The 55,987-nt window shown below is 61.0% G+C and carries 53 protein-coding genes and 1 pseudogene (1 of these 54 running past the window's edge); 25 read left to right on the top strand and 29 right to left on the bottom strand.

What is annotated here, in order from left to right; translation table 11 throughout:
- Positions 1-912: the 5' portion of an acyltransferase gene (locus MCB86_RS18490; RefSeq protein WP_239611812.1), read on the bottom strand. Its footprint begins 360 nt before the window's first position; only the first 912 of its 1,272 coding nucleotides appear in the window; its start codon is at positions 910-912; the stop codon falls past the left edge of the window.
- Between the two features lie 97 nt (positions 913-1,009).
- On the opposite strand from MCB86_RS18490, the gene MCB86_RS18485 reads away from it, so the two are divergent.
- From MCB86_RS18485 to MCB86_RS18430, 12 genes are all read left to right on the top strand, one after another.
- Positions 1,010-2,188 carry a serine hydrolase gene (locus tag MCB86_RS18485; protein ID WP_239611811.1) on the top strand — a complete coding sequence of 393 codons (1,179 nt, stop codon included), beginning with the start codon at positions 1,010-1,012 and terminating at the stop codon, positions 2,186-2,188.
- Positions 2,185-3,267, top strand: coding sequence for a serine hydrolase (locus MCB86_RS18480; RefSeq protein WP_239611810.1), 1,083 nt, complete (start codon positions 2,185-2,187; stop codon positions 3,265-3,267). The genes MCB86_RS18485 and MCB86_RS18480 overlap by 4 nt, the downstream gene beginning before the upstream one ends.
- A gap of 113 nt (positions 3,268-3,380) precedes the next feature.
- Positions 3,381-5,816 carry a helicase-related protein gene (locus tag MCB86_RS18475; RefSeq protein ID WP_239611930.1) on the top strand — a complete coding sequence of 812 codons (2,436 nt, stop codon included), beginning with the start codon at positions 3,381-3,383 and terminating at the stop codon, positions 5,814-5,816.
- A 200-nt stretch (positions 5,817-6,016) separates the two neighbouring features.
- Positions 6,017-7,048, top strand: coding sequence for an ion channel (locus tag MCB86_RS18470; protein ID WP_239611809.1), 1,032 nt, complete (start codon positions 6,017-6,019; stop codon positions 7,046-7,048).
- 211 nt (positions 7,049-7,259) lie between these two features.
- Positions 7,260-7,685 (top strand): DUF1810 domain-containing protein, encoded by a 426-nt coding sequence (locus tag MCB86_RS18465; protein ID WP_239611808.1) that lies wholly within the window; start codon positions 7,260-7,262, stop codon positions 7,683-7,685.
- 462 nt (positions 7,686-8,147) lie between these two features.
- Positions 8,148-9,023, top strand: coding sequence for an MIP/aquaporin family protein (locus tag MCB86_RS18460; protein ID WP_239611807.1), 876 nt, complete (start codon positions 8,148-8,150; stop codon positions 9,021-9,023).
- Between the two features lie 12 nt (positions 9,024-9,035).
- Positions 9,036-10,547: a glycerol kinase GlpK gene (gene glpK / locus MCB86_RS18455; protein WP_045163033.1), complete on the top strand. Its 1,512-nt coding sequence runs from the start codon at positions 9,036-9,038 to the stop codon at positions 10,545-10,547.
- Positions 10,548-10,691: 144 nt separating this feature from the next.
- On the top strand, positions 10,692-11,450 hold the full coding sequence (locus tag MCB86_RS18450; RefSeq protein ID WP_239611806.1) for a DeoR/GlpR family transcriptional regulator: 759 nt from the start codon (positions 10,692-10,694) through the stop codon (positions 11,448-11,450).
- A gap of 418 nt (positions 11,451-11,868) precedes the next feature.
- Positions 11,869-13,428 (top strand): glycerol-3-phosphate dehydrogenase, encoded by a 1,560-nt coding sequence (gene glpD, locus MCB86_RS18445; protein WP_239611805.1) that lies wholly within the window; start codon positions 11,869-11,871, stop codon positions 13,426-13,428.
- A 227-nt stretch (positions 13,429-13,655) separates the two neighbouring features.
- Positions 13,656-14,819, top strand: a complete 1,164-nt coding sequence (locus tag MCB86_RS18440) for a Na/Pi symporter (RefSeq protein WP_239611804.1) — start codon at positions 13,656-13,658, stop codon at positions 14,817-14,819.
- A 19-nt stretch (positions 14,820-14,838) separates the two neighbouring features.
- Positions 14,839-15,066, top strand: a complete 228-nt coding sequence (locus tag MCB86_RS18435) for a hypothetical protein (protein WP_021207578.1) — start codon at positions 14,839-14,841, stop codon at positions 15,064-15,066.
- Positions 15,067-15,086: 20 nt separating this feature from the next.
- Positions 15,087-16,064 carry a PstS family phosphate ABC transporter substrate-binding protein gene (locus tag MCB86_RS18430; protein WP_045163037.1) on the top strand — a complete coding sequence of 326 codons (978 nt, stop codon included), beginning with the start codon at positions 15,087-15,089 and terminating at the stop codon, positions 16,062-16,064.
- On the opposite strand, the gene ppk2 is transcribed toward MCB86_RS18430, so the two are convergent.
- Positions 16,058-16,984 carry a polyphosphate kinase 2 gene (gene ppk2, locus MCB86_RS18425; RefSeq protein WP_045163038.1) on the bottom strand — a complete coding sequence of 309 codons (927 nt, stop codon included), beginning with the start codon at positions 16,982-16,984 and terminating at the stop codon, positions 16,058-16,060. The two genes, MCB86_RS18430 and ppk2, sit on opposite strands and share 7 nt — an antisense overlap.
- 198 nt (positions 16,985-17,182) lie before the next feature.
- Here ppk2 and MCB86_RS18420 point away from each other — a divergent pair, with 198 nt between their 5' ends.
- On the top strand, positions 17,183-17,464 hold the full coding sequence (locus MCB86_RS18420) for a peptidylprolyl isomerase (protein ID WP_025242533.1): 282 nt from the start codon (positions 17,183-17,185) through the stop codon (positions 17,462-17,464).
- Positions 17,465-17,638: 174 nt separating this feature from the next.
- On the opposite strand, the pseudogene MCB86_RS23040 reads toward MCB86_RS18420, so the two are convergent.
- Positions 17,639-17,758 (bottom strand): annotated as a pseudogene (locus tag MCB86_RS23040) (type IV pili methyl-accepting chemotaxis transducer N-terminal domain-containing protein); the annotation flags it as partial.
- 334 nt (positions 17,759-18,092) lie between these two features.
- Between MCB86_RS23040 and MCB86_RS18410 the strand changes: the two are divergent.
- A complete protein-coding gene (locus MCB86_RS18410; protein WP_045163039.1) occupies positions 18,093-18,464 on the top strand; it encodes an STAS/SEC14 domain-containing protein in 372 nt (123 codons plus the stop codon).
- Between the two features lie 9 nt (positions 18,465-18,473).
- Here the strand turns inward: MCB86_RS18410 and MCB86_RS18405 are convergent, their stop codons facing one another.
- Complete coding sequence (locus MCB86_RS18405; RefSeq protein WP_155397657.1) at positions 18,474-19,367, bottom strand: CAP domain-containing protein; 894 nt, start codon at positions 19,365-19,367, stop codon at positions 18,474-18,476.
- Between the two features lie 220 nt (positions 19,368-19,587).
- Between MCB86_RS18405 and MCB86_RS18400 the strand changes: the two genes are divergently transcribed.
- A complete protein-coding gene (locus MCB86_RS18400; protein WP_045163040.1) occupies positions 19,588-20,322 on the top strand; it encodes a sulfite exporter TauE/SafE family protein in 735 nt (244 codons plus the stop codon).
- Between the two features lie 467 nt (positions 20,323-20,789).
- Positions 20,790-21,269, top strand: coding sequence for a DUF3597 domain-containing protein (locus MCB86_RS18395; RefSeq protein WP_045163041.1), 480 nt, complete (start codon positions 20,790-20,792; stop codon positions 21,267-21,269).
- Positions 21,270-21,340: 71 nt separating this feature from the next.
- On the opposite strand, the gene MCB86_RS18390 is transcribed toward MCB86_RS18395, so the two are convergent.
- From MCB86_RS18390 to ppc, 11 genes are all read right to left on the bottom strand, one after another.
- Positions 21,341-22,165 carry an inositol monophosphatase gene (locus tag MCB86_RS18390; RefSeq protein WP_045163042.1) on the bottom strand — a complete coding sequence of 275 codons (825 nt, stop codon included), beginning with the start codon at positions 22,163-22,165 and terminating at the stop codon, positions 21,341-21,343.
- Positions 22,166-22,349: 184 nt separating this feature from the next.
- Positions 22,350-22,598 carry a DUF2789 domain-containing protein gene (locus MCB86_RS18385; RefSeq protein ID WP_045163043.1) on the bottom strand — a complete coding sequence of 83 codons (249 nt, stop codon included), beginning with the start codon at positions 22,596-22,598 and terminating at the stop codon, positions 22,350-22,352.
- Between the two features lie 164 nt (positions 22,599-22,762).
- Entirely contained in the window at positions 22,763-23,023 is a 261-nt protein-coding gene (locus MCB86_RS18380; protein WP_045163044.1) for a hypothetical protein, read from the bottom strand.
- A 315-nt stretch (positions 23,024-23,338) separates the two neighbouring features.
- Positions 23,339-23,758 (bottom strand): HPF/RaiA family ribosome-associated protein, encoded by a 420-nt coding sequence (locus MCB86_RS18375; RefSeq protein ID WP_045163045.1) that lies wholly within the window; start codon positions 23,756-23,758, stop codon positions 23,339-23,341.
- Positions 23,759-24,116: 358 nt separating this feature from the next.
- The gene (locus MCB86_RS18370) at positions 24,117-24,899 is read right to left on the bottom strand and encodes a class I SAM-dependent methyltransferase (protein WP_045163046.1); all 783 of its coding nucleotides are present in this window, start codon (positions 24,897-24,899) and stop codon (positions 24,117-24,119) included.
- Between the two features lie 56 nt (positions 24,900-24,955).
- Positions 24,956-25,648 carry an extensin family protein gene (locus MCB86_RS18365; protein WP_239611802.1) on the bottom strand — a complete coding sequence of 231 codons (693 nt, stop codon included), beginning with the start codon at positions 25,646-25,648 and terminating at the stop codon, positions 24,956-24,958.
- Positions 25,649-25,704: 56 nt separating this feature from the next.
- On the bottom strand, positions 25,705-26,580 hold the full coding sequence (locus MCB86_RS18360) for a DUF72 domain-containing protein (RefSeq protein WP_239611801.1): 876 nt from the start codon (positions 26,578-26,580) through the stop codon (positions 25,705-25,707).
- 17 nt (positions 26,581-26,597) lie between these two features.
- On the bottom strand, positions 26,598-26,960 hold the full coding sequence (locus MCB86_RS18355; RefSeq protein WP_230623663.1) for a hypothetical protein: 363 nt from the start codon (positions 26,958-26,960) through the stop codon (positions 26,598-26,600).
- 59 nt (positions 26,961-27,019) lie between these two features.
- Positions 27,020-27,697, bottom strand: a complete 678-nt coding sequence (gene tsaB, locus MCB86_RS18350) for a tRNA (adenosine(37)-N6)-threonylcarbamoyltransferase complex dimerization subunit type 1 TsaB (RefSeq protein ID WP_239611800.1) — start codon at positions 27,695-27,697, stop codon at positions 27,020-27,022.
- A 277-nt stretch (positions 27,698-27,974) separates the two neighbouring features.
- A complete protein-coding gene (gene adk, locus MCB86_RS18345) occupies positions 27,975-28,622 on the bottom strand; it encodes an adenylate kinase (RefSeq protein WP_045163050.1) in 648 nt (215 codons plus the stop codon).
- Between the two features lie 254 nt (positions 28,623-28,876).
- A complete protein-coding gene (ppc, locus tag MCB86_RS18340; protein ID WP_239611799.1) occupies positions 28,877-31,513 on the bottom strand; it encodes a phosphoenolpyruvate carboxylase in 2,637 nt (878 codons plus the stop codon).
- 199 nt (positions 31,514-31,712) lie between these two features.
- Here ppc and MCB86_RS18335 point away from each other — a divergent pair, with 199 nt between their 5' ends.
- The 3 genes from MCB86_RS18335 to MCB86_RS18325 all read left to right on the top strand — a co-directional run bounded on the left by MCB86_RS18335 (position 31,713) and on the right by MCB86_RS18325 (position 33,551).
- On the top strand, positions 31,713-32,054 hold the full coding sequence (locus MCB86_RS18335; protein WP_239611798.1) for a pilin assembly protein: 342 nt from the start codon (positions 31,713-31,715) through the stop codon (positions 32,052-32,054).
- Positions 32,055-32,306: 252 nt separating this feature from the next.
- Positions 32,307-32,702 (top strand): DUF4398 domain-containing protein, encoded by a 396-nt coding sequence (locus MCB86_RS18330; RefSeq protein WP_045163053.1) that lies wholly within the window; start codon positions 32,307-32,309, stop codon positions 32,700-32,702.
- Positions 32,703-32,747: 45 nt separating this feature from the next.
- Positions 32,748-33,551, top strand: coding sequence for an OmpA family protein (locus tag MCB86_RS18325; protein WP_239611797.1), 804 nt, complete (start codon positions 32,748-32,750; stop codon positions 33,549-33,551).
- An 85-nt stretch (positions 33,552-33,636) separates the two neighbouring features.
- Here the strand turns inward: MCB86_RS18325 and MCB86_RS18320 are convergent, their stop codons facing one another.
- On the bottom strand, positions 33,637-33,975 hold the full coding sequence (locus tag MCB86_RS18320) for a hypothetical protein (RefSeq protein ID WP_045163055.1): 339 nt from the start codon (positions 33,973-33,975) through the stop codon (positions 33,637-33,639).
- 282 nt (positions 33,976-34,257) lie between these two features.
- Between MCB86_RS18320 and MCB86_RS18315 the strand changes: the two genes are divergently transcribed.
- Positions 34,258-35,817, top strand: coding sequence for a class I adenylate-forming enzyme family protein (locus MCB86_RS18315; RefSeq protein WP_239611796.1), 1,560 nt, complete (start codon positions 34,258-34,260; stop codon positions 35,815-35,817).
- 157 nt (positions 35,818-35,974) lie between these two features.
- Here MCB86_RS18315 and MCB86_RS18310 read toward each other — a convergent pair whose 3' ends face one another.
- Positions 35,975-36,280, bottom strand: coding sequence for a hypothetical protein (locus MCB86_RS18310; RefSeq protein WP_239611795.1), 306 nt, complete (start codon positions 36,278-36,280; stop codon positions 35,975-35,977).
- A gap of 205 nt (positions 36,281-36,485) precedes the next feature.
- On the opposite strand from MCB86_RS18310, the gene MCB86_RS18305 reads away from it, so the two are divergent.
- Positions 36,486-36,686 carry a hypothetical protein gene (locus MCB86_RS18305; protein WP_239611793.1) on the top strand — a complete coding sequence of 67 codons (201 nt, stop codon included), beginning with the start codon at positions 36,486-36,488 and terminating at the stop codon, positions 36,684-36,686.
- A complete protein-coding gene (locus tag MCB86_RS18300; protein ID WP_239611791.1) occupies positions 36,683-37,168 on the top strand; it encodes a hypothetical protein in 486 nt (161 codons plus the stop codon). Before MCB86_RS18305 ends, MCB86_RS18300 begins: the two co-directional genes overlap by 4 nt.
- A gap of 196 nt (positions 37,169-37,364) precedes the next feature.
- Here the strand turns inward: MCB86_RS18300 and MCB86_RS18295 are convergent, their stop codons facing one another.
- The 10 genes from MCB86_RS18295 to MCB86_RS18250 all read right to left on the bottom strand — a co-directional run bounded on the left by MCB86_RS18295 (position 37,365) and on the right by MCB86_RS18250 (position 49,217).
- On the bottom strand, positions 37,365-38,222 hold the full coding sequence (locus MCB86_RS18295) for a hypothetical protein (RefSeq protein WP_239611788.1): 858 nt from the start codon (positions 38,220-38,222) through the stop codon (positions 37,365-37,367).
- Complete coding sequence (locus MCB86_RS18290; protein ID WP_239611787.1) at positions 38,219-40,540, bottom strand: hypothetical protein; 2,322 nt, start codon at positions 40,538-40,540, stop codon at positions 38,219-38,221. Before MCB86_RS18290 ends, MCB86_RS18295 begins: the two co-directional genes overlap by 4 nt.
- Positions 40,541-41,361: 821 nt before the next feature.
- Positions 41,362-42,291, bottom strand: a complete 930-nt coding sequence (locus tag MCB86_RS18285; RefSeq protein WP_239611785.1) for a glyoxylate/hydroxypyruvate reductase A — start codon at positions 42,289-42,291, stop codon at positions 41,362-41,364.
- A 51-nt stretch (positions 42,292-42,342) separates the two neighbouring features.
- Positions 42,343-43,089: a class II aldolase/adducin family protein gene (locus tag MCB86_RS18280; RefSeq protein ID WP_045163061.1), complete on the bottom strand. Its 747-nt coding sequence runs from the start codon at positions 43,087-43,089 to the stop codon at positions 42,343-42,345.
- Positions 43,090-43,154: 65 nt separating this feature from the next.
- The gene (locus tag MCB86_RS18275; RefSeq protein WP_239611783.1) at positions 43,155-44,837 is read right to left on the bottom strand and encodes a long-chain fatty acid--CoA ligase; all 1,683 of its coding nucleotides are present in this window, start codon (positions 44,835-44,837) and stop codon (positions 43,155-43,157) included.
- Entirely contained in the window at positions 44,837-45,640 is an 804-nt protein-coding gene (surE, locus tag MCB86_RS18270) for a 5'/3'-nucleotidase SurE (RefSeq protein ID WP_239611781.1), read from the bottom strand. The genes MCB86_RS18275 and surE overlap by 1 nt, the downstream gene beginning before the upstream one ends.
- Complete coding sequence (locus MCB86_RS18265; RefSeq protein WP_239611779.1) at positions 45,637-46,707, bottom strand: phosphotransferase; 1,071 nt, start codon at positions 46,705-46,707, stop codon at positions 45,637-45,639. The genes surE and MCB86_RS18265 overlap by 4 nt, the downstream gene beginning before the upstream one ends.
- 10 nt (positions 46,708-46,717) lie before the next feature.
- Complete coding sequence (locus MCB86_RS18260) at positions 46,718-47,485, bottom strand: SDR family oxidoreductase (protein ID WP_045163065.1); 768 nt, start codon at positions 47,483-47,485, stop codon at positions 46,718-46,720.
- A 33-nt stretch (positions 47,486-47,518) separates the two neighbouring features.
- Complete coding sequence (locus MCB86_RS18255; protein ID WP_045163066.1) at positions 47,519-48,730, bottom strand: acyl-CoA dehydrogenase family protein; 1,212 nt, start codon at positions 48,728-48,730, stop codon at positions 47,519-47,521.
- A complete protein-coding gene (locus MCB86_RS18250; RefSeq protein WP_045163277.1) occupies positions 48,723-49,217 on the bottom strand; it encodes a PaaI family thioesterase in 495 nt (164 codons plus the stop codon). The genes MCB86_RS18255 and MCB86_RS18250 overlap by 8 nt, the downstream gene beginning before the upstream one ends.
- 431 nt (positions 49,218-49,648) lie before the next feature.
- Between MCB86_RS18250 and dctP the strand changes: the two genes are divergently transcribed.
- From dctP to MCB86_RS18235, 3 genes are all read left to right on the top strand, one after another.
- Positions 49,649-50,683, top strand: coding sequence for a TRAP transporter substrate-binding protein DctP (gene dctP / locus MCB86_RS18245; RefSeq protein ID WP_052679336.1), 1,035 nt, complete (start codon positions 49,649-49,651; stop codon positions 50,681-50,683).
- A gap of 83 nt (positions 50,684-50,766) precedes the next feature.
- Complete coding sequence (locus tag MCB86_RS18240; RefSeq protein ID WP_045163067.1) at positions 50,767-51,306, top strand: TRAP transporter small permease subunit; 540 nt, start codon at positions 50,767-50,769, stop codon at positions 51,304-51,306.
- Positions 51,303-52,613 carry a TRAP transporter large permease subunit gene (locus MCB86_RS18235; RefSeq protein ID WP_239611777.1) on the top strand — a complete coding sequence of 437 codons (1,311 nt, stop codon included), beginning with the start codon at positions 51,303-51,305 and terminating at the stop codon, positions 52,611-52,613. The genes MCB86_RS18240 and MCB86_RS18235 overlap by 4 nt, the downstream gene beginning before the upstream one ends.
- Before the next feature lie 60 nt (positions 52,614-52,673).
- Here MCB86_RS18235 and MCB86_RS18230 read toward each other — a convergent pair whose 3' ends face one another.
- Both MCB86_RS18230 and lysS read right to left on the bottom strand, forming a co-directional pair.
- Positions 52,674-53,969, bottom strand: coding sequence for a flavohemoglobin expression-modulating QEGLA motif protein (locus tag MCB86_RS18230; RefSeq protein ID WP_239611776.1), 1,296 nt, complete (start codon positions 53,967-53,969; stop codon positions 52,674-52,676).
- Positions 53,970-54,343: 374 nt separating this feature from the next.
- Positions 54,344-55,846, bottom strand: a complete 1,503-nt coding sequence (gene lysS, locus MCB86_RS18225) for a lysine--tRNA ligase (RefSeq protein WP_045163071.1) — start codon at positions 55,844-55,846, stop codon at positions 54,344-54,346.
- Positions 55,847-55,987: the final 141 nt, after the last annotated feature.

Below are 55,987 nucleotides of genomic sequence, written 5' to 3'. Positions count from 1 at the left end.
TTGCGCAGGCAGCAGCAAGCCGTTGTGCAGCAGGAAGTACCAGTACTTCTCGCCCTTGAGCAGCCAGATAGCGAGCAGGAAGCAGCACAGGACGAACCCGGCCATCAGCAGCCGCAGCGCCCTGTTCGGCAGGCGGCCGGCGGTCTGGTGCTCGCGAAACAGCCCGTAGGCGAGAATGCCCGCGAGGAATTCCGGCAAACGCAGCAAAGGCATGCGGTGCAGCATGCCGGTGAAGGGAGTCCCGTACTCCTGCTGCAGGATGACCCACACCGGCGGGATCAGATAGAGCAGCACCACCACGGCCAGCCAGACGACCTTGTGCGGCGTACGCATCAACCGGGGCGCCAGCAACGGGAAGGTCAGGTAGAAGAAGAACAGGGTCGAAATCGACCAGAGCGGCGGATTGAAAGTCAGGTAATAGGGATTCCACGCCTGAAGCATGAACAGCTGAAGTACGAAATTGAGCAGCAGCTCGCCATTGCTCATGAAGTGCTCCAACGTCTCGCGCGAGGCGTCGCCCAGGTCCTCGTTGGTGTCATAGACGACGAATCGCAGCGTGGCCTTGGTGTCGTCCGGTGGGATGCCAAGGTTGGAGATGATCAGCAGCACCACGGCCGTCAGCGCCAGCGAGAACAGGTGCAACGGGTAAAGATTGGCGAAGCGCCGGCTGAGGAAACTCCGTCCCGGCTCGCGCATCCGCCCCTGTTGGCAGTAGACATGCGCCAGCAGGAAGCCAGACAGCGCGAAGAAGCTGCTGGTGGCGAAGAAGCCGACGCCAGTGAGATCCGCCACCCAGCCGGGCAGCGAGTTCTCGGCATAGTTGTGCAGGGTGTGGAAACACACGATGTACAGACCAAGCGATAAGCGCAGCCACTCGAGCCCGATGAATTTGTCCTTGCTGACCTGCTCCACTCGAGGCTCCTACATCCAAGACCGGCGAACATCCCAGCACTAGGACGCACAACGGCGGTCAGTCGTTCGATCAACGAGCGCAGCGGCGGTGCGCCGGATGAATTTAGTCACTATTGAGCGGCGCACGGGCCACGCCGACTGGGGTCAAAACGGCAGAACCCATCCTGCAGGAGGTCCGACCGCAGTGCTGTCCCGAGTCATTAATCGCCTTCCCGCCAGCCATACCCTTTCCCTGATGCTGGCCGTACTCCTCCTCAATGTCTCGCTGCCGGCCTGCGCCCAGGAAGGCTTCAGTTGGGCGGCAGACTTTCTCCAGCGCGTGGCCGAGGTGGACGAGCGCACGCCCGGCGAGCTGGGCGTTTTCGTCAAGGATCTCGACAGCGGCGTATCGGCGTCCTATCACGGCGATGAACGCTGGTACCTCGCCTCGACCGTGAAGGTCCCGGTGGCGATTGCGATCATGCGCCGCGTCGACGAGGGCGCGCTGAGCCTGGACAGCACCGTGCGGCTGATGGAGTCCGACTACGTCGACGGCGCCGGGCCGACCAACAGCCATGCGCCGGGGACCCGCCTCAGCGTGCGCTATCTTATGAATCAGATGCTGATCCACAGCGACAACACCGCCAGCGACATGTTGATCAGCCTGGTCGGGCTGGAGGCGGTCAATGCCGTCACCGCCGAGCTGGTCCCGGAGGGCTTCGGCCCCATCACGTCGCTCGCCGATGTGCGGCGGCTCATCTACGGCGAATTTCACCCCGCCGCACGCCAGCTGTCGGGCCGCGACTTTCTGCGCCTGAAACAGCAGCGCGGCGAAGCCGGCCGTTTGGAGTTGCTGGCCAGACTGCTCGGCGTGCCAAAAAGCGAACTGCGCGCCATTCGCCTGCGCGAAGCCTACGAACGCTACTACGCCACCCCGAACAACTCCGCCACGCTGCAGGCCTACGGTGACTTGCTCGCGGCGCTGGTGGCCGGCAAGGCCGTGTCCCGGGCGAGCACCGAATATCTGCTGGGCGTGATGACACGGGTGCAGACCGGCGACCAGCGCATCAAGGCCGGCCTGCCGGCCACCGTCAGCTATGCCCACAAAACCGGCACTCAGGTGGCACGAATCTGCGATGCCGGTCTGATTGCCCCGCCCCCGTTCCGCGTCGCCGAGGCCACCGGCCGCATCGTAGTGGTCGCCTGCGTGCGCGGCGCCGCCTCGACCGTGAAGGCCGAACGCGCCTTGCGGGGTGCCGGCGAAGCCATTACCGCCTCCGGAGTCTTACGCCTATGACAAGCGTCGCGCTCGGCAACGGAAAGCTTCTCGCATTGCCCGTGCTGATCGGCCTCGGCATAGCGCTTTGGGCGTACCGGGAACAGGCCTATTCGGACTCTTGGCGCAATGAGCTGGAACAGGACGTGCGCCGTATCGACGAAGGCTCGCCAGGGCGGCTGGGGCTATACGTCAAACATCTGGGCGACGGCACGGCTTTCGTCTACGAAGCGGATCGATTCTGGTACCTCGGCTCGGCGGTCAAGGTACCGATCGCCGTGGCGGTGCTGCAGGGTGTCGATGAGGGCGAACACAGCCTGGACGATGAGCTGGCCCTCGAAGCCAGCGACAAGGTCGATGGCTCCGGCGATCTGGTCTGGCAAGACAACGGCGTCGCGTACTCAGTGCGCACCCTGCTCAACGAGATGCTCATCGAGAGCGACAACACCGCAGCCAACATGCTGATTCGGCTGGTCGGCGAGGACCGGCTCAACGAGCGCACCCACGAGAACATGGGCGGTAAGGGCTTCGAGCGCATCACCGACTTCACCCAGGTTCGCCGTGACGTCTATGGCGAACTGCACCCGGACGCGCGCGAGCTGGACAACCTCGAGTTGGTCAAGCTGGCTTCCGCCCCGTTCAGCCAGCCGCGCTACGAGGCGGTGGCGCGAGTGCTCAACCGCTCGCCCGATGAGCTCGAGGCGGACAGCATGGAGCAGGCCTACGAGCGCTACTACGCACGCAAGCTCAACTCCAGCACGCTGGAGGCCTACGGCACGCTGCTGGAAAAGCTGGTGAGCGGCGAGCTGCTCTCCGAATCCAGCCGGGACCTCCTGTTCAAGAACATGAAGCTCGACCGCTATGATGCCTACCGCCTCGAAGCGGGGCTGCCGCGCGACGTACCTTTCATTCAGAAGACCGGCACGCAACTGGAACGCGCCTGCCATGTGGGCGTGATCGACCCACTGTCGGAGGATCAGACCAATACCGTGATCGTCGTGGCCTGCGCCGAAGCCATGGACGAGGACAAGGAAGCCGGCGCCGCCTTCGAGCAGCTCGGCCAGGCAATAACCCAGGCATTGCTGGGCAAGCCCGAGTGACCCCTTCACGCCGCGCAACGCCTCAAACCACGGCCGCCCGTCGAGCCTGATGCTCGTATTCAGGCGAGTGATTGTCCAAACTGCGCAGTCATCTGATCAGTGAGGCGTCGATCATGCGCAAGGCCGGAACCAAACAACGCCACGCCTACAAGCTCGAAAGACTTCAGCGCTTTTTGGACTGGGCCAACACGCGCCATCCCGATTTCGTGCCGAAAAAAAATCACCAGGAGAAATGGTTCAGCACCTATCTCGGCCATCAGCCACCGGAAATCGGCCGCGCGGCGCGATTGTTCTGGTTGGGACTGGACCTGCCCACGGTCGAGGCGAATCTTGGGGACGCCGAACCGACTCGCCTGATCGGCCGGCTGCTGAACCGGGACGTGAACGATTTCAGTTGTACCGTCGATATCTTCGGTGTCGAAAAATCGCTGGATTGCGGCCCGGTGCAGAACCTGCTCGAACCCGAGTTCGCGCTGCGCATCGACGACAGCGGATCGATAGACGACTTCGAACGAAACGTGTGCTCCGCGGTGGAGGCCCTGGTCCGGGATCGCTTGCATGTCCTGGAACAGCCATTCACCAGCCTCAGCGAAGAACAGAAAGCTCAATGCTTGGAGCGCCTGCCCGTGCGGCTTTCACGCCTCGACGATTTCGCGGCGCGTGCCGTCGACATCGTCAACGAGGTCAAACACGACCTGCGCTATGTCGTCGAGCTGCGCCACGGCGACGTCGCGCTGGACATGCAACGGCGCATCTCAGGTGGCCAAGGCCATGTGCTCAGCGCGGACGAGGTCGCCGCGACCAAGCGCGAGGACCGCCAGGCCCTGCAGGCCAAGTTCGAGATGATGATCGAGGAGGCGCAGGACTTCGATCTGCAGTTGCTCGGCGAGAAGCGCCTGACTGAAGTCTTCTTGATGGAGCCGAAAAAGCTGCGCCGGACCATCCGTTTCGCCCGCGAGGACAACCGGGAAAAGATGGCCTTCGCCGTGCTGCTGGAGAACAACCCGCGCTTCGTCCACTACCACAAGCTGTACGCCGCTCGGCGCATCACCCGTACCTGGACCGCCCTGCTCGGCCCGACCAACAGCGGCAAGACGCATCAGGCCATCGAGGCGATGACCGCGGTCGAGCATGCCATTTACCTGTCGCCGCTTCGCCTGATGGCACTGGAGAACCAGGAGCGCATCGAGTCCATGGGCGTGCCTTGCTCGCTGGTGACCGGCGAGGAAGAGATCATTCGCGAGGGCGCCACTCATTTCTGCTGCACCGTCGAGGAGTTCGCGCGCTTCCGGCACGAATCCTGGGACGTGGTGGTCATCGACGAAGTGCAGATGATGGCCGACTCGCAACGCGGCTGGGCCTGGGTCGATGCGCTGGTCAGCGCCTACACGCAGGATCTGATCATGACCGGCCCGGAGCTGATCCAGCCGTCGCTGAAAACCCTTTGCAACCTCTGCGAAGACCAACTGGTGGTCAAGCGCACCAAACGACTCTCACCGGTGGACGTGGCGCGCCGCTCGACCACCCTCAAGCAGCTCGAGGCAGGCTCGATGCTGGTCGCCTTCAGCCGCAAGACCGTGCTGGAACTCAAGGCATTGCTGGAGATGACCGGCAAGACCGTTTCGGTGGTCTACGGTGCGCTGTCGCCGGAAGTGCGGCGTGAGCAGGCCCGCCGCTTCCGTGAAGGCGAGGCGGACATCATGGTTGCCACCGACGCCGTCGGCATGGGCCTGAATATGCCGGCGCACACGCTGTGCTTCTACACCGACGAGAAGTACGACGGCATCCAGAGCCGTCAGCTCAAAGTGCAGGAGGTCAAGCAGATCGGCGGGCGGGCCGGACGCTTCGGGCATCACGACAGCGGCGTCATCACCGCGCTGGATGTGCAGACACTGCAATCGATCAGGCGTCTGTTCCACAGCCCGGACCTGCCAGTGGACCTGACGCAATTCCAGGTACGGCCTTCCATCGAGCACTTGCAGGCGATCGCCGAGCTGATGAACGAGCCGAGCCTGCTGCGGGCATGGCTGACCTTCAACCGCAACATCAACTACGGCGACGAATTCATCTCGATCCTGCCCGACGAGCTGGCGGAGTGGATCAAGCTGGTCGACGACCCGACCATCGATCTGCCGTTGCGCTGGATTTTTGCCTGCACGCCGATTCGCGGTGGTCTGGACAGCCCGGCGAGCATCTTTGCCCAGCAATGGCTGAAGAAGGTCGCCCAGGACAAGGAGATCCCATTGCCGCGGCTGATCATCGATGCCGATTTGGCAACACTGGAAAGCTCGCTGCATGTCATCGAAACCTACCTGCACCTGTCGCGCACGCTGCCGGCACACTTCCCGGCGCTGGAGCAGGCCGAACAGCATCGCAGCCTGCTCAACGGTGCGATCACCCGCGAGTTGTCACGCCAGCGTAAGCCACGCAGTTCGGATCGCCGGCGGATTTCCGGAGAGACCCGCAACTGCGAGGGCTGCGGCAAGGCGATGCCGATGGCGGCGCGCAAATTTCGGCTGTGTCAGAACTGCTTCCGCGAGCGGCGTTGAGGCAACTTGGGCGTTTCGGGCGACCAAAAGCAGGCGCTCGACAAGCGTAGTTGGTCGATGTTCGAACGAGCGACACGAGGCATCGAGGCTGGCCAGGGACGACTTCGGCCCTTAGGATGCGGCAGGTTTATCCAGATGACCGGCGCCTTTTCGGGCGTCGGTCATGACCCTAATCACCGCTTGCCAAGGAACCAGGGCCGATGTCGATCATCCTTCAGTTGCGCCAGCAACTGGCCGCGATCACCAGCAAGTTCGGCTGGGCCGCACTGTTGCTCGCACTAGGCGTCCATGTTGCCGTGTCCTATGCCGGCCTGCGTCTGTTCGAAGAAACACCACTCACCGAGCTGAAGACGTTCGTCTATTTCTATCTGACCACCGCGCTGACCGTCGGCTACGGTGACTTCTCACCGCAGACCGCTGGCGGTCGCATCTTTGTTTCCACCTGGTTGATGATCGGCGGCATCGCGCTGCTGACCGCCATCATCGGCAAAACCACCAATTCCATAATCGCAGTCTGGAGGAAAGGCATGAAAGGCAAGGGGACGTTCGCCACCTGCACGGGCCATACCGTTGTGATCGGTTGGGAAGGCGAAATCAGCGAGCGCGTCGTCGAACTGCTGCATGAAGACGAAACCTCCAACGACCACCTGATCGTCATCTGCGACACGGTGCTCGAAGAAAACCCAATGCCAGGCAAGACCGAGTTCATCCATGGCGAGAGTCTGTCGTCTCTGGCGCTGCTGCAGCGCGCCGGGGTGAAAGGGGCCGAACGCACCCTGGTGCGCACCGGCTCGGACGACCTGACGCTAGCCGTCGTGCTGACCATCAACCAGCTCAATCCGGTCGGCCACGTGGTTGCCCACTTCAGCAGCAGCGAGACCGCCCGACTGGCCCGCAGTTATGCGCCCAAGCTGGAATGCACCTCCAGCATGGCCATCGAAATGCTGGTGCGCTCATCGCAGGACCCGGGCTCCTCAGTGATCATTAATGAGCTGTTAAGCGTGGGCCAGGGCGCGACCCAATACCGCCTGCTACTGCCCGAGAGCTACGAAAGCACGGTCGGCGCGCTGTACAAGCAATTGAAAGACCGGCACAACGCGACGCTGATCGGCTACCGCGCCAAAGATCAGCCCCAGCCGACCATCAACCCGTCCAACGACACCCCGGTACGAGGCGGCGAATTGTTCTATATCGCCAATACACGCCTCGCCGGCCTGGGTGACGCAAGCTGAGCATGGTGCTGCACCGAGCAGAGATTCGCCGGTAGGGCTGAACGAGTCGGCCCTACAACAAACGCATCGACACCGCGATCGCCGATAGGCCCAACGAAGCGCCACGGGGGTAGCACCTGCCCCGGCTACGACACCCGGCTCCCTTCATTTCGGGAATCAACCTCGCCATTCCGGCTCTGATTAAGACAGCCATGAGCAGCCGGGAGACACCATGAGCGACCCATACGACCTGCAGCGATTCGTCGACGCCCAGCAATCGATCTATGACCGCGCACTGGCGGAGCTGAAGGCCGGCCATAAGCAAAGCCACTGGATGTGGTTCATCTTTCCGCAGATAGCCGGCCTCGGCCATAGCGATATGGCGCGTCGCTACGCCATCAAGGATGCAAACGAGGCGGCGGCCTATCTACAGCACGCCCTGCTCGGGCCTCGTCTTGAGGAATGCGCGGAGGCGCTGCTTGCCCATGCCGAGCGTCCGGCACGGCAGATTCTTGGTTCACCCGACGACATGAAGCTGCGCTCGAGCATGACGCTATTCGCCACCGTTGCGCCTGAGCGAACCGTATTCAAAACGGTGCTGGATGCGTTCTTCGCGGCCGACCCTGACCCGGCGACACTGTCGCGCCTGCATCGTTGAGCGGCGCGGAACGGACCTGCGATAGGCGAGCCAAGGCCGGCACGATAGGCTTCTCGCTTTTCCGGCAGACCCGCCGCCCCCACACAGGTGCAATACATGGCGCAGGCCGACAGCTTCGAAGCCATGCCGCAGAAGACCGAGTGCGGTACCGCGCAAGCTGATCAGCAAAATCATGCTGCAGCGGATCTCCCCCAGACGCGATCCGGCTTGCGTGTCCCGCCCGGCCCTTAACACACGATCATCGCCACGCATCGAGCCAGCCGTTGCGACCGCTCACCTCGCCACGCCAGAAAACCGCCATCAGTGGCGGCGCCAACAGCCTTTCGTCAGTTTTCCGTTGAAATGTTCAAGTTTTTACTTTGACAGCTCGGTATTTTGACTTTAAGTTTTCATTTACGAACATTTCCGAACCCTCGCAGTATTCGGACTACAACAACAACAGACTCAGAAGAGGACCTGCGCATGAGCAACCCGTCCACCCCGACGCTACGGGGGCAATGCATTGCCGAGTTTCTCGGCACCGCTCTGCTTATCTTCTTCGGCACAGGCTGCGTGGCCGCGTTAAAGCTTGGCGGGGCAGAGCTAGGTCTTTGGGAAATAAGCGTTATCTGGGGTATCGGGGTCAGTATGGGAGTCTACCTTGCCGCCGGTGTTTCCGGCGCTCATCTGAATCCCGCCGTGTCCATCGCGCTTTGGTTGTTCGGCACGTTCGAGCGAAACAAGGTTCCTGCCTACATCCTCGCTCAGACAGCGGGCGCCTTCTGCGCCGCTGCGTTGGTTTATGGTCTTTACAGCAGCCTGTTTTTCGATTTCGAACAGGCGCAGCACATGACCCGCGGCAGCATCGCCAGCCTTGAACTCGCATCGGTATTTTCCACCTACCCTCATGCATCCTTATCGGTCGGTCAGGCGTTTGTGGTGGAAGTGGTGATTACCGCTATCCTGCTGGGGATGATCATGGCCCTGACCGATGACGGCAACGGCCTGCCTCGCGGCCCGCTGGCACCCTTGTTGATCGGCCTGCTGATCGCGGTGATCGGCGGCGCGATGGGCCCTCTCACCGGCTTCGCGATGAACCCGGCGCGTGATTTCGGACCGAAGCTGATGACGTATTTCGCTGGTTGGGGTGAAGTGGCCTTTACCGGTGGCCGGGAGATCCCCTACTTTCTGGTTCCATTGATCGCCCCGGTGCTGGGTGCCTGCATCGGCGCCGCAGGCTACAAGACGCTGATCTGCAAGCATCTGCCAAATCTGGATGGAGGCGCTTGCGCCGCCGAGCCGGACCGCAAGGCCGAGCGTTACACCGCACACGATGTCACTGCCCAAGAAGCTCGTTAAGGAATCGACACCATGAGCACTCAGAACAACAAGCAATTCATCGTCGCCCTCGACCAGGGCACCACCAGTTCCCGCGCCATCGTGCTGGACCGCAACGCCAACGTGGTCACCATTGCTCAGCGCGAATTCGCGCAGATCTATCCGCAACCGAGCTGGGTCGAGCATGACCCCATGGAAATCTGGGCCACCCAGAGCGGCGTGTTCGTCGAAGCCCTGGCACAGGCCGGCATCACTAACGAGCAGGTCGCAGCGATCGGCATCACCAACCAGCGCGAAACCGCCATCGTCTGGGACAAGAGCACCGGCCGGCCGATCTACAACGCCATCGTCTGGCAGAGTCGCCAGAGCACGCCGATCTGCGATCAGCTCAAGCGTGACGGTATGGAAGAACACATCCGCAACACCACCGGCCTGGTCATCGACCCCTACTTCTCCGGTACCAAGATCAAGTGGATTCTCGATCACGTCGAGGGCAGCCGTGAACGCGCCCGTCGGGGCGAACTGTTGTTCGGCACCGTCGATTGCTGGCTGATCTGGAAGATGACCCAGGGCAAGGCTCACGTCACCGATTACACCAACGCCTCGCGCACCATGCTCTTCGACATCCACAAGCTGGAGTGGGATCCGGTGATGCTGGAGGCGCTGGATATCCCGCGCGAAATGCTGCCAGAGGTGCGCTCATCCTCCGAAGTCTACGGTCACGCCTATCTGGGCTCCGGACAGAGCACCGGCATTCCGATCGCAGGTATCGCGGGCGATCAGCAAGCCGCGCTGTTCGGCCAGATGTGCGTCGAGCCCGGCCAGGCCAAGAATACCTACGGAACCGGCTGCTTCCTCCTGATGAATACCGGCACCAAGGCCGTTCAGTCCAAGCACGGCTTGCTCACCACCATAGCCTGCGGGCCGAAGGGCGAGGTCAACTACGCCCTGGAAGGCGCCATCTTCAACGGTGGCTCGACCGTGCAGTGGCTGCGCGACGAGCTGAAGGTGATCAACGACTCGCTGGACTCCGAATACTTCGCCACCAAAGTACAGGACAGCAACGGCGTCTACCTGGTGCCAGCGTTCACCGGGCTCGGCGCGCCCTACTGGGATCCGCGTGCCCGTGGCGCACTGTTCGGGCTGACCCGTGGGGTCAAGGTCGACCACATCATCCGCGCCGCGCTGGAATCGATCGCCTACCAGACCCGCGACGTGCTCGACGCCATGCAGCAGGACGCCGGCGAGCGCCTGCGCTCACTGCGTGTGGATGGCGGCGCAGTGGCCAACAATTTCCTGATGCAATTCCAAGCCGACCTGCTCGGCACGCACGTGGAACGTCCCCAGATGAAGGAAACCACCGCCCTCGGCGCCGCCTACCTGGCAGGCCTGGCGACCGGTTTCTGGAGCAGCCTGGACGAGTTGCGCAGCAAGGCCACAATCGAGCGCATCTTCGAACCGGCCTGTGATGACGAGAAGCGTGAAGCGCTCTACAAGGGCTGGAAGAAGGCGGTGGGTCGCACCCGCGACTGGGAAGAGGAATAGCCTCGACTACCGAATCGGCATCTTGATTGCGCCCGGCCCGGATTCACTTCCGCGCTGGGCGCTGCTATTCGCAAATGAACAATTCTTTAATCACGGACCAGACTGCGGCATGCTTCCCGGCATATCGATAACAAGGAAGCCTCCATGAGTCTGGCCCCACGACAGCAGAGCATTCTCGAATTGGTGCGCGAACGCGGCTACGTCAGCATCGAAGAGCTGGCGCAACAGTTCTCGGTGACGCCCCAAACCATCCGTCGTGACATCAATCAGCTGGGCGAAGCCGGCCTGCTGCGTCGTTATCACGGCGGGGCCGCCCACGACTCCAGCGTGCAGAACACCGCTTACACCCAGCGTGCCCGGCAGATGCGCGACGAGAAACGCCGTATCGCCGATGCCATGGCGACGCACATTCCTGATCAGGCTTCGCTGTTCATCAATATCGGCACCACCACCGAAGCCATCGCCCATGCGCTGCTCAATCACCGCGATCTCAAGATCATCACCAACAACCTGCACGTGGCGAGCATCCTCAGCCCCAAGGAAGACTTCGACGTGCTGATCGCCGGCGGCAATGTGCGCAGCGACGGCGGCGTGGTCGGCCAGGCCACGGCGGATTTCATCAGCCAGTTCAAGGTAGATTTCGCCCTGATCGGCATCAGCGGGATCGACGAAGACGGCACCCTGCTGGACTTCGACTATCAGGAAGTGCGCGTTTCCCAGGCCATCATCAGCAACGCGCGCAAGATCTTTCTCGCGGCGGATTCGAGCAAGTTCGGCCGCAGCGCCATGACCCGACTCGGCTCGCTGGAGCAGATCGACATGCTGTTCACCGAAGCCCGGCCACCGGAAACCTTCATGGAGCTGTTGAATCGCCACAAGGTCAAACTCGAGGTCACGGGTTGACCCGCCATTACAGAGCGTCTTCGGCGAGGCGCGCAACTCGCCGCGACTGGATGGATCCTCTACAAGCGCCAGCGCCGTAGGGTGGCTTTAGCCACCAATACGGACCATATCCCGACACCGTGGCTGGCGCCTACGAAACTGAGCCGTTCCACGAACTGCGTGCAGGCAAGGCGTTGCGCTTAACCGAACCAAGCCGAGTGACTTTCTGTCACACCCGCCTGCCACATTTCTTTGCTCGGCCCGCCTCTGCTTCCACTCCGAGCGGGACAATCCCGAATCACTACGACTGCACAAGCGCCGTCGCTAGCACCAATTGGCAGTTCGAATAGGTTCGATTATTTTCTTTTGATATAAAAAACGAACATACCGCCTGGAGAGCGAACTTCTTCTGCGCTAGGATGTTCATATTCGAAAATAAATGTTCGTTCTTGAGGAGAACCCCGTGACCGAAGCCGCCTGCCCCGTCTCCGAACTCTACGACATCGCCGTCATCGGCGGTGGAATCAATGGTGTGGGTATCGCTGCGGACGCGGCTGGTCGCGGACTTTCGGTGTTTTTGTGCGAGCGCGACGACTTGGCGAGCCATACATCATCGGCCAGCAGCAAGCTGATCCACGGTGGCCTGCGCTATCTCGAACATTATGAATTCCGCCTGGTCCGCGAAGCCCTGGCCGAACGCGAAGTGCTACTGGCCAAAGCGCCGCACATCGTCAAGCCGATGCGCTTCGTGTTGCCGCACCGCCCTCACCTGCGCCCCGCATGGATGATCCGTGCTGGCCTGTTCCTGTACGACCACCTCGGCAAGCGCGAGAAGCTACCGGCTTCGCGCGGCCTGCGCTTCGGCGATGACAGCCCGCTGAAGCCGGCGATCCGCCGCGGTTTCGAATATTCCGATTGCTGGGTCGACGATGCGCGCCTGGTCGTGCTCAATGCCATGGCCGCGCGAGAAAAAGGCGCGCATATCCATACCCGTACCCAATGCCTGAGCGCCAAGCGTGCCGCCGGTATCTGGCATGTCGAACTGCAACGTCAGGATGGCAGCCGCTTCTCCTTGCGGGCCAAAGCGCTGATCAACGCGGCCGGGCCTTGGGTGGCGCAGTTCATCGGTGAGAACCTGCAGCAGCGCTCGCCATACGGCATCCGCCTCATCCAGGGCAGCCATATCATCGTGCCCAGGCTGTACGAAGGCGAACAGGCCTACATCATGCAGAACGAGGATCGGCGCATCGTTTTTGCCATCCCTTATCTGGATCGCTACACCATGATCGGCACCACCGATCGGGAATATCACGGCGATCCGGCTACGGTCAGCATTACCGAGCAAGAGATCGTCTATTTGCTGGGTATAGCCAACACGCATTTCCGCACGCAGTTGGAGCCTAAGGACATTCTGCACACCTTCGCTGGCGTGCGGCCGCTGTGTGACGACGAATCCGACAACCCCTCGGCCGTCACCCGGGACTACACGCTATCGCTGGCTGCCGAGCACAAGCAGGCCCCGCTGCTGTCGGTGTTTGGCGGCAAGCTCACCACCTACCGTAAGCTGGCCGAATCGGCGATGGCGCAGCTCAAACCGTACTTCCCGGACATGGAGCCGAGCTGGACGGGCAGCGCCCCGCTACCCGGCGGCGAAGGGATGAGCACCGTCGAAGCACTCATCGAAGCGCTGATGGGCAAGGTGCAGGGTATCGACTTCGCGTTGGCCAAGCGCTGGGCAACGCTTTACGGCAATCGCATCTGGCGAATGCTGGGCGATGCGCGCTCGGTCGACGCGCTGGGTGAGGACCTGGGCCACCAACTGTACGCGCAAGAGGTCGATTATCTTCGCCGCGAGGAGTGGGCGAACGATGTGGACGACATTCTTTGGCGTCGCACCAAACTCGGTCTGGCCTTCAGCGAACCGCAGAAGGAGCGCCTGCAACGCTATCTGCTCGAGCAGCCCAATGAGAACTCCGCGCGCAGCAGCGACGCCGCCTGATTCGATCGGACCTGCCCATGGCAGGCCGGACATTAGCTCGGCTCGACGACTAGCCCGCAACTGTCCGGGAAGTGTCCGCGATAGCGTATGGCTTACCCATTAAGCCGCCCTTCTGCCGAATCGAAACGCCTTCAACCTACCCTTCGTCCCGCAGTCCGCTGCGGTCATCAAGCGTTCACACCAGCGCGGCACCGTTAAGCGACCTACACGCTCACGGGAGTTGCCTGATGACGACGAATACCGGTGCCTTGGCGGAAAGCCCCTCCTCCCCGATCACACGCCAATGGCTGTCCTGGCTTCTGGTCATCACGCTTATTTACCTCTTGCTGGCTGCAGTGGGCGCGATCGGCGACGGCTTCAAAGCCGCCACTGGCGATAACGCCAAGGAGCTGTTTGCCTTTGCCACCAACCCCTTCGTCGGGCTGATGATCGGCTTGGCAGCCACGGCGCTGATCCAGAGCTCCAGCACGGTAACGTCGATCATCGTTGGCATGGTCGCCGGCGGGCTGCCGATCCCGATTGCGATTCCGCTGATCATGGGCGCCAACATCGGCACCTCGCTGACCAGCACCATCGTCAGCCTGGGCCACATCCGCAGCGGGCCGGAATTTCATCGCGCCTTCTCGGCAGCGACCGTGCACGATGCGTTCAACATCACCGCCGTGACGATTCTGCTACCGCTGGAATTGCTCTTCCATCCTCTGCAGCGCATGTCCGAAGTCCTGGCGGGTCTGCTGGTAAACGACAGCGCCGGGGTCGACATGAAGAGCATGAACTTCATGAAAACGCTGCTCGCCCCGGCTAGCGACCTGCTCGAAGCCAGCGTCTCCTGGCTGCCCAACAAGGTGTGGGCCGGGATCGCACTGATCACCATCGGAATCGGCCTGATCCTGTTCGTGGTGCAAGCCATCGGCAAAGTGCTGCGCAAGGTGATGGTCGGGCGCGCCAAGGACATCATGCACGCCAGCGTCGGACGCGGCCCGCTGTCGGGCATCGCTTCGGGCACATTGATCACAATGCTGGTGCAATCCTCCTCGACGACAACAGCGCTCATCGTGCCGCTGGCGGGCACCGGTGTGTTTACCCTCAAGCAGGTCTATCCCTTCACGCTGGGCACCAATATCGGAACCTGCGTCACTGCCCTGCTGGCCGCCACGGCAATTGCGGGACCAACGGCGGAACTCGCGATGCAGATCGCCTTGGTGCACCTGCTGTTCAATCTTCTCGGTATCTCGATCATCTACGTACTGCCCTTCCTGCGCGGAGTACCTCCGGCCATTGCCAACTACCTGGCGGATCTGGCGCAACGCAGCAAGCTGTATGTCGGGGCGTATATCGGAGGCGTGTTCTTCGGCCTGCCCTTGCTACTGATCGGCGGCAGCCAACTCTGACCCAGCCTGGAGCCCAATCATGCAAAGCGAACGTCGCATCCAGACCGAAAACCGCATCCGCGAATTGCGCGAATCGCTCAATGAGCTCGAAGCCCAACTGGAACGCATCGATGCCCAGGAACAACGTGCGCAGCACCGTGAGATCGAGCACCTGGACGAATACATCAATGCAGTGGATACCCGTTTCAACAGCCTTCAGCTGTTCTGGACCACCCTCAAGGCCGAATGGCTGAAAGCGAAATCCTGACACCCGTAGAGGAACGACACATGCGCGTCAAACCAGGCCCTCTGCTGCTGATCAGCCTCACGCTGAGTCTGCACACGGTGCTCGCCCCGTCCTCACATGCCGTTGAGCCGGTGTCCGACGGGCTGCTCGTCGATGGATCCAGCACCGTTTACCCACTGACGAAGGAAGCGGCACGACGCTTTCAACGCGCCCGGCCCGGCCATCCCATAGAGGTCAAGTTCTCCGGAACCACTGCCGGCTTTCGCCGCTTCTGCGCCGGCGAAACGGACATCAACGACGCTTCGCGCGAGATGAACGCCGAAGAGCAAGCGCATTGCGCCGAGAATGGCATCCGCTATCGCCAGGTTCCGCTGGCCATGGATTCCATCGCCGTGGTGGTACACCCGAGCAACCGCTGGGCAAACGACATCACGGTGGATGAACTCAAGACGTTGTGGGCACCGGCTGCAGAAGGGCATGTCATGCGCTGGAACCAGATCCGCCCGGATTGGCCGGATCGCCCGGTGAAGCTGTTCGGGCGAGGACAGGATTCAGGTACCTATGATGTTTTCACTCAGGAGATCGTGGGAACCACCCATCGCAGCCGCCAGGACTACACCGCCAGCGAAGATGAAGAGCAGTTGGCCGCAGGCATCGCGGCAGAGCCTAACGCGCTCGGCTTCTTCGGCATCGGCGCCTACCATCGGCACTGGGAGGAATTGAAGCTGCTCGCGGTGGACAATGGCAGCGGCCCGATCTTTCCAACGCTCGAAACGGTCAGCGACAACCGCTACAGGCCGCTGACACGCCCGCTGTTCCTGTACCTGAACGAACAGAGCCTTCAGCGCAAGCCCATCACCCAGGCATTCGTTGAACACTACCTGGACGGCTTGCCCAGCTGGATTCATTTCACCGGCTACATGCCACTCAAGGCCGAGCGCTATGCGCGCAGCCTTGCAGCTCTGCAGCAAGCGCAGGAACCGAGCACGACCGACGCAAACCGAACCGGCGCTCAATAGAGCGTCGGCACGACCATGTTGTCCGGCACCGGATTGCGCAGATAGTCCGGGTTGTAGACGCGCTCGGGCAACTTCACCGGGGCGCGTTCCACCTCGCCGTAGGGCAACTGGCTCAGCAGGTGACTGATGCAATTCAAGCGTGCACGCTTCTTGTCGTCGGCCTCGACGATCCACCAGGGCGCGTCGTCGATGTGGGTACGCTCGAGCATGATTTCCTTGGCCCGCGTATAGGCTTCCCAACGACGCCGGGATTCGAGGTCCATGGGGCTCAATTTCCATTGCTTCAGTGGATCATGGATGCGCGCCAGGAATCGGCGGTTCTGCTCTTCATCCGAGATGGAAAACCAGTACTTGATCAGGATGATGCCCGAGCGCACCAGCATCCGCTCGAACTCCGGGACCGAGCGGAAGAACTCCTCATATTCGTCGTCGCTGCAAAAGCCCATCACCTTCTCGACACCGGCGCGGTTGTACCAGCTGCGGTCGAACAGGACCATTTCGCCAGCGGCGGGTAGATGCGAGACGTACCGCTGGAAATACCATTGGGTGCGCTCGCGGTCGTTGGGTGCCGGCAAGGCGGCAACGCGGCAGATGCGCGGATTGAGCCGCTGGGTCACGCGCTTGATGACCCCACCCTTGCCCGCCGCGTCCCGTCCCTCGAAGAGCACGACCACGCGTAGCTTGTGATGCACGATCCAGTCCTGCAACTTGACCAGTTCGCCTTGCAGACGCAGCAGTTCGGAGAAATAGACCCGTCGGGACAACCCACTATCCGACGGTTGCGGCATGCCTTCGCGCCTTATCAACGCATCCATGCGCGCATCGTCCAACTCCATTTCAAACTCTTCGTCGAGGCTGTCCTGAAACTCGTGCAACAGGTGCTCGTATACCTGGAGCGAATTACTCAGATCATCGGTCATCGTCGGCTTCCGGTACGCGTGAGATAAAAGCCAGGTTTGGTGGCTCCCAGGCTCACGCTAGTGAACAGCAATGACGAGATCATGACCGAAGCCTCCGCTGCGCCGTTGGCCGACGTGCGAACAGACTTGGATGGAGGCAGCGTTTGAATCGCAGGGCAAATCCGGTAGGCTCGCAACTTTCCAACTGGAGTACACCCCATGGCCCGAGCCACTGCCCGCCACATCCTGGTTCCCACCGAAGAAAAGTGCAACGAGCTGAAAGCTGCCATCGAAGGCGGCGCCGATTTCGCTCAGGTTGCCAAAGACAACTCCACCTGCCCCTCCAGCCGCCAGGGCGGCGATCTGGGATCGTTCGGTCCGGGCCAGATGGTCAAGGAGTTCGACACCGTGGTGTTCAGCGCGCCGATCAACGTCGTGCAGGGCCCGGTGAAGACCCAGTTCGGTTACCACCTGCTGGAAGTGACCAGCCGCCAGGATTGATCCTGAGCCCCTGCGCCAAGGCGCGGGGGCTGTTCGCCTTCCCCTCGAATCCCTCTCCTACCCTTCTCCGATACCGCGAGATCGATCGCCCTGCCCCGCTCGCATACGCACGCTGTTACACGCAAGCGGGCGTCAGGCTTCCAGGCGGAAACGCCCGGTCAGGCTCTTCAAGCTTTCCACATCGCCCGCCGCGCCAACGCCCTGCGCAGCCAACAGCGCCTCCTTGACCATCTTCTGGCTCAGCATTCGCTGGGCTCCGGCCATATCGAGTTGTGAGGCGTCCCTGCTGGAAAGAAGGGTTCGGATGGCGTTCGCCAGAGCTGATCATGTGATCGTCCAGTGGCCAATTAAAAAGAGCGTCACGGCCATTGAAACGTCCTCCGACGCTGGCGCAGTTGCCCTTGTCTCGGCCTGGAATGCGCTACCTTTAATACCGTTGATCAACTTACTGATCCAGACGGGCTAGTTGGCCTTCAAAAACAGTCCTGAGACAGCGTTTCAGCGCATTGACGAAGGTCAATGAAAACGAAAAATCAAGGTGCTTTTTTTTCGAGCTGATGCGCCTCGACAGCTATGGTTCAAGTAAACGAGCCCGAGCCGTCATTCCCCGTGCTAAAGGAGCGATGAGATGTTCCATGTAACGCGTATAGGCGACAAACGTATCGACGTGGATTTTTCCGGCAAGCTCGACAGCAACGAAATGCGCTTTGCGCTTGATGAGCTGATGAGAAAGTCCGAAGGCATTACCCATGGGCAGATGCTCTTCCGAGTTGGGGACTTCGACATGCCAACGCTCGGCGCGGTCGGCGTCGAGCTGTCGCGAATTCCGCAGATGTTCCGTTTCGTGCGCCGCTTCGACCGTTGCGCGGTCGTTTGCGCCAAGGAGTGGATGAGGAAGGCCAGCGAGATCGAAGGGGCGCTTATTCCTGGCCTGAAGGTCAAGGCCTTCGATCAGCATCAGTCCACCGAGGCGCACGAATGGCTGGAAGGCGCGCTGTAACGCGCCAGGCTAACGCGGCGTACCGAACACCTGCGTCCAGTAGATGGTCGCCGCGCTGCGTGGATGGGTCGCATAGGCGGCACCCATTTCCGTGAAGTCCGGATTCATGATGTTCTGGCAGTGGCCTGGGCTGGCCAGCCAGCCCGACACCGCCTGTTCGGCAGAACCATGACCAGCCGCGATGTTTTCACCGATGCGCTGCCAGCGGTAGCCCTGACGCCTGGCGCGGTCACCAGCCAGGCTCTGATCATGACCCTGGTGAGCGAAATAGTCCCTTTTAGCCATGTCCTGGCTGTGGGCCAACGCGGCTTCCCCCAGTTGCTCGTTCCAGCTCAGCGGCGGCGCCGCATCGAACCGTTGATTGCCACAGCGCCGCGGCTCGGCACGCGCTCGGTTGACCTGTTCGAGAACCGTCTTGCCGGCCTGCGGCCAGTCGCCGATATCGGCGGACAGCAACGGTTTTGCCAGAATCAATTGCCAGGTATTGCCCTCATGCGAGACGCCGATCTCAGCGAAATCGTCGTTCATCAATGCACTGCAGTAACGCTGCTTAAAGACGCGCATCACGGTGTTCGCATCGCCAGGACCGGTCACCGCCATGGCCTGCAGGCTGGCCGCCTGGTAGCCCGACTCCACCACCGCCTGCTGGATCTGCGCGCCGGCACCGGCAGGTATCGATGCCAGTGCAGCGGCGGGTGCGAGGGGGCCGACCGGTTCGGCCTTGGCGCCGCCACAACCTTCGCCCGAGGCGCGGAACTCGTTGACCAGACTCACCAACTCGTCCGTATCATCGGCGCTCGCGCCATTGGCGAATATCGCGGTCAGCAGTGCCGAGCCGACCACAAGACGGCGCAGCGGCGTTCCGAAGATGGATGACCATAAGGCTGATTTGCGTACATCCATACGGCACCTGGATCGAGCGGGAGAGAAAGACCGGTGACGTTCACCAGCCTTCCATGCTGACCACATTCAGCCCCGAGCTATCCCGACCAATGCATCTGGCCGGCACCACCGAGCGCATCGGCCCCATCGCGGCAAACTGATCGACCGGTAAAAAATGCGATGATTGATCCGTCGCCAAAACGACTCATCCGCACTCTTCCCGTCGAGCGCCAACACCGTCATGAACCTTGCCGATTTTCTGCTGTTCGCGCTGCCTGCGATCTTTCTCACAGGGCTATCCAAAGGCGGCTTTGGCGGTGCCCTGGGGGGCATCGCCGTACCCTTGCTGGCGCTGGCCATCTCACCGAAACAGGCAGCGGCCGTGATGCTGCCGATTCTCTGTCTGGCTGACGTGGTGGGTCTGAAAGCCTATTTCGGTAAATGGGACACCGCCAATCTCAAGGTCATGCTGCCTGGCGCGCTGATTGGCATTGCCCTGGGTTCGCTCACCTTCGGCCTGCTCGACGAGCGCATGATCGGCCTGATGATGGGCGTGATCGCGGTGGGTTTCGTGGTGCTCGGGCTGATCACCAACAACGACAAGCCACGTCCACTGCAGCGCGGTCGCGGCACGCTGCTCTCGTCGATTGCCGGCTTTACCAGCTTCGTCGCCCATGCGGGCGGCCCACCGATCATGATGCATCTGCTGCCGCAACAGCTGGACAAGCTGCGCTACGTGGCGACCATCAATCTGTTCTTCCTGATGACCAACGCGATCAAGCTAGTTCCCTACGCCGCACTTGGCCAGTTCAGTCGCGAGAATTTGCTGCTGAGCCTGACGCTTGCGCCCATCGTGCCATTCGGCGTCTGGGCCGGGCTTTGGCTGCACAAACGTATCGATCACACCTGGTTCTACCGAATCGCTCGGATCGGCATGCTGCTCGCCGGCTTGCAACTGATCTGGAAGCACCTTTGACGCGGCATTTGCGCCGCTTACCCGCCGCTGTCTGAACGATCACCGCCCGCCCCAGTCGGAATTAGTGAACCCACTGCAACAGGAGTCATCCTCATGCTGAAGTTTCTGGGCAGCACCATTGGCATCATTTTCCTGATCGGTCTGTTGGTGGTGATCGGCCTGTTCATGCTGGTGTTCTGACACCGCTCCAGCCGAACAGCGCGACGAGGCGGCAGCAGTCGAGGCGAATGCCGAGTGAACGCGTTATCGCAAGGCCGCCGCAGCTCCGGCGGCTTGCTTATACCCGCCTACGTCGTTGCGCGTCCTTTGATCCATCCATGCAAAAGCACATAGCCGACTCGCAGCGAAGGTCCGGTGCACCAGATGCGTACCAAATGACACCAGCGTCCGGCTTCCGACCTGCGGCGGTGAATGACCTGAGCGCCGCGAAGGTCCAACGGAAACCTACATCAACCGAGGATCGTGCAATGGGCCTGTTCGACAAGATCAAAGATGCGCTGGGCATGGGTGGCGTGAGCAACGAAGCGCACAAACCTGCCGCCCCGGATTCGGGCGTCAATCAGCACGCCACCGATACGGTGGTCGACTCCGAGCGGCCCACCGCGGCCAACAACGCGACCACGGCACCGTCTACCGCCGGTGGAGTGACCGCCGGCACCGTCGGCACTGCGGGCGGGACCACCAGTGCCGTTGACGTGCCCGCAAAGCTCGACGGTATGGCGGCCAATTTTCCCGAAAAGCTGAACTGGCGTACCTCCATCGTCGACCTGCTCAAACTGCTGGGCCTCGACAGCAGCCTGGAGTCACGCAAGGAGCTCGCCTCCGAGCTGGGTTGTCCGCCAGACAAAATGGCCGACTCGGCGCAGATGAACATCTGGCTGCACCGCACCGTGATGCACAAACTCGCCGAACACGGCGGGACGGTTCCCCCCGAGCTACGCACCTGATACCGAGCCATGGTCCGTTCGCACGCGGCCGTGCGAACGCAGCTGCGGACGCTTAGACGTCCGCTGCGACCTCAACCGTCCAGCGAAGGACCGATCATTTCCGCTAGTTGCGGATAGACGCCCGGGCAGGCGACCAGATAGGGATTGCCACGTAACAGCCCGTCATTACGGAAAAAGTCGTTCACGCAGCCACCCGCCTCCTTCACCAGCACCAGGCCGGCCATGCAGTCCCAGCTTTTCAGCTCGGTTTCGTAATAGCCGAGCAGACGCCCGGCCGCCACATAGGCGGTCATCAGCGCGCCGGAGCCGTTGCGAAAGAACATACCGCCTTCGGCCAGCAGCTTTTCCAGAAACGGGATGAAATGCTCCTTGCCACGCGGGTGAAAGGTGCCGGTGGCGGTCACGCCCTGTCCCACATGAGTGGCGCCGCTCACCTTCAGGGGCGTGTCATTGACGAACGCACCCTGGCCCAGGCAGCCATGGAACAGCTCGTTGTGATTGGGATCGGCGATGGCGCCCAAATGCGGCTCGCCGTCGATCAGCAGGCCGATCGAGACGCACCAGTTATGCAGTCCGTTGACGAAGCAGGCCGTGCCGTCGATGGGATCGATCACCCACACGCAACGGGCGCCGAGATCGGCGGAACCGCTCTCCTCGCCGAGAAATCCATCCTCTGGAAAACGCTCAGCCAGTCGGGCACGAATAAAATCTTCGATCTGCTTATCTGCGATGCTCACCACATCCTGAAGGTCGTCGCCCTTGTGCTCCACCGTCAGCACGTCGCGCTTGCGGTAGTAGTCCAGGCCCAGCTGCGCCGCCTCGAGTGAGAGGGCTTTGGCGCAGGCGTAACGGGCCGCGATATCGAGAGGGCTGGCCGCCGATGGGTCGCTATTCATGGTTGTCCTTCTTGCAGCGGGTCTACAACGAAGCGCGGCATCGCGCGGGAGCGGCGAATTCTAGTGAATCGTCATGGGCAGGCAAACACCGGCCTCGGCTAACCGCTCCCAGCACCACGTCAGGCTCGCGCTCGACCCAGTGGATTGGTTGGCGTTGCGCGCTCGCTGCAAGCCCAGGTTTGGGTCAGGGCTGTGCCTGCTTTTCGTGAAGGCGAGCGTTCAGTTCATCAATGATCGGCACCCATTCGGCGTCCTCTATCCATTCATCGGCGAGGAAGGCACGCTGCGCGTCGCTCCAGAACGGCGCTTCGGTAAGCTTGACGTGGTTGGGTAGCGGCGCATGCTCGGCGATGAAATCGTCAATGCTGGCTGGATCCGAAGGTAGGCCCAGCTGCTCGAACAGTGTGGTCATGTCTTTGTTGGGAAGTTCCATCGAACGGGTCCTCGTCCTGGTGGGTTTGGCGCTGCTCAGGCGCAGGCGACGTCCCCAGTAGAGGCTCCAGCACGGCTAACAGTTCAACGGAACGCTTAGCCACGCGCTCGGCAGTGGCCGTAAGAAAGAAGCGGGCCGCGCGAGGGGCGCGGCCCGCAGGAAATTCAGGCGGCCTTGTCGAACAGTTGCCTGCCTTGATCCAGATATTGGTCCACCAGCCACTTGCCGTGGGCGATGGATGCCCGCTGCGCTTGCTCGAGCTCCGCCATGAAGGCGTGCCCGACCGGAAGCGCCATACGCCGAGTGACCTGTCCCTGCGGGTTGCTGATTCGGCACCCACCGGCCCAGGGAGTCGGGGTGCCGGGATGTTCCATCACTTCGGCCGTAATGACGTGATCGCGGTACTCGCATTGCATCATGGTCATGGTGTCACCTCGCTGTTGATAGCCGTGAGCAATTATCAACAATGCTCATACGGCAAAATTGCCCCCCCTCTCGCCATGGTCCGCCACGAGCCGAGCGCGCCGTTAGCCGACGCTCCTCGCGCAGTACCTTGACTGGGTATAGCACAAGGACCGGCGTGCGAAAGGGCCGATGGTCGCTTAAGGGAAGATGGTGGAGCCGGCAGATTTGCGAGCAAGGCGCAGGCACCGCGGAGCGATGCCTGCCTGCTGAGATGGGAAATGAATGACAGGTGTAGCCATCAGGTTACGTCCCGAAGGAGCGATGGATGGCCAGTTTCAGGAGGTGCGCAGCTGCTCGTCCGCAAGGAAATCTTCTTCCAACAAGGCGTCCCGGCCCTCGACTTCGAGGGTCTCGCCTTCGATCGGCGTAGGTGCCGATACGCGCTTGCTGCGCAGTTTGCCGAATTGATGCTTGAGAGCGTTATTGAGCTTGTCGATGGCACCGTCCACGGCCAGTTCTAGGGATGCCGCCTTGTGTGTAACGGAGACCGGCTGCTGACCTTTCGGGCGTGCCTCGATCTGGCATCGTTTGTCGTGGGCGCCGGCCTTGACGCCGTTTTCGTCGTTCAGATGCACCACGACGCGGGTGACTTCGTCGTCGAACCGATCCAGCTTGTCGGCAACATTGCCGCTGACCCAGTCCACGAGACGGGCGCTTCCTTCGATGTGGTTATCGCTATGTACTTGGATCTGCATATGCTCTTCCTTCTACGCGATCTAGGTAACCACCGTTCAGCCCACAAACGGTCTGATCCAGGACGTGTCCCGGTTCACTGCCGGCCACACCAGCCCTTAAAGGCGCGCGGCCCTTGGCTCAGCAGCCTGGCTTGCAAAGCAACGGAACACGGCCTAGAAATGCCATTGTTGGCGACATTAAGCAAGGCCAACGCAACGCCGCGAGCACGATGGTGGTCGGCCAACCGAACCCGCCCTTCGTGCAGCCACTGCCGAGCAGCCGGCGCACAAGACCTCCAGCCGCTTGGTTACAGAAGATTGCGAAGACTCATAAGTGCCCTGTGCTCCACCGCCGAATCGGATCATCGCCAGCCAGTGATCATTGACCGGCGGATAGCTTCTTTTTCGGGTAAATGTCGTAGCGGCTGGACTTACCCTCCAGGCTATAACCCGGTTTGGGTCCGTCAATGGCAGGCGCTTTACGTGGCCGCTTCACTACCACTCGGTGGCTGGCCAGCGCCAGCGCCCGCTCGAGCAGGACACCCGCGTCCAGATCGTCCCCGACGAAGGGTCTGAACAGGCGCATTTCCTTTTTCACCAACGCGCTCTTTTCACGATGCGGAAACATCGGATCGAGATAGATCACCTGCGGTGGATCACCCTGCCACTGGGCCATTAGCTCGATGGCATTGCCATGCCGCAGGCGCATGCGTTCGACGATCGATCGCACGTCGGCGTCCTCACACCCGCGCCTCAGGCCGTCCTCCAGCAAGGCGGCGATCAGCGGCTGGCGCTCGAACAGCACCAGGTCGCAGCCCAACGTCGCCAGCACGAAGGCATCGCGGCCAAGTCCGGCTGTTGCGTCCAGCACGCTGGGGCGAATCCCGGGTTGAATGCCGACCGCCTTGGCGATCATCTGCCCGCTGCCTCCGCCGAACTGACGACGATGTGCGGCGCCGCCCTCAACGAAATCCACCCGGACCGGGCCCGGCGCCTGAGGGCCGAGCAATTGCAGCTGCAACCCGCTCTCACCCAGTTGCAGGGCGAACTCTGCCTCGTCCGCCCGCAAAGGTAATTCCAGTCGCGATGCCCAGGCACCAGCCTGCTCGGCAAATTGAGGTGCAAGGGCTTCGACACGAACTAACGGGGATGAAGCAATCATACGGAGCTCGGTGGCGGGAAAACGCCGCATTCTGCCAGAGGCGACGCCGGCGTGCCTCAGCGACAGAGGCCAAAACCGCCCATATCCACATGGAAATGATCGTGATGAGCGGCGTTGTACTCCGGGCTCAGAGTAATCCTGAAGGCATCGCAGGCGGCTGCCTTGGCCCGGCGAAGGAAGCGCGCCTTGGCGTCATCGCCTTTCCAGTCGCGAGCCACGGTAATGCGCGTACCGTCCTGCAGCCAAAACCCGGCCAGATCCAGCGCATTGGCCGAAGCATGCTGGCTGCGCCGGTTGCTGCGGGCGATGTTGCGGCAGGCGAAACTACCGAAGTGATCGACGCGCACCACCGGCTGACCGAAGACCTGTTGCGCTGCGGGCTGCAAGCCATGGCGTTCGAACAACGCATAGGCGGCAGCCAGCGGGCAAGTCGCGAGAAAGGGGCCGTTGAAGCGCACCGCCGAGCCGCTCACGCGCACGGCATTCTCGACCGGACAGCCGGGTTGCGGCGTGCTGTCCGGCACGGCAACGTAGCTCAGATCGGACGTTTTCAGCGCCTGCTCGCATAGTTCCCGATCTTCCTGCAGACGCCGCAGCTTGAAGGAAGTGAGCAGGTTCGGCGCCTCGCGAATATCCAGCGGCGCCCAGGGATTCCACTTCGGCGGGACATCGACGTGACCGCGCCATACCGCGTAGACGAACCCGCCCAATGCGAGCAGCAGCAACAGGAAGAATCGGCCGAAAGTCATAGCGATTTTGGCAACGCCGACACGCCAAGGTTGCAGCGCCGCCCGCTACCGGCAAATCACGAGCAGGGTTCGCTATCGAGCAGAGACATCTGCGACTCGCTCTGTGTCGGCGCTACCGCCAGTGGGGGCAAACCCGGCAGCCGTCCGCTGAGCTGCTCATGGAAACGCATGGCCAAATCCGGCGCCAACCGGTTGTCCGGCGTATGCAGATATACATGCGGACGCTTGCCTGCCTCGATCCAGCCCGCCACCTTGTCCAGCCAGGGCGCGAGAAAGCGATCATTGGCTGCCAGCTCGGGATGCCCGACGAAGCGCAGCTGCGGTGACTGGCTGAACGCCGCCGGACGCACAGGAAGCCGCGGCTTCTTGCTTTGTGCATGAAGCACGGCGGGATCGCTCGTCCGGCAGCTGAACAGTGCGCGAGTGTCCATGCAGACGCGCTCGACACCGCATTCGTGCAATAAGCGGTTCAGCGCCCGCTCCTCCTCGCCTCTGGCGAAAAACGCGGGGTGACGCACCTCTACCGCCAACGGTCTATTCAAGGTTTCGATCAGAGGCACCAGTTCGCCCAGGCGAGCCGGGCCGAAGGTGGCGGGCAGTTGCAACCAGAACGGACTGACCCGCTGCCCCAGCGGAGCCAGCAGCGAACGGAACGACAGGATCAGATCCGTTGTTTCACGCAGATCCGTCGCTTGAGTGATCTCCCGTGGCAGCTTGGCGCAGAAGCGAAAGTCGTCCGGCATCAGCGCCGCCCAACGTTCGATCTTCGCTACGGACGGCCAGGCGTAGAGCGTGGTATTGCCTTCGACGGAATTGAAGACCGCGCAATAGCGTGCAAGGAACTCAGTCGCCGGCAAACCTGGCGAATAGAGCGCCCCGCGCCAGGCGGCGTCATTCCAGGACGGGCAGCCGAGAAAGTAGGGAAGGTTCACGCGCGGTTCGCTACGCCTCAGGCGTAGAGATCCAGACCGAGCACTTCGTGGGCATCAAGATCGGCGCTGAAGCTCGCCGTGGTGCCGTAGCTCTGCAGCGCTTGAGAAGCACGACTGGTCAATGGCCGCTCCATCATGGCTTCGAAGCGGGCCGGCATGAAGTCGCCGGAGACTACCGAGGCATAGTCGGTGGACTCGCTCCGAGTGCCTCTGGAGAGGTGTTCATAGGTGGAATCGGCCTGGCTGGACGGGGTAACGATCGACTCACGCGCTTGCTCCGCAGCCCTTTCACTTTCGCGATAGGGCACCGGCGCGCTGCCATGCGGGGCAGGACGTTCGATGGGATAGGCAGAGGGGGCGAGACCGTTGAGGCGCATCATTCACCTGTTCAAGTGCCGCCGACTCTAGCGATCCGCCAGGAGTTTGGCAATGCCGCTGGTCACCGAGTGGCTTTCGGGGTGGCGACGTTGTCGCGAAGATAGGTCGGCTGGGCCTGATCGGCCTCCACCGCTTCTCCGCGTCGCCAGCCATAGGTCGCCAGACACAACAGATCCTCGGCGTGTGGCAGCAACGCCGCATCGACCGCGGCAGACTTCAGCGCAAGCCGCTCGCCATAGCGCCAGCCCGTGCCAGCAGCGAACCAGTCTCCGCTGCCATCGCGTGGCAGGCTGACCTGTTCCGGCGGCAACACGGCTTCGATCCCAGCCAGCTGCATCTCGCCCTCATGCACGCGATAGCAGCCCCAATAGACCTCATCCATGCGCGCATCGATGGCCACCGCCACCTGCCCTGCGTCATGCTCGCGATACGCGCGCTGGGCGATCGTCGCCAGCGTGGAGATCGGCAGTACCGGGCGCTCCAGCGCGAACGCCAGCCCCTGCACCACGCCAACCGCAATACGCACCCCGGTGAAAGCGCCGGGGCCGCGACCGAAGGCCAGCGCATCAACCGCCGACAGGGCGATTCCCGCCTCGGCCAGCAGGGTCTGGATCATCGGCAGCAACCGTTGCGCATGCAGCCGCGGAATCACTTCGTAGTGGCTGATTACCTTGCCGTCATGCAGCAATGCAACGGAACAGGCTTCGGTCGCAGTATCCAGCGCCAGCAGAGTGGTCATGATGATTTATGCAGGTTGCCGAGTGGGCGGGCATTAAAACGGTTTAGGTCTTTTTTTGCCAGCGTTGCGGCCCGCCGAGCGACGGGGCACAGCGTCGTACGCCTGCGGGCGAGGCCAGGCGTAACGACATCATCCGAAAGCATGCGATTTTCCGGAGCTATGTCAAATTGCCTAGCCGAGCGCTGTAGCGCTCAGCGGCGTTTTTGCCTACCACTTCGATTTGCCTTGAAACGACAACGGCCCGCAAAAGCGGGCCGTTGGTTGACAGCAAGACCGTTTAGCTGAGTGCAGCCATCACCTTTGCAGTGATCTCTTCCACCGAGCCGACGCCTTCGACGCGGCTGCACTTGGGTGTGCCTTCGCTAGCTTCGAGGTTCTGGTAGAAGGCCACCAGCGGTTTGGTCTGCGAGTGGTAGACGCTCAGGCGATGGCGAACGGTTTCTTCCAGATCGTCCTTGCGCTGGATCAGCTCCTCGCCGGTGAGGTCATCGACACCGGCGACCTTCGGCGGATTGTGCTCGGTGTGATACACCCGACCGGAGGCCGGATGCACACGGCGGCCGGACAGGCGACCGACGATCTCTTCGTCATCCACGGCGATTTCAAGTACGTGATCCAGCTTGACACCGGCATCACGCAGCGCCTCGGCTTGCGGGATGGTGCGCGGGAAGCCATCGAACAGAAAACCATTGGAGCAATCGGGCTGCTGCAGCCGCTCCTGGATCAGCGCGATGATGATTTCATCGGAGACCAGACCACCGCTGTCCATGACGTCTTTGACCTGCAGGCCCAGCGGCGAGCCGGCCTTGACCGCTGCACGCAACATGTCGCCCGTGGAGATTTGCGGAATGGCGAACTTCTCGGTGATGAAGCGTGCCTGTGTGCCTTTCCCGGCACCGGGCGCTCCCAGCAGAATTACGCGCATGGAGTGAGTCCTCAAGTTTTGCAAAGGGTGCCGCCAGGTCGATGAATGCAACCCTACCTCTGGCGAATCAAAAAATCGGGTTTGCCGCCATGCGACAAAAGGTTGAACACGATACACAGCGCACAGAAAGCAGACAAGCGACCCTCATGGCCCCCTTTGCGGTGAGCCTGCCGCCAAGGGTGGGGGCGGTAAAACGTCGCCGCGCGGGCGTGACGACGTTTACCCGACGCGCCACGCGCCGTCCTCTCATGCCGTCAGCCAGTGTTGCGCAACCCAGCAGCAATACCCGCGACACTGACCAGCAAGGCTTGCTCCAGAGGGCTTTCCGCCGGGCTCCGTTGTTGCCGTGAACGGGCCAACAACTCGGTCTGCATCAGGTGCAACGGGTCGAGATAGGTATTGCGCAGACTGAACGCCTCAAGTGTCTCGGGGCTGTGTGCCAGCAGCTCGGACTGACCGGTCAGATCGAGTACCGCCGCCACCGCCTGCGACAATCTGTCACGTAAATCCTCACCCAGGGGCTGCAATTGCGCAGAGACCAGGCGCTCGTCGTAGCGCTTGGCGATGTCGCCATCGGCCTTGGCCAGCACCATCTCGAGCATATCGATACGGGTACTGAAGAACGGCCAACGCTGCCGCATCTGTTTCAGTCGATCACCTTCGCCACGCTCCAGTGCGGCTTGTAGCGCCTGATCCCAGCCAAGCCAGGCGGGCAACATCAGCCGTGTCTGGGTCCAGGCGAATATCCACGGGATTGCCCGCAGGCTCTCGACGCCACCCTCACGGCGTTTTGACGGACGGCTGCCCAACGGCAGGCGTCCGAGTTCCTGCTCGGGCGTGGCCTGCCGGAAATACTCGACGAACTGCGGGTGATCACGCACCACCCCGCGGTAGGCCTTGACCCCAGCGCTAGCCAGTTGCTCCATGGTTTCGCGCCAGTCCGGCTCCGGCATGGGTGGCGGCAGCAGCGTTGCTTCCAGAACCGCCGCCAGATACAGGCTGAGGTTCTGTTCAGCTATATCCGGCAGACCGAATTTGAAACGAATCATTTCGCCCTGCTCGGTGGTGCGGAAACGCCCCGCTACCGATCCGGGCGGCTGCGAGAGGATCGCCGCATGAGCCGGTCCGCCACCGCGCCCAACGGTGCCGCCACGGCCATGGAACAGCAGCAATTCGACCTGGTGTTGGCGGCAGATCTCGACGAGGCTTTCCTGCGCGCGGTACTGCGCCCAGGCGGCGGCCGTGGTGCCGGCGTCCTTGGCCGAGTCCGAATAACCGATCATCACTTCCTGCGGACCATGCAAACGCTGGCGATAGCCGGGCAAGCTCAACAACCGATCGATGGTCGGGCCTGCATTGTTCAGGTCGTCGAGCGTCTCGAACAGCGGCACGACCCGCATCGGTCGTTGCAGGCCCGCCTCTTTCAATAGCAACTGCACCGCCAATACATCCGACGCGCCGCGGGCCATGGAGATGACATAGGAGCCAAGCGATGCACCGGGTGCCTGCGCCACCACACGACAGGTCGCCAGCACTTCGGCGGTCTCGGCAGACGGCTGGAAATGGGGTGGCAGCAGCGGGCGGCGATTGTTCAGCTCGCGCTGGAGGAAATCCAGGCGCTGTTGCTCGTCCCACTGGTCATAGTGGCCAATCCCCAGGTAATCGGTGATTTCCGCCAGCGCCGCGACATGCCGGGTCGAGTCCTGGCGGATATCGAGGCGCACCAGGAACAGGCCGAACGCGGCCACCCGACGCAAGGAGTCGAGCAAGGTGCCGTCGGCGATCACGCCCATGCCGCAGGCATGCAGCGAGTGATAGCAGAGTTCCAGCGGTTCGCGCAGCTCACGGTTGTCCTGTAGCACGGCAGGGGGTGGCGGCTGGTCATGTTCAACCGCGGCGCTGGCCCAATCGCGCGTCGCCTGCAGTCGCTCGCGCAGGCCCTTGAGCAGTGCCCGGTAGGGTTCGGCCGATTCGCCACTGTGACGCAGAAGTTCTTCGCTGGCAGCCTGCATCGACAGGGCGGTAATCAACCCCTCGATATCGCGCAGGAACAGATCCGCCGCCACCCAGCGCGCCAGCAGCAACACTTCACGGGTCACCTTTGCCGTCACGTTGGGATTGCCGTCGCGATCACCGCCCATCCAGGAGGCGAAGCGGATCGGCGCCGCATCCAGCGGCAAGTGCAGGCTGGTGCTGCGCTTGAGCGCCTGGTCGGTCTGCCGCAGCACATTGGGCAGCGCCTGCCAGAGCGAATTCTCGATAACGGCGAAGCCCCACTTCGCCTCTTCCACTGGCGTCGGCCGGCTGCGACGGATTTCCTCGGTGTGCCAGGCTTCGGCGATCAGCCGCTGCAAGCGCAGTTCGATACGTGCCAGCTCCGCCGTGCCGAGGTCGGTGTGATCGCGTGCAGCCAGTTGCGCGGCGATGGCGTCGTATTTTTGGATAAGCGTGCGTCGCGACACCTCGGTCGGGTGCGCCGTCAACACCAGTTCGATATCCAGCCGCCCCACCTGCCGGGCCAGAAATTCCTGCCCGAACCCCTCGCCCTTGAGCCGCTCTAGCAGGCCACCCAGCACGCCGATTTCGAACGGAGCCGGCTCGCCGGGCCGACGCCTGCGCACCTGGTGATACTGCTCGGCGATATTGGCCAGATTGAGGAACTGATTGAAGGCGCGGGTCATCGGCAGCAGCTCGTCGTCGGCCAGCCCGTCGAGGGTTTCCTTCAACAGTCTGGCCCCGTCGGCCGAACCACGGCGTGCGCCCTTGGCACCCTTGCGGACGCGTTCGATCTTGTCGAGGAAGGCATCGCCGTGTTGCTCGCGAATGGTGTTGCCCAGCAATTCGCCGAGCAGGTGAACGTTCTCGCGCAACCGCGCGTCGATCTTCGCCATGTTCTGTCTCCTCAGGCTGCGCCCCCAAAGGCTCACAACCGATATGCAACCGATGCTGAACGGCTACGCTGTAAGAACCCTCCAAACAGAGTGCCCAGCGTGTCCGTCGAAGACAAGGCGTCGCGAGGCAAGTCTGTTCGACGGTCGCTCGCATTACACGCCAATATCGCTCGCCACGGCGGGCTAAGGATGGAGCTAGATGAAGATTTCAGAACTTGTCCGTGAATGGGAAAGCAGCGCCACCGGGCGCATGAGCGCCACTCGATACACCATTCCACTGGACGTCGAAAGCGCCGCGCGGCTGGCCGCGCTGGCGGAGATGTATCCCAAGCGCAGTACCGAGGAACTGCTGGGGGAACTGGTCGGCGCCGCGCTCGAAGGCATCGAGACCAGTCTTCCCTACCAACGGGGTACCAAGGTGATTTCGACCGACGAGCAAGGCGATCCGATCTATGAAGACGTCGGCCCGACACCGCGTTTTCTCGCCCTGTCGCGCAAGCATCTCGAACGCCTGCTGGCCGAGCAATCGGCCGAGTCCTGACACCCGCCACGGACACGGCCGGCCCCCGGCCGGCCAGCCGTTCAACTCAGCGAGGCGTTCTCATCCGGCCGCCCCGCTTTTCTCTCGACAGCTCTAAAAAGCCATCTTCAGGCGCTCCGTTTGGCTTTTCACTGGAACGATTGCGGCCTGACGCCCTCACAAAAACATGCCCGTTCTGATTGCTGGGTCCTCCCTAGGGGCCAAACACACGGCTCGCGGGCACCGTTCCCGATCTTCCACTGGAGACTGGCTATGAAAACGAACACCATCGAAAGCCCCCTATCGAGATTTCAGCTACCCAAGCTGGCAGCCGTTGCGCTGGGAGGTCTGCTGCTGGTTGGTTGTGCCGGCAATCCACCCAATGAACAGTTCGCGGTCACCGAGTCCGCAGTGCGCAGCGCGGTCAGCGCGGGCGGCACCGAATATGCCGCGGTGGAAATGCGCGCCGCGCAGGAAAAATGGAAGCAGGCCGAACTGGCCATGCAGAAAGAGAACTACGACGAAGCGCGCAAGCTGGCCGAACAAGCCGAGTGGGATGCACGCGTCGCCGAGCGCAAGGCTCAGGCGGCCAAAGCGCAGAAGGCTGTAGAGGACGCCAACCGGGGTATTCAGGAACTGCGCGAAGAAAGCATGCGCAGCGTCCAGTGATCACCACGATCAACTCTCCACGCCTTCAACACAGGATGATTCGCTATGAATAAATTACTGACGCTCCCTACCCTACTCGCCGTGACCATCGGACTGGCAGCCTGTTCTTCGCAGCCCAACCAGAACCTCGAGCAAGCGCGCGGGCAATATTCGCAACTGCAGGCCGACGCGCGCTCCAGCCAACTGGCCGCATTGGAAACCGAAGATGCAGGCAAGATGCTGGAAAAGGCCAACCAGGCCTACCTCAACGATGCCGACGAGGAAAAAGTCGATCAGCTCGCCTATCTGGCCAAGCGGCGCATCGAGCTCGCCGAGCAGACCATCGCCCTGCGTACTGCCGAGCAGGAGATCGAGAAGGCGTCCGCCAAGCGCGCCGAAGCCCGGCTCGAGTCTCGCGAGCAACAACTCAAGCGCCAGCAGGACGAAATCCGCAAGTTGCAGCAGGATCTGCAAGCCAAACAGACCGAGCGTGGCACACTGGTGACCTTCGGCGATGTGCTGTTCGATCTCAACAAGGCAGAGCTCAAGCCGGCCGGTATGCGCGGCATACAGAAGCTCGCCGACTTCCTGAATGAAAATCCCGAGCGCAAGGTGGTGGTCGAGGGCTATACCGACAGCACCGGTTCGGACTCCTACAACCAGCAGCTGTCCGAACGCCGTGCCGAGTCCGTCCGGCGCGCACTGACCCGCGCCGGGGTCGATGTGCAGCGCATCCAGGCGGTCGGTTATGGAGAAGAGTATCCGGTGGCGAGCAACGACTCGAACTCAGGTCGGGCAATGAACCGCCGTGTCGAGGTCACCATCTCTAACGACAATCAGCGTGTGGCACCGCGCTCATCGATGCAGTGATACTGCGCTGCCGTCATACGGCTGAGAGCATCTATCGTCGAGGCCCGCCATCATGGCGGGCTTTTTTTTGCGCCGAAGCGACGCCTCAGGGCCTGGTTGCTGGCTCTGCGGCAGCCGGCACCTTCTGCCCCATGCAACGAATCGCACGCTTTTTGTTATCCACCAGCACACCGCTCAGGCCCTTCTGCTCGGTGTCGAAGAGCACCAGCACGCCGTCGATGCATTCGGCTACCTGCGGTGCCGGCTTCAGCGAGACGCGATAGTCTTCGCCCGGAACGGTCTTGAGCATGGTGTAGTCAGCCAGCAAGAGCGCGTCTTCCGGCTTGGCGATGTGCACATAACCATAGTAGGTGAGCACCGCAACGGTGCCGATGACGCTGCCGATAGCGGTAAGGATCAGCGGGATGGGATTGCGTTCGGACATGGACGGATTCGCCTGATCAAAGAGGCGGTATTGTCGCAAAAAATCCGCGCGCCGAGGGACGGGAGCTTGGCCGACCGGACATGCAACACGGCCACCGTAACGGCCATTCGGCAATGGCGCCCACAGGTGGTAAGGCTGGTCTGTACTGATTGCTCGTCATCGCCGGTACGAATAACACTTCACGCACGCGCGTTTACCGCTGAAGGTGGTTTCCATTCCGGTGCCTGCCGTGCCTGCTGTTGCACGGCGCCGCCTTTCCCCATTCGACAGGACGAGCCAGCCATGGAATTTTCTGACCGCCCCGACGCCCTTCTTCTCGACCAACCTTTCGCGGCGATTCCCGATCTGATTGCGCACTGGGCCGAACGGCGACCCGATCACCCCGCCTTGCTCCAAGACGAGCGGAGCATGAGCTTCGCCGAACTCGATGCACAGATGAACCGGGTCGCTTGCGCACTGCAGCGCGATGGCATGAAACCCGGCGACGTGTTGGCGATCTGCGCGCTGAATTCCATCGAATACGCCACGGCATTTCTCGGGGCGTTGCGCGCCGGTATGACAGTCGCGCCGCTGGCTCCGTCCGCCAGTGCCGACAGCCTGCTGACCATGCTGGCGGACGCCTCGCCCCGCCTGTTGTGCTTGGATGCTCTATCGGCTCAGCACCTACGGTCGGTCGCGGCACAGCTGCCTTGTACAACGATGCGGCTGGATCAGCAGGATGAGTGGTCCGCCTGGCTGAGCGATGCGACGCCTGAGGCCGTGACGATCCAGCCGGCCTGGGCGTTCAACATCATCTATTCGTCAGGCACCACGGGAGAACCCAAGGGCATCGTGCAGTCCCATGCCATGCGCTGGGCCCACGTGCGCCGCAGCGCCGCCTATGGTTATGACGATGCCACCACGCTGATTTCCACGCCGCTGTACTCCAACACCACGTTGGTGGCCTTCCTGCCGACCTTGGCGCTGGGCAGCACGGTGGTGCTGATGGGCAAGTTCGACGCCGGTCAATACCTGAGGCTGGCCCAGCAGCATCGCGTTACCCATACCATGCTGGTGCCGGTGCAGTACCAGCGGATCATGGCGCGCGACGACTTCGACCAGTACGACCTCAGCCACTTCCGGCAGAAGTTCTGCACCAGCGCACCGTTCAACGCGGCGCTCAAAGCCGAGGTGCTGGCACGCTGGCCGGGGGGCCTGGTCGACACCTATGGCATGACCGAAGGCGGCGGTACCTGCATCCTGGCCGCCCACGAGCACCCCGACAAGCTGCATACCGTCGGCAAACCCGCCGAGGGCCACGATATTCGCGTCATTGACGACGAGGGCAACGAACTACCCAAAGGGGAAATCGGCGAAATTGTCGGTCACTCCCCGGCCATGATGACCGGCTACCTGAACAAGCCGGAGAAGACCGCCGAAGCTGAATGGTTCGACCCCAGCGGTAAGCGCTTCATCCGCACCGGCGATGTGGGTCGCTTCGATGAGCAGGGCTTTCTCACCCTGCTGGACCGCAAGAAGGACATGATCATCTCTGGCGGCTTCAACCTCTATCCGAGCGATCTCGAGGCCATCCTGCGCCACCACCCGACCATCGCCGACGTGGCCGTGGTCGGCGTGCCGTCCACCCGCTGGGGCGAGACCCCGGTGGCCTTCGTGGTGCGCGTCACGGGCGCTGCGGTGACACCCGAAGCGCTACTGGACTGGTTCAACGGACGCGTTGGCAAGACCCAGCGCCTGGCACGCCTGGAGCTAGCTGACGAACTGCCGCGCAGTGCCATCGGCAAGGTACTCAAGCGCGAGCTGCGGGATCGGTATCTGGCGGAACACGGCACGGCCGCTTGATGGGGAATACCCGACGTATTGGCACGCCTTGGTGGGTCAAGGCAGGTCAGTGGCCTTATCCAGCGTCGGGTTTGGTCTTGCAGCGCTCGGCCTCAAGGCGCTTTAACCACAGCAAAGGCCGTTGCGCTCCTAGTAGCCCAAGGCGACTGGTTTCAGTTTATTTTTTTAGAGAGCGGTTCTGATCCGAACATTCGAGCGTGTCCTGACACAGAACCCAGCCTTTGATGTCACCCTTTTTATTGTGGAACACAGCCTCCAACCATCCCGCTTGCCGATCGAGCACCTGTATCTGATCCCCTGCTACCAGATAACTGGTGGTCTTATCTGCGGTGTTGGCTTGATCGTATAGGTAGGTTTTTCTCATGATCCGGGTGACAACACGTTTTTGCTCGAGCCAAGCTCTATATCGGGCGGAGTCAAGCTCGCTGTCTACCTGTGCTTTGGACTTGTAAGGGTGGATCACGGAAAGACCTTTGATGATCATCCGCAAATAAAAATAAACAAAAGCGGTTACACTTCGCCTGCGGCTGGTGCTTACCAAGTAATGGGGTACACATGGAACGATGTTTCCGTCGTAAGGTTTAGACGGAAATTAGGCATCCTAGACTTTACGCCGCAATCTCAGGATAAACTGTGCGTGGCGCTGCTAAAGTTTAAGGTTAGAGGCGATGCTCGCTGGAGAGATTAAGAAAGCAATTGAAAATTGCAGCTGGGAATGGGCAAGTCTTCCGCCTGGTCGATATGGCCAGCCAATAGAAACAATGGAGCAGGCTCTAAAGAATTATGAGAAATTCTTGAGGGAAGAGGCTGATGGGGTTTCTGATCTACATCTGAATCCAGTTTTTTTAAGAGAGTTTGGTTATCAATGAATATTAGAGTCAAGCTGGCATTCTTGCTGGTCTCTTTCATAAACATTGGCTGCTCAATCGCTTCGACAAACATCACAGAGCCAGGTGGGGGCACAGGTAAAAATGTTATCCCGTCTAGCTTTGTCGGGAGATGGTCTCCAGACTGCGAAAGAATTGGTGGCTTCAATATGAAGGAAAAAGATCGGGTAATAATTGAGGTTAATTCAAATCAAATTTATATACTGGCTCACGGTGATTTCAGCGAAAGATCATCAACTTTATTCCTGAGTCGCCCCGAAGATCTCGGAATGGGTGGTATGAGGTTAAGCTGGGATCGGTATTCCAGGCGCGAGCCTATTGCGCAGCTTCGACTGCTTTCTGAGGGTAAGGCCTTTGTGGAGTGGCTTGGTTTTTATAGCGAAGTATCCAAAATCAAAGAGTGGGTTGAGGAGCCGGATTTTGTTGCGGCTAACTCTAAGATATTCACTAAGTGCGGTGATTGATCATAGCCGCTGCGAAAGATACGTGGGCGCGAAAATAAGGCATCACTTGCTAATTTTGTAATGGAATTACGCAGATCGTGTGATGGTTTGTGTCGTATGCCCTGCCGGTAAGTGCATGAAGTAGTGCCTTTCGAAAAAAGTATCGACCCGACGCATGACAAAGACTTCTCCCCGAGCGGTTTTCTGTATTTCTAGTCTATTGAAGACTTCCTTTCTGAACGAATGAGAAGTAGTCGACTTCAAATTCCTCCTTACTGATAGGCCTCTCTACCACTTTCTGGGAGTATTTATCAGTAATTTTTTCTTTTCCCGCACCCTGTACGTAATTATACTCAGCCCGGCGTATCTGATGCTCATCTATAGTGACTACCGAATAACTGCAACATCCATCCTTTATGAATCCAGCAAGTAGCTTCTTGCCATGAATGACTAAAGGATTTATAAGGCCGTTGATTTCCGGCGCTGACTTAATGTACTTAAGCGTGCTTGGATCATACTCATAGTAAATATACGAACTGTTTCCGCCACCCTCTAATTCTAGAATCCTAACATCGGGATAACCGTCAAACGTAAAGTCTTCGAATGTAATTGAAAGAGAGTCAGTGAGGGTACCCGCATCGATTTCTTGATTTAATCCATTTTTGAAATAAATGGTTATACCTCTCTCACTTGGAGCTATACTTTTTATTAAATCCTTGTACGACTTTGATGCAGACTTGACATGGAAATAATATGTTTTCTTATCTTGCCAAGTGCCTTCAAATGCCGCATCTTTTTTTATAGCATGAATATTCGCAGCTACAGCACCATCATGAAGCTCGGCAAGATTAATATTTTTCCCGTTATACCCCCCCGTTACATCTATAGGTTTTTTATATTTTTTATAAATATACTTGCCAGCAACATTACTTCCGATAAACTCAAGACTCATGGCAATTTCTTGGCTTGCGATGGTTCCGTTGTAGTATATTATTTCGCTTATCGAGACTTCTTTTGCCAAGCCAGCATGACTAGCTGCTATTAGCATGCAAAACATGGCCGCATGTAATTTCATTGCGTTCCCTCTATAACTTTAATTGCGCGAGCTGTCATTTTTGCGCGGTGAGCCATATTGTTAGGCTCTCTTTCACGATCCGGATAGTAAGGTGTATTCTGTACCGCCCAACCGTTAACATACACTGAGACCCAATACAGATCATTACTATCTGCAGCAGTATTTAATCTCGGCTTTAGCTTACTCCAATAAGACCCTGACACAAGAGCGGCCAGGTACGGATCTGTAGCCACCTGCGAAGCGCTCGCCTTTGATGAGGTTATATCAAGCGCAGCATATTTTGGAATGCTTCTTAAGAAGATCTCGCAATGTTCGTAGTTACTTCTTCCTGTCAATTGAAGAAGCCCCCTGCCTTTGAACCTCTCGCCATCCCCTGATTGGGTGTTGCCTAAATCTCTCCTGCCTTCATACTGAGCGCCAGAGCTAATTTCCTCTGAAAATCTCAACTCGCCAGTTTCATGGGCTATTTGCGCTAAAAAATGAGCGATTCTAAGTGGCGTGGTAATTCCAAATATTTTTATTGCTTCATTAATGGGAAGAATATACTTCTCAACTAGATCACTTGACGCAGACTCCATGATTAGAGAGAGTTGCTTTCTAGAGACCAACATTTCCATTGAAGTAGAGTGTTGTGCAATTAGACTTATCGGCTGAAAATACCAAACCACCCCATCTTCATTTATCCCATGCTTTCCGTCCAACTCCTTCCACCACGACAATTTCTCGATCCGCTTCTTCTCTTCGGCCCAGTCCGGGTTTGGGTCGGCGGGGCTGTGTTCCATTAGTTCATCCAGCTCGTCCCACTTGGCCGGGTTCCAGAGCCATTCGCTTTCATGTTTGGTGATCAGCTGTGCGATGGATTGGGCGTGCCAAGGCTTGCCCAGAGCAGTGCTGATTTCCTCTGGAGTGATTTTTTGGTCGCCGTTACCGTCGAGGATGGCGTATAGGCGTTGCTTGACCGGGCCCTTGTCGGATTGGTCGATCATGCCTTTGTAGCTAGCACGTTCGCTGTCGATCAGCCGACGCAGGGCTTCGAGGTGATACGCCAGGGCGCCTGCCGGGCGTTCACGGTCTTCGATGAAGTCGTAGCCTTCCCACTCCCAGGGGCTGTGGCGAGTAGTGATCATTTCCTGTTCGGCCAACCAGCCGCTGATCGGCTGGCCGTCCTTGTCGGCCAGCAGGTTATCGAGACACCACCAACGGGTCTCGGGGCTGCATGACATGTCGCCAGTGCTGGCCGTCACCACCAGCTTGGCGTCTGCCGGCAGGCTGTCGAGCAGGCTCTGCGGCAGCACGAGGTCGACGCCGACCATCACGCCTTCGTCGCTGAGCCTGGGGGGATTGTCAGCACCAATGCCCTGGCGATGCGGAATCAGTTTGCTGGCGCCTTTGTAGACCTTTAGCAGGGTTTTCTGCGTCTCCGGCAGGCGAGAGGCATAAGCCCTGCTCTGGGCAACGAATGCAGGCACATCATCGCAGCTGAATACCTCCAGATGCAGCAGGGGTTGGGGCATGGCTTCGTCGTGGTTCTGATAGCGGCCGAGGTGGCCGATAAGGTCGCCGGCCTTGATCGGCACGGGCTGGTCCAGTACCACGACGCTGCCTTTGGCTTTGGGTTCGCTTTGTGCCTTGAGGAACTTAAGGGCCAGGTAACCCGGCAAGGTCTCTTCGCCATCGGCAGGCGCGAGAGCAGGCCGCGCCGCTCCGCTGACGATGCTCAGCAACTTGCGAAATTCACCTTTGCTGGCGCCAACCTTGACCCGCGTTCCCTTGGGTAAAGTAGCCAATATGCTCGCGCTCTGGCTGGGCTCGGCACGGACATTGAGGTCCGAGCCCTGTGTTTCGACGCAATAGATCCCTTCGCCCCAGAAGTCAGGGCGTGGCAGGCTCGCTTGAGCTTGGTATCCGGCCCGGTCCTGCAGATGCATGTAGAGGCTATAGAACGTCAAGGCCGGCTCTGACGCGTCCGATGCAGGCGCAAGGTGCAATGACGGAAGTGCCAGCCGATGCCTGACCAACACGAACCCGGTGGAAAAAAGCGCGCGCTTGATTAGCGGAATCTCGCCGGTGTACTCGCTTATCGGATATTGCTCGTCGATGCGGTAGGCAATCACCTCGCCGTCGGCAATGCAACGCACGCTGGACTGATCGAAGGTACCAGCGGTGCCTTGGTCGAAGTGCACGCCGCCATGCCACAGGCCGTTGGCGCCCATCGGGTAGTAGCCGCCCCTGGCCTGGGCCAAGCTGGTCAGGTTGGCTAACGGATTGCCTGCGTTGCCAGCACAGGGATAGCTCCAATGGTTAACGTTGCTCGTCATGGCTACTTACCTAAAGTCCTTTTCCTGGGTAACGCCGGCGTTCATTGCCTGCGCGTGTTGTGTCCCTTCAACCCGAGAGGTTGAGCCTTTGCCTCGCCGCTCAACCTTGCGACAAACCGCCTGGCGGGTGCAATTGAATAGAGCGGTTTTATGTTCTGGTTCGCGATAAAAAACCAAGCTGCGCAGTAAGTTGCGCAGCTTGGTATGGGCCTCGGCGTATGGCCCGCAGCAAGTAGCGCCAGTTCTTCCCAGAGCTGCTACATGCTTCCCGACCTTGGTAACCACAGCCAAAACGGGACGATTGTGGACAGAAGCCCGCTCCGGGATGAAGCGTTGTACCTCGCTGGGCAGGCCTGCGGCCTGCATTCGCCGCGGGGGCGCGGCTCCCACAACGGCCGGGGGCGGTTGGCCGCTTAGCTGTGGAGCCCCGACCTCGGGATGAAGTTTTCGGCTTCTGGATGCGAAGCGAGCATGGGCGTTCTTCAGCACGACAGCAGGCTTGAGCGCTTAAGCAGGCCTGCAGCTGCATTCGCCGCGGGGGCGCGGCTCCCACAATGGCCGGGGGCGGTTGGCCGCTTAGCTGTGGAGCCCCAACCTCGGGGCGAAGCTTTTGGCTCTGGATGCGAAGCGAGCATGGGCCGTTCTTCAGCGCGACATGACCCTGAGCGCTTAGGCAGGTCTGCGGCCTACATTCGCCGCGGGGCGCGGCTCCCGCAACGGCCGGGTGCGGTTGGCCACTTAGCTGTGGGAGCCCCGACCTCGGGGCGAAGTTTTTGGCTTGTGGCGGCAAACCGGTCGTTCGGGCCTGTTTCTACAGGGACTCAGTAGCCGCGCTGTATATCGATGACGCCGCTGATGGATTGACCCTTTTCCAGCGCCACGATCTTTTCCGCGATCTGGGCAACGGTCGCTTCGCGCAGGGTGCGGGCCGACACGTGCGGGGTGATGGTCACCTGCGGCATCCGCCAGAACGGATGCTCGGAGGGCAGCGGCTCCTCACGGAACACGTCGAGCACCGCGCGGGCCACCTTGCCCTCGTCAATGGCCCGGCAGAGATCTTCGTCGACCAGATGCTCGCCGCGGCCGACGTTGATCACCACCGCGTCGGGCCTTAGCCGCGACAGCAGGGAATAGTCGATCAGATCGCGCGTGCTGTCGGTCAACGGCAGGGTGTTGATCAATACCCGTGTCTGTCCGAGAAACCCGTCGAGCCCAGCCTCGCCGGCAAAGCTGCGTACGCCGTCGATGGCATGATCGGAGCGCGCCCAGCCACAGACCGGGTAGTCCAGCGCAGCGAACGTGCGGGCGACGCGCTGGCCGATCTGCCCCAACCCAAGCACACCGACCGGCCATTCACTGCGCTCGATGGGCCGGCGCAGCTTCCACTGGCCCGCCGCCTGCTGGTCCCGGTAGTAGTCCATGTCACGGCTGATACCGATGACGTGATAGGCGACATATTCGGCCATCTGCACCGCCATACCGGCGTCTTCGAGGCGAACAATCGGGAGATCGCGTGGCAGGTTCGGTATCCGCACCAGCGCATCCACCCCGGCGCCGAGGTTGAACAGCGCCTTGAGTTGCGGCTCCTTGTCGAACAGCGCCGCTGGCGGGTGCCAGACGATGGCGTAGTCGGCCCCCCAACTGGGGTTGTCCGGCTTCCAGACCTGGATCTCGGCGTCCGGCAAATGCTGCTGGATCAAGTTGGTCCAGCGCTCGGGCTTGGGGTCGGCGGCGACGAAAAGAATCTTCATGGGCACTCGGCAATATTCCCTGGCAGGTAAGCGGATCGCGCTAGCGTAGCGCTATATCGCATAGACGTGACCGTTGGCCTCCAGCAAGCGCAACAGTGCCGGCCAGGTCAGTTTCGACACCATGCCCAGCTCGGTCGACTGTTGGCGAGTGGTCTCGATGGCGGCCGCGGATGGCGTGTGCGTCGGACCGCAGGCCTGGGCGCGCACCTGAATCTCGCAGGCCTTCATCAGGAAATAGAGGTAGGTGAAGGCTTCGGCGACGGTGCCGCCCGCCGTGAGCACGCCATGGTTGCGCAGGATCATCATCTGTTTGTCGCCGAGGTCGCGAATCAATCGCTCCCGTTCGCTGAGGTCCAACGCGACGCCCTCGTAATCGTGATAGCAGAGATGACCGAGACAAAGCATCGCCGTCTGGCTCAGCGGCAACAGACCATCGCGATGCGCCGAGACTGCCACTCCATCAGCGGCGTGCAGATGCATCACCGCACCGGCGTCTTCCCGCCCCATGTGCACGGCGCTGTGAATGGTGAAGCCGGCCGGATTGACCCGGTGCAGGCTGCCGCTCTGGACGATCTGCCCTTCTTGGTCGACCTTCACCAGCGAAGAGGCGGTGATTTCCTGGAACAGCAAACCGTAGGGATTGATCAGAAAATGATGCTCAGGCCCCGGCACCCGCGCCGACAGATGCGTGAAGACCAAATCGTCCCAGCCGAAGTGCGCCACCAGCCGATAGGCCGCGGCAAGGTCCTTGCGCACCTGCCATTCCGCGTCCCGATTCGTCGAGGTTGAATCTTGCATAGCATCTTCTCCATTGGTTGCGAAGGCGCCAGGTGGCGCATTGGCCTGCAGTCGGCACGGTGTCGTCAGGCTTCTTGCGTATCGGCCGCGTGCTTGCGGTTTTCCTCTTCCTGCAGGACACGCCACATCAGCTTGCCGGTGGACGAACGCGGCAACGATGCGACGAACTCGACGTAAACCGGTGCCTTGTAGGCCGCCATCTCGGCCTTGCACCAGTCGATGATGTCCTGCTCGCTGACCTGCCCGGCCTGACCGTCGCGCAGTATCACGCAGGCCTTCACCGTCTCGCCGCGCTTGGGATCGGGGCGCGAGATGACGCAGCACTCCTGGATCGCCGGGTGGCGGTACATCAGGCTTTCGACTTCCGACGGCCAGACCTTGAAGCCGGACGCATTGATCATGCGCTTGACCCGGTCGACCAGGAAGAAATAGCCCTCTTCATCGTAGTAGCCCATGTCCCCAGTGCGAAAGAAACGCTTGCCGTCCAGCTCGATGAACGCGCGCTCGGTCTCATCCGGGCGGTTCCAGTAGCCTTGGAACAGCTGCGGGCCGTGACTGATGATTTCGCCCACTTCGTTGGGGCCCAGCTCCCGCTGCGTCTGCAAATCAATGACCCGGCTGTCGACATCGAACACCGGAATGCCCAGGCACTGTGCCTTGGGCCGCGGCACCGGATTGATATGGGTGGCGGCGATGGTTTCCGACAGGCCGTAGCCTTCGATGTAGCGCAGGCCGGTCAGCCGATGCAGTTTTTCCTCTACCGCCTTGGGCATGGCCGCGCCACCGCCGCCGACGCTGACCAGACTGGACAGGTTGTAGCGCTCCAGATCCGGGTCTGAAAGGAAATCGATGGCCATGGTGGCGATGTTGACCCAGCCGGTCACCTTGTGCCGCTCGATCAGCTCGGCCGCCACCTTGCGGTCCCAGCGAGTCATGATCACTGCGGTGCCGCCGTTATAGATCGGCCCGCTCATGGCGCCCTGCATGCCGGTCACATGGAAGTATGGCAGCGTGGCGAGGATTACTGACTCACTGGTGCTGTTGGTCCAGACCACGCGGTGGATGATCGTCGCCATGGCCGAGCGATGGGTGTGCATGCAACCCTTCGGCGCGCCGGTAGTGCCGGAGCTATAGGGAAACACGCAGAGATCATCCGGGCCGGCCGTGTGGGGCCCCGGTGTATGGCCAGCACGGATGGCCTCATTCCAGCCGATGCCGCCAGTGAAGCTCGGTGTGACCGCTGCTGCCTGGACTTCAGCCGGCAGGGCCAAGTCGGTGGATTGCCGCACGTATTCGGAATAGGCCGCGACGACCACATGGCGCAGCTGCGCCGTGCCGACCAGCGGCGCGATGAAGCCGGTCAGCTCCTGCCCGCAGAGACTCACCGTAGCGCCGGTGTCATGCAGATAGTGCTCCAGCTCGGCGCTGTGGTTCATTGGGTTGACGGGCACCACCACCGCGTCTGCACGAAGAATCGCGTAGTAGGCGATGGTGAACTGCGGTGAGTTCTGCATGTACAACAGCACCCGATCACCCTTGGCAACCCCCAGGTGCTGCAGATAGCCGGCCAGCGCTTCCACTTCACGCAGCAGCTCGGTGTAGGTGATCAGGGTGTCGTAATAGATGATCGCCGTCTTGTCCGGAAAACGCCGCGCGGATATCTCCAGATTGGCGAACAGACTGGTTTCCGGCACCGTCAGATGTTTCGGCAGATCCTCGGGCCAGACCGCGTGATGACGAGTGAACATTAAAGAACTCCTGAATCGCTATGGAGGGCCAGTTCGGCCATGGCCCGTTCTTCGCCCCACTCGAGCCAGCCCCGGGTGTCGCGCAAGGGAGTGATGGCGATGCGCTTGTCGCGCAGCGCGGTGACATCGAGTTCGGGATCGACGAGGTGCGCCGAAGAGTGCTCGAAACCGAGCCACCAGTACGGCAGTCCACGACCGTCCCGACCCGCCTGCAGACGCGGCCGGGCAATCGAACCACGTGATTGCCGGGCCAGTCGCAGATGGCTGACCGCATCGGCCGAGCAAGCCGGGAAGTTCACATTCCAGCAACAGCCGTTTTCGTCACGACGCGCCCAGAGCGCACGTATCGTGGTGGCCGCGTAGGTTTCGACGCATGACCAATCGATCAGCGTGCGATCAAGGAAGGCCTGGCTGAGGCCGATAGCCGGAAGGCCCAGCAGATCAGCGCTGAGCACCGCACCGAGGGTGCCCGAATAAGGCACGGAATCGCCGATGTTCGCCCCGCTGTTAACGCCGGAGAGCACCAGGTCCGGCGGCGAATCCTGCAGCCATTCGGCCATGGCGAACATCACGCAGTCCGACGGCGTCCCGGAGACGGCGAAGCGTCGCTCGCCATGGTGATACACGCGCAGAGGTGAATGCACCGAGATACCCTGACCGGTGCCGCTCTGGTCATGTTCAGGCGCGACTATCCAGACTTCCTTGGCCAGTTGGGCCGCAATGCGCTCGAGCAGTGCGAGCCCCGGCGCGGCGATGCCGTCATCGTTGGTCAGCAGGACGCGGCGCAGCAATGGACCGTTCATAGGGCCTCGCCTCCGTCGCCGGCTTGGGCGATGCGCCAACCGGCATCGGCGAGCAGACCGGCGCGTTGTCCAACCTGCAGCGCATCGGCGTTACTGGCATTGCCCTGCAGCGCACGCGCATAAACGCCCTGCAGAATGGCCGCGAGACGAAACAGCGAAAACGCCACGAACACGTGCCAGTCTTCAATGCTCGGTCGCCCGCTCTGCTGGCAGTAACGCGCCAGCAACTCCTGCTCGGATGGAATGCCCTGAGCTTTCAGATCGATCCCGACCAGGCCACGCAGGCCTTCGACGCCCGCCGGCAGGTGATACGGCAAACAGAAGTAAGCGAGGTCCGCCAGCGGATGGCCGAGGGTCGACAGCTCCCAGTCGAGAATTGCCGCCACCTTCGCCTGCTCCGGTTCGAAGATCAGGTTGCCGAGCCGATAGTCACCGTGGGCGATGGCACATTCGTCGCGCTGCGGCGCCTGCTCCGGCAACCATTGCATCAGCCGCTCCATCGCCGGCATGTCGCCCGTACACGAAGCCTGATACTGGCCGGACCAACGCTTGACCTGGCGGGCGAAGTAACCCTGAGCCTTGCCGAAGCCGCCAAGCCCGACCGCCTCGACATCGACCTGGTGCAGCTCGGCCAGGGTGTCGATGGCGGCCAGATGGAATGCCTGGCGGTCCTGATTAGGCAGCTCTTCCAGCGCCGGGTGGCTGAAGATTCGTCCCGGAACGTAGTCCATCACATAGAAGGCCGTGCCGATGATGCCTTCGTCTTCGCATAACAGGTGAGCAGGCGGTACCGGCACACGGGTGTGCTCGGACAGCGCACGGATCACTTTGTATTCGCGTTCGACCATGTGCGCCGAGGGCAGCACCTTGCCCGGCGGTTTCTTGCGCAGCACGTAGCGGCGACCGGCGCTTTCCAGTAGGTAGGTGGGGTTGGACTGACCACCCTGGAACTGCTTCAACTGCAGACCATCTTCGATCTCTGGCACATGCTGGCGCAGGTAGCGACCTAGCGCGGCCTCATCGAAACGATGCGCCGGCAATACCTCGATCAGTTCGGGCTCGCTCATTACCGGTCCCTCAGCATGCTGTTTCGCCACCATCGGCGACGATTACCTGCCCGGTGATATAGGCACTGGCCGGTGTCGCCAGAAACACCGCCAGACCTGCAATGTCCACCGGCTCGCCGATGCGGCGCAGCGGAGTCCTTTCGGCGGCGCGGCGGACCCGCTCCGGATCGTCGAGCAGTGCCTTGGCGAAATCGGTACGCACCAGTCCCGGGGCGATGGCATTGACGCGAATGCCCTTCGGCCCCCACTCCGCCGCCAGATTGCGGGCCAGCGCCGCCTCGGCCGCCTTAGACACGCCATAGGTACCGATCACGGTGTTGCCGCGCAGCCCGGCGATGCTGGAGAGCATGATCACCGCGCCCTCGCCACGCTCGGCCATCTGCGGCAGCACCATGTTGGACAGCCAGAAGGTGCCCTTGACGTTGGTGTCCATGATCTTGTCCCAGGCGTCGTCGGTCAGCTCGCTGGTCGGGCCATAGACCGGATTGGTGGCCGCATTGCAGACCAGTACGTCGATACGCCCCCAGGTATGCAGGGTGGTATTGACCAACCGCTGCAAATCTTCCTTACGGCCTACATGACAAGGCACCGAGATAGCCTCGAAACCCTCAGCCTTGAGCTCTGCGGCCACCGTCTCGCAGGCATCGGCCTTGCGGCTGGAAATGACGACGCGCGCGCCGCAGCGGGCCATTTCTTCGGCGATGGAGCGGCCAATGCCGCGAGTGGAGCCGGTGATCAGCGCCACCTTCCCGGATAGATCGAATAGCGGATTGTTCATGACGGCATCCTTCTTGTAGGTTTTGTCGGAGGCTCAGCGCTTGCTGGAGTAGTTCTGCAGCTCGAGTTTGGCGATGGTGTCCAGATGAACCTCGTCCGGGCCATCGGCCAACCGCAGCGTCCGCTGGTGAGCCCAGGCCGCCGCCAGGAAACTGTCCTGGCAGACGCCCTTGGCGCCGTGCACCTGGATGGCACGATCCAGCACCCGCAGCGCCATGCTCGGTGCGGCCGCCTTGATCATGGCGATCTCCTGCCGCGCCACCTTGTTGCCGACGGTGTCCATCATGCGCGCCGCCTTCAGGGTCAGCAGGCGAGTCTGTTCGATCTCGATGCGCGAGCGAGCAATGTCCTTGCGGATCGAATCGAAATCAGCCAGCGGCCTGCCGAACGCCACACGGGAATGCACGCGCTCGCACATGGCCTGTAGCGCGCGTTCGGCCACGCCGATGGTGCGCATGCAATGGTGGATGCGCCCCGGGCCAAGACGACCCTGTGCGATTTCGAAGCCTCGACCCTCGCCGAGCAGTATGTTGCTGGCCGGCACCCGAACATTGTTGTAGCGAATCTCGGCATGGCCATGGGGCGCATGGTCATAGCCGAACACGTGGAGTGCCCGGGTGATCTCCACGCCGGGCGTGTCCAGCGGCACGAGGATCATCGACTGTTGCCGATGGCGCTCAGCGCTGGGATCGGTCTTACCCATGACGATGGCGATCTTGCAGCTGGTCGCCATCGCGCCGGACGACCACCACTTGTGTCCATTGATCACATATTCATCGCCTTCACGGCGGATTTCACAGGCGATGTTGGTGGCATCGGACGACGCCACTTCCGGTTCGGTCATGGAAAAGCAGGAGCGTATCTCGCCGTTGAGCAGCGGTTTGAGCCATTTTTCCTGCTGCTCCGGCGTGCCGTAGCGCGTCAGCACTTCCATGTTGCCGGTGTCAGGTGCCGAGCAGTTGAAGATCTCGGCGGCACCGTGCGAGCGCCCCATGATTTCGCAGAGGTGGGCGTATTCGAAATTGCTCAGGCCGGCGCCGAATTCGCTTTCCGGCAGGAACAGATTCCACAGCCCCTGCTCCCTCGCCTTGGCTTTGAGCGCTTCGAGAATTGGCGGCGGCGCCCAGCGATTTTCTGCCGAGGCGGTCTGCTCGTGGAACAAGTGCTCATTGGGATAGACATGCGCTTCCATGAATGCCGTAAGCCGTTCATAAAGTTGTAGCGCTTTACCGGTCAGTTCATACATCGCCGTTTTCCTTTTGGTTGTGCTCCGCCAGAAGCGTTAACGGCACCCCTTGCGGGTGCTCGCTGCCGGAGCGCAGACGGAAAGTCGCTTCGCCGATCGCCAATAGACGGTCGTGCTGGTCGCGTATCTCGCCAGAGCTATTGAATATGCGGGTGCCGCCGGCACGCCGCTTGCCGATGGCGCGGATCACACCGCCTGAGCACTGCCCAGTGAAGGTTGTGTTCAGCACCAGCGTGATGGCCTTGCGCACCCGTCCCGGATGGGGGCAATAGGTACCGGCCTCGGCTAGCACCACATCGAGTAGCGAGGTCAGCACGCCGCCATGGAGCACGCCGGCCATGTTCAGGTGGCAGGCCTGTACATCGAGCTCAATGACCGCCTCGTCGTCAGTCCAGGACACCTGGCGATAACCCAGCACCTGATGGAAACCCGGCAGGTCCTTGCCTCCGCTGATCGGCAAGCCGTCTGTCCGGGCTTCGCTTGGCATCGCGTCAGCGTCAGGCCGCTTCATTGCGCTGAATCTGCGCGGGGCGGTTCCATCCCGATGCTTGTTTAAGGAGTCGCATGGCCTGTCCTCTCGATTGTTTTTATGGCGAGTCTGCGTCTTTTTGAAGCTGGCACGACTGAAACCATGCGTCAATTCGAAATCAAGTTCCATCAGGCAGAATTATGATGCCCCACAAACATAACCGTCTAAGATCAGTATCGAAGTGCCATATGGCCGGCGAGCCAGGCGCTTGGACACATTATGAAAAATTAGAAGGGCGACGATAGCCTTCTGCTAGTGGTTGAAAAAGCTCCCCGCTATGTTAGCTTTCGGATAACTTTGTAAAAATCAGTTTTGCTGTGCGAAACGCAAAGCGAAGCAAGTGCTAGAAAATGGCCGTCAGCCAGACAATTACAAGAAGAGGACGCGATATGAAATCCATGTTCAAGAAGCTGCTCGTTCCAGCCAGCCTGGTCGCCTTGGCGGTCTCGGCAGTGCTTCCGCAGATGGCGGCCGCCGCCGATGTCACGAAATGGCGTGTTCAATCGCACTGGCCGAGCGCCAGTAGCTCCTACAAAGACAGTCTTGTGCGCCTGAAAAACCAGATCGAACAGCGCACCGAAGGCCGGCTCGAACTGCAACTGTTCGAATCCGGCGCCCTGTTCAAACCGCAGGAGACGTTCAACGCGGTAAGCCGCGGCATCATCCAGATGGGCACCATCTCCCCCGGCTACGCACAGGACAAGATGACCCTCGCCGGCATCGCCTCCGGTCTGCCCTTCGCCTTCGATAACGTCTGGGAGGCGTCCTACTTCCACAAGCACATGGGCTTCGAGGACATGCTCCGCGAGGAAGCGGCCCAGCACGGCGTCTACTGGTCGACGGACAAGGTCTATCCCACTGAGATGGTGGTGAAAAAGCCGATCAACAGCTGGGAGGATTTCACCAAGCTGAAGATCCGCTCCTCGGGCGCCCTGCAGAAATTCCTCGATGAGGCCGGCGCTTCGACCACCTACCTGCCAGGTGGCGAACTCTATCCGGCGCTCGATACCGGCGTGGTAGACGGTGCTCACTGGGGTGCGGTGCAGGGCGCGGCGAGCATGAGCTTCTATGAGGTGGCCAAGTACCACGTCAGGCCCGCGCTCAACATCGCCGGCACCGATGTGATCATCATCAGTCAGAAGGCGCTGGAGAAACTCTCCGAGCGCGACCAGGAAATCGTCAAGCAGATCCTCGACGAGCAGTTCTGGTACCGCACCAACGAGTACCTGTATCAGGAGCAGGTCACGCTGCGAAAGGTCATGGCCGAGCAAGGCGTTCAGGTCAACACGCTGCCGGATGATGTGCAAAAACGCCTGCGTGAAGTGGCACAGAAGACCTGGGAAGAAGAAGGCCAGCGCAGCGACAAGGCGGCCGAAGCACTGAAGAAGCTCAAGTCCTTCCTCGGCGAACTCGGTTACCTCTGACACCCCTCGCCTGTTCGGCTCGTCCGGCGCGATAGCTCGCGCCGGGCAGCTGATCCGCTCAACCCTTGCTCGTAGGGCTCGTCATGCGCGCGATTCATGCCTACATCAATGGCATCACCCGGCTCAACGAATTCATCGGTCGCTGGGTGGCCTATCTGATCTTTCTGATCTTCGTGCTGTTGCTGCTCGAAGTGTTCATGCGCTACCTGTTTTCGAGCCCGACCTCTTGGACCAACGAGCTCGGCCAGATGCTGTTCGGTGCCTACGTGGTCCTATCCGGCGGTTACGTCATGGCGCACCGCGACCACGTCAACGTCGACCTGCTCTATTCAACCTTCAGCCCGCGTGTTCGCGCCTGGGTCGATATTTTCACCTCGAGCATGTTTTTCCTGTTCATGGCCGCACTGCTGTACTTCGGCAGTTCCATGGCCTGGGAATCGGTACAGGGCATGGAAACCTCCTATTCGGCGTGGAACCCACCGGTGTGGCCGATCAAGATCATGATTCCGCTCGGTACCCTGCTGCTGTTATTGCAAGGCATCGCCAAACTGCTGCAGGACATCCTGATCGCGCTGGGCCGCGAGCCCACTAACGGCGCCAAGCACGCGGAGGATGCCCAATGAGCATCGAAATCACCACGCTGCTGTTCTTTTTGACGCTGGTGTTTTTCCTGGTGCTGGGGCTGCCGCTGGCCTTCGTGCTGGGCGGAGTCTCGGTACTGTTCCTGTATTTCACATGGGGCGTCGATGCCTTCTACATGGTGGCCTCGCAGATGTGGGGCACCATGGAAAGCTTCACCCTGGTGGCTATTCCCTTGTTCGTCTTCATGGCGATGTTGCTCGAGCGCACCGGGGTCGCGCGCGATCTCTATCGGATGATGCACCTGTGGTGCGGCGGCATGCGCGGCGGGCTGGCGATCGGCACCTTAGGCATCTGCGCGGTGTTCGGCGCCATGGTTGGCATCAGCGGCGCGGCGGTAGTGGCGATGGGCACCATTGCCCTACCGGCCATGCTCGAACGCGGCTACGACAAACGCATGGTGCTCGGTTGCATCAACACCGGCGGCGGCTGGGGCATCCTGATACCGCCGAGCATCATGATGATTCTCTACGCCATGATCAGCGGCCAGTCGGTCGGCAAGATGTTCGCCGCCGGAGTGCTGCCGGGCCTGTTGCTGGTGGCGCTGACGGTCACCTACGTGCTGGTGCGCTCTTTCCTGCAACCTCATCTCGCACCGGCACTGCCGAAGGAAGAGCGAGGCAGCTGGGGCGAGAAACTACGGGCGATACGCGCGGTGCTGCTACCCATTGGTATCGTGGTAATGGTACTCGGCTCGATCATCGGCGGGCTGACCACACCCACCGAAGCCGCCGCCATGGGCGTGTTCGGCGCGCTGATTTCAGCCGCTGTCTACCGCAAGCTGAACTGGCCTGTGCTGCAGGAAGCGGCTATCCGTACCTTCAAACTGACCGGTATGATCGCCTGGATCCTGTTCGCAGCCCACGCGTTCAGCTCGGCCTACCAAGGTATGGGGGCGCAGTCGCTGATCGAAGGACTGATGATGGATCTGCCTGGGGGCCGCTGGGCCATCATCATTTTCATGATGGCGATCGTCTTTGTCATGGGCATGCTGCTCGACCCTGTCGGCATCATGCTGATCACGCTGCCGGTATTCCTGCCGATCGTCGCTTCACTCGGCTTCGATCCGATCTGGTTCGGCGTGCTTTTCGTGATCAACATGGAAATCGGCTACATGACGCCACCGTTCGGGTTCAACCTGTTCTACCTCAAAGGCATTGTGCCGCCCGGCATCACCATGAAAGACATCTACTGGTCGGTCATACCCTTCGTGATCGTCAACATCATTGGCATGGGCATCATCATGCTATTCCCAGAGATCGCAACCTACCTGCCGAATACGTTGTTCTGACGACGGGCCGCTTAAACGAAAAAGCCGGAGCGAAAGCTCCGGCTTTTTTGTGCGCTCCGATCAGATGATGTTGGCGTAGTCGGCTTCGATGCGATCCAGGCTCAGATGATTGAGGAAGTTGGAAAAGCACATCCAGGCCGACAGCGCGTTCAAATCCTGGAATTGCTGCGGCAGGTACTTGGGCGGCACCACCATTCCCTCCTCGACCAGCTGGCGCAGGGTACGCATGTCTTCCAGCGTGGTCTTGCCGCAGAATAACAGCGGGATATGTTCCAGCTTGCCCTTGCGCACCGCCAGCTGAATATAGTTGTAGATCATGATGAAACCCTTCAGATAGGACAGGTCCTTGGTGAAGGGCAGACCATTCGGGAGCGAGCCGCGGAAAACCCGACTGGCATTGCTGTAGCACTCGTCCTCCGTATAGCCCTGGTCACGGAAAAAGCCGAACACATCGAGAAAGTCCGCGCCCTCCTCGGCCATGTGGATCGCACGGGTACGGTTGGTCAGCTTGCGCAGGCGGGTCGGGTAGGAGGCAAAAGTGATTACCTCCATCAGAATCGCCAAGCCTTCCTGGGTCACTGTCGAGGACGGCGGGCCCTTCGCGAGGAAGGTGCAGATCGGCTGGTTCTGGCCGTTGAGCGTGGTGCCGACGTGCACCAGCCCCTCATGGACTTCCAGCGCACGCACATCGCGGGCATTGAACATCGCGTCGCTGCGGATCTTGATGTAGTCGGCCCCCGCCGCGGCGTCGGCGAGAATGCCGTCGGATTCAAATACGCGAATCACGCCTTCACCCTCACCGAACACCAGATCCAGCCGCTGCTGCAACATGTCCACGGCTTGCGGCGCACTGAGTGTCTTGGCTTCGTCTTTGAGATCGCCCCGGTCGGCGATGTTGTTCAGGTAGTCGGAAAGCATCAGACCGAGGTCCGCCAGCGTCGGATCGCCCGCGTGAAAGGCGTCCGAAGCGGCGCCGTAAAGCTCTTGGGAAATCAGACCGAAATCGGCGGTGCCACGCGCTTCGAGCATGCGGATCACCATGCGGTACTCCTTGCACATGCGCCGCATGATCTGCCCGACCGGATTGAACTGTCCTAGCTGGCGCGTGATGTCACGCTCGATATTCTGAAATTCTTCCTTCTTCGCACTGGAATCGAAGCCCAGCGGCCGTCCCTCGTAATACCCACGATCAACCTGTGGCAGCTCGCGAGCACCCGCGGCGAAGAAGCCCTGGCGAATGCTGTCGTCCCACTTCACCGCATCAAGCACCCGCATAGGGGTTTGCGCCTCGACGATACGATCGGACAGGCCGCGCACCGTGCTTTGGTACTCATCGAGATTGTTACGGGTATTCATCCGTACCTCGTCAGTGATGATCCGTAGCGTTCAAGTTATACATCAGTGGGCCCTCGCCTTCCGTGTTCGGTTCACGAACGCCGCGTGCCATATATGAAGCTTTCGGCAGGCGACGACCGATCTGAAGCCATCGAGCCTAGCGCGCGATCGTGGTGCCATGCGGCTCAGCTGTGCATCTTCGGTGCTGACGCAACCACCACGATGGGCGAACGCGGCCGGCTGCGGGGTGGCGCCTGTCCGTGGCGGTTCCACCTGCGGATGGCCCGTCCGTCGCTTGCGTGCACCGACGCAGGCCAGCAGAACGGTGTCGGGCGCAGCCAGTCGCCGAGGACGATTGGCTCCGTCCACGGCGGATTTTGCGCGTCCTGGTCTGATCAGACTTCTGGACGCATATGCGGGAACAGAATTACGTCGCGGATCGACGGCGAGTTGGTCAGCAACATCACCAGACGATCGATACCGATGCCCTCACCTGCGGTCGGCGGCATGCCGTATTCCAGCGCGCGGACGAAGTCGGCGTCGAAGTGCATGGCCTCATCGTCACCCGCGTCCTTGTCACGGACCTGCGCGTGGAAGCGCTCGGCCTGGTCTTCGGCGTCGTTCAACTCGGAATAGGCGTTGGCTATCTCGCGGCCGCCAATGAACAGCTCGAAGCGGTCGGTCACACTCGGGTCGTCGTTGCTACGACGCGCCAGCGGCGACACTTCGAACGGGTAACGGGTGATGAACGTCGGCTGCTCGAGCTTGTGCTCGACCAGCTCTTCAAAAATCATCACCTGCAACTTGCCCAGCCCCTCGAAGCCGAGCACCTTGGCGCCGGCTTTCTTGGCGATGGCGCGCGCGGTGTCGATGTCCTGCAGATCGGCGGCGCTGATGTCCGGGTTGAATTTGAGGATCGAATCGAACACCGACAGCCGCGCAAAGGGCTCGCCGAAATGAAACACCTTGTCGCCGTAGGGCACGTCGGTGCTGCCGAGGACCAGCTGCGCCAACTCGCGGAACAGTTCTTCGGTGAGGTCCATGTTGTCTTCGTAATCGGCGTAGGCCTGATAGAACTCGAGCATGGTGAACTCGGGGTTGTGCCGAGTCGATACACCTTCGTTGCGGAAGTTGCGGTTAATCTCGAAGACCCGCTCGAAGCCGCCGACCACCAGGCGCTTGAGATAGAGCTCCGGCGCGATACGCAGGAACATCGGCAGGTCCAGCGCGTTGTGGTGGGTCTCGAACGGCTTGGCCGCGGCACCGCCAGGGATGGTCTGCAGCATCGGTGTCTCGACTTCGAGGAAGTCGCGTTCGTTGAGGAACTTGCGGATGTGGCCGATCACCTGCGAACGCACACGGAAGGTGTGGCGGGTTTCTTCGTTGACGATCAGGTCGACGTAACGCTGGCGGTAGCGCTGCTCGGTGTCGGTCAGGCCGTGGTGCTTGTCCGGCAGCGGACGCAGCGACTTGGTCAGCAAGCGTACGTCGGTCATCTCGACGTAGAGGTCGCCCTTGCCGGACCGCGCCAGCGTGCCTTCCGTCGCGATGATGTCGCCCAGATCCCAGTGCTTGATGGCTTCCAGGGTCTCAGCCGGCAGCGTCTTGCGGTTGACGTAGACCTGAATGCGCCCGGTCATGTCCTGCAGCACCATGAAGGCGCCGCGGTTGAGCATGATGCGCCCGGCAACCTTCACCGGGATCGCCGCTTCTGCCAGCTCTTCCTTGGTCTTGTCGGCGTATTTCAGCTGCAGGTCGTTGCAGTAGCTGTCGCGACGGAAGTCATTGGGGAAAACATTGCCCTTGGCGCGCTCGGCGGCCAGCTTTTCCTTGCGCTGAAGGATCAGGCTATTTTCTTCCTCTTGGATGGCGTGCTGGTTCAGCGGTTGTTCGCTCATGGTTTCAAAATGCCTGGATCGATTGGATGAATCCTGGGACGACCGTGCCGGAAAGTGCTCCGCAGCAGGTACTACCCCGTTTTGGTCGGCTGAAGCCCACCCTATTTGTATGCAAAGCTGATGCAGAGAGGGCCAGGCGAC

The organism is Pseudomonas sp. KSR10, assembly GCF_022355455.1.
Taxonomy (GTDB): domain Bacteria; phylum Pseudomonadota; class Gammaproteobacteria; order Pseudomonadales; family Pseudomonadaceae; genus Stutzerimonas; species Stutzerimonas stutzeri_E.
The sequence above is the reverse complement of the archived record's forward strand: the minus strand, read 5'-3'. Positions and strand labels throughout refer to the sequence as shown.

What these genes read in the sequence shown, in the direction of transcription:
- MCB86_RS18325 (WP_239611797.1), top strand. Translation starts at nt 32,748, where the DNA reads ATGAATAAATTACTGACGCTCCCTACCCTACTCGCCGTGACCATCGGA.
- MCB86_RS18480 (WP_239611810.1), top strand. Translation starts at nt 2,185, where the DNA reads ATGACAAGCGTCGCGCTCGGCAACGGAAAGCTTCTCGCATTGCCCGTG.
- MCB86_RS18405 (WP_155397657.1), bottom strand. Translation starts at nt 19,367, where the DNA reads ATGGATGTACGCAAATCAGCCTTATGGTCATCCATCTTCGGAACGCCG.
- MCB86_RS18305 (WP_239611793.1), top strand. Translation starts at nt 36,486, where the DNA reads ATGCTCGCTGGAGAGATTAAGAAAGCAATTGAAAATTGCAGCTGGGAA.
- glpK (WP_045163033.1), top strand. Translation starts at nt 9,036, where the DNA reads ATGAGCACTCAGAACAACAAGCAATTCATCGTCGCCCTCGACCAGGGC.
- MCB86_RS18370 (WP_045163046.1), bottom strand. Translation starts at nt 24,899, where the DNA reads ATGATTGCTTCATCCCCGTTAGTTCGTGTCGAAGCCCTTGCACCTCAA.
- MCB86_RS18265 (WP_239611779.1), bottom strand. Translation starts at nt 46,707, where the DNA reads ATGAGCGAGCCCGAACTGATCGAGGTATTGCCGGCGCATCGTTTCGAT.
- MCB86_RS18295 (WP_239611788.1), bottom strand. Translation starts at nt 38,222, where the DNA reads ATGAAATTACATGCGGCCATGTTTTGCATGCTAATAGCAGCTAGTCAT.
- MCB86_RS18365 (WP_239611802.1), bottom strand. Translation starts at nt 25,648, where the DNA reads ATGACTTTCGGCCGATTCTTCCTGTTGCTGCTGCTCGCATTGGGCGGG.
- MCB86_RS18300 (WP_239611791.1), top strand. Translation starts at nt 36,683, where the DNA reads ATGAATATTAGAGTCAAGCTGGCATTCTTGCTGGTCTCTTTCATAAAC.
- MCB86_RS18390 (WP_045163042.1), bottom strand. Translation starts at nt 22,165, where the DNA reads ATGAATAGCGACCCATCGGCGGCCAGCCCTCTCGATATCGCGGCCCGT.
- MCB86_RS18440 (WP_239611804.1), top strand. Translation starts at nt 13,656, where the DNA reads ATGACGACGAATACCGGTGCCTTGGCGGAAAGCCCCTCCTCCCCGATC.
- MCB86_RS18315 (WP_239611796.1), top strand. Translation starts at nt 34,258, where the DNA reads ATGGAATTTTCTGACCGCCCCGACGCCCTTCTTCTCGACCAACCTTTC.
- surE (WP_239611781.1), bottom strand. Translation starts at nt 45,640, where the DNA reads ATGAACGGTCCATTGCTGCGCCGCGTCCTGCTGACCAACGATGACGGC.
- MCB86_RS18280 (WP_045163061.1), bottom strand. Translation starts at nt 43,089, where the DNA reads ATGCAAGATTCAACCTCGACGAATCGGGACGCGGAATGGCAGGTGCGC.
- MCB86_RS18375 (WP_045163045.1), bottom strand. Translation starts at nt 23,758, where the DNA reads ATGCAGATCCAAGTACATAGCGATAACCACATCGAAGGAAGCGCCCGT.
- MCB86_RS18235 (WP_239611777.1), top strand. Translation starts at nt 51,303, where the DNA reads ATGAGCATCGAAATCACCACGCTGCTGTTCTTTTTGACGCTGGTGTTT.
- lysS (WP_045163071.1), bottom strand. Translation starts at nt 55,846, where the DNA reads ATGAGCGAACAACCGCTGAACCAGCACGCCATCCAAGAGGAAGAAAAT.
- MCB86_RS18290 (WP_239611787.1), bottom strand. Translation starts at nt 40,540, where the DNA reads ATGACGAGCAACGTTAACCATTGGAGCTATCCCTGTGCTGGCAACGCA.
- tsaB (WP_239611800.1), bottom strand. Translation starts at nt 27,697, where the DNA reads ATGACCACTCTGCTGGCGCTGGATACTGCGACCGAAGCCTGTTCCGTT.
- MCB86_RS18475 (WP_239611930.1), top strand. Translation starts at nt 3,381, where the DNA reads ATGCGCAAGGCCGGAACCAAACAACGCCACGCCTACAAGCTCGAAAGA.
- MCB86_RS18250 (WP_045163277.1), bottom strand. Translation starts at nt 49,217, where the DNA reads ATGCCAAGCGAAGCCCGGACAGACGGCTTGCCGATCAGCGGAGGCAAG.
- MCB86_RS18430 (WP_045163037.1), top strand. Translation starts at nt 15,087, where the DNA reads ATGCGCGTCAAACCAGGCCCTCTGCTGCTGATCAGCCTCACGCTGAGT.
- MCB86_RS18240 (WP_045163067.1), top strand. Translation starts at nt 50,767, where the DNA reads ATGCGCGCGATTCATGCCTACATCAATGGCATCACCCGGCTCAACGAA.
- MCB86_RS18230 (WP_239611776.1), bottom strand. Translation starts at nt 53,969, where the DNA reads ATGAATACCCGTAACAATCTCGATGAGTACCAAAGCACGGTGCGCGGC.
- MCB86_RS18395 (WP_045163041.1), top strand. Translation starts at nt 20,790, where the DNA reads ATGGGCCTGTTCGACAAGATCAAAGATGCGCTGGGCATGGGTGGCGTG.
- MCB86_RS18335 (WP_239611798.1), top strand. Translation starts at nt 31,713, where the DNA reads ATGAAGATTTCAGAACTTGTCCGTGAATGGGAAAGCAGCGCCACCGGG.
- MCB86_RS18465 (WP_239611808.1), top strand. Translation starts at nt 7,260, where the DNA reads ATGAGCGACCCATACGACCTGCAGCGATTCGTCGACGCCCAGCAATCG.
- MCB86_RS18435 (WP_021207578.1), top strand. Translation starts at nt 14,839, where the DNA reads ATGCAAAGCGAACGTCGCATCCAGACCGAAAACCGCATCCGCGAATTG.
- MCB86_RS18470 (WP_239611809.1), top strand. Translation starts at nt 6,017, where the DNA reads ATGTCGATCATCCTTCAGTTGCGCCAGCAACTGGCCGCGATCACCAGC.
- MCB86_RS18275 (WP_239611783.1), bottom strand. Translation starts at nt 44,837, where the DNA reads ATGTTCACTCGTCATCACGCGGTCTGGCCCGAGGATCTGCCGAAACAT.
- MCB86_RS18320 (WP_045163055.1), bottom strand. Translation starts at nt 33,975, where the DNA reads ATGTCCGAACGCAATCCCATCCCGCTGATCCTTACCGCTATCGGCAGC.
- adk (WP_045163050.1), bottom strand. Translation starts at nt 28,622, where the DNA reads ATGCGCGTAATTCTGCTGGGAGCGCCCGGTGCCGGGAAAGGCACACAG.
- MCB86_RS18420 (WP_025242533.1), top strand. Translation starts at nt 17,183, where the DNA reads ATGGCCCGAGCCACTGCCCGCCACATCCTGGTTCCCACCGAAGAAAAG.
- MCB86_RS18285 (WP_239611785.1), bottom strand. Translation starts at nt 42,291, where the DNA reads ATGAAGATTCTTTTCGTCGCCGCCGACCCCAAGCCCGAGCGCTGGACC.
- ppc (WP_239611799.1), bottom strand. Translation starts at nt 31,513, where the DNA reads ATGGCGAAGATCGACGCGCGGTTGCGCGAGAACGTTCACCTGCTCGGC.
- MCB86_RS18460 (WP_239611807.1), top strand. Translation starts at nt 8,148, where the DNA reads ATGAGCAACCCGTCCACCCCGACGCTACGGGGGCAATGCATTGCCGAG.
- MCB86_RS18450 (WP_239611806.1), top strand. Translation starts at nt 10,692, where the DNA reads ATGAGTCTGGCCCCACGACAGCAGAGCATTCTCGAATTGGTGCGCGAA.
- MCB86_RS18400 (WP_045163040.1), top strand. Translation starts at nt 19,588, where the DNA reads ATGAACCTTGCCGATTTTCTGCTGTTCGCGCTGCCTGCGATCTTTCTC.
- MCB86_RS18330 (WP_045163053.1), top strand. Translation starts at nt 32,307, where the DNA reads ATGAAAACGAACACCATCGAAAGCCCCCTATCGAGATTTCAGCTACCC.
- MCB86_RS18385 (WP_045163043.1), bottom strand. Translation starts at nt 22,598, where the DNA reads ATGGAACTTCCCAACAAAGACATGACCACACTGTTCGAGCAGCTGGGC.
- MCB86_RS18255 (WP_045163066.1), bottom strand. Translation starts at nt 48,730, where the DNA reads ATGTATGAACTGACCGGTAAAGCGCTACAACTTTATGAACGGCTTACG.
- MCB86_RS18380 (WP_045163044.1), bottom strand. Translation starts at nt 23,023, where the DNA reads ATGACCATGATGCAATGCGAGTACCGCGATCACGTCATTACGGCCGAA.
- MCB86_RS18355 (WP_230623663.1), bottom strand. Translation starts at nt 26,960, where the DNA reads ATGATGCGCCTCAACGGTCTCGCCCCCTCTGCCTATCCCATCGAACGT.
- glpD (WP_239611805.1), top strand. Translation starts at nt 11,869, where the DNA reads ATGTTCGTTCTTGAGGAGAACCCCGTGACCGAAGCCGCCTGCCCCGTC.
- dctP (WP_052679336.1), top strand. Translation starts at nt 49,649, where the DNA reads ATGAAATCCATGTTCAAGAAGCTGCTCGTTCCAGCCAGCCTGGTCGCC.
- MCB86_RS18410 (WP_045163039.1), top strand. Translation starts at nt 18,093, where the DNA reads ATGTTCCATGTAACGCGTATAGGCGACAAACGTATCGACGTGGATTTT.
- ppk2 (WP_045163038.1), bottom strand. Translation starts at nt 16,984, where the DNA reads ATGACCGATGATCTGAGTAATTCGCTCCAGGTATACGAGCACCTGTTG.
- MCB86_RS18260 (WP_045163065.1), bottom strand. Translation starts at nt 47,485, where the DNA reads ATGAACAATCCGCTATTCGATCTATCCGGGAAGGTGGCGCTGATCACC.
- MCB86_RS18485 (WP_239611811.1), top strand. Translation starts at nt 1,010, where the DNA reads ATGAATTTAGTCACTATTGAGCGGCGCACGGGCCACGCCGACTGGGGT.